The following is a 57671-nucleotide window of genomic DNA, read 5'->3' as shown; positions in this document are numbered from 1 at the left end:
AGGATCGGCAGGGCCCGGAAGGTGCGCGCGGCGCCGTGGTGCCTGGGCCGGGGTGTTCAGGGCAGCGGCGAGAAGGGCGTGCGGCCCTCGGCGTTCTGCAGCTCCAGCAGGTACTTGCGGAAGATCTGGCCGAGCACCTGGGTGGCATGTTCGAGTTCGTCGCGGGGCATCTGTTCGGAGACTTCGTCGGCCATGTCCAGGGCGTCTTCGGCGCCGTTGACCGCGGCCATCTTGAGCAGGATATAGGCCTGGACATTGTTGGCCTTGACCCCTTCGCCGTGGAAGAACATCGCGCCCAGGCGGTATTGAGCCTGGGCCTGGCCTTGCAGCGAGGCTTTCTCGAACCACTTCAGGGCTTTTTCGAGGTTGCGCGGCGTACCGCTGTAGTAGAACTCGCCGAGTTCGTACTGCGCTTCGGCGTCCCCGCCGTCCGCCGTCTGCTCGCACGCCTTCACGGCGCTCTCCAGGTCCTCGGGGGCCGCGTTGAGAGTGCAGCGCCCCGTCGCCGGAATCAGCAACGAGTTACCGCCCTCTGCCAGGGCCAGCAGGGGCTGAAGAAGCAGCAGGCAGCCCAGGGTCAGGGCGCGGCCGGTGCGGTTCATGGGGATCGACTTACCTCTGCAAAGCTGCGGCCAATGTCTCTGGTGGCACATTATGGGATAAGCAGCGCCTACCTTACAAAGTTTTACGCGAATTTCTACATGGGCAAGCGCAAGGGCCGTATCACGACGTGCCTGTGCCGCCCCAGCGTGGGACAAGCCGGCTCCCACTCCAGGGTGCGGGCCGGCTTGCCCCGCGATGACTCACTTGAGCTTGGCGAATGCTTTCTCGGCGGCGTCCAGGGTGATCTGCAACTCCTTGTCGCCATGGGCGATGGAGGTGAAGCCGGCCTCGAACGCGCTCGGCGCCAGGTACACGCCGCCTTCGAGCATCAGGTGGAAGAAGCGCTTGAAACGCTCGGCATCGCTGGCCATCACGTCGTCGAAGGTGACGATGTCGTCGGCGCCACTGAAGTACAGGCCGAACATGGCACCGGCCTGGGTGGTGACGAACGGGATCCCGGCGGCATCGGCGCGCTGCTGCAGGCCATCGAGCATACGGCTGGTGAAGGCGCTGAGCTCGTCATGGAAGCCAGGACGGCTGATCAGGCGCAGGGTGGTCAGGCCGGCGGCCATGGCCAGCGGGTTGCCCGACAAGGTGCCGGCCTGGTAGACCGGGCCGAGCGGGGCGATGCAGCCCATGATCTCGCTCTTGCCGCCGAAGCAGCCGACCGGCATGCCGCCACCGACGATCTTGCCGAAGGTCGACAGGTCGGGGGTGATGCCGTAGTGGCCCTGGGCGCCGCCGAGGGAGACGCGGAAACCGGTCATCACCTCGTCGAAGATCAGTACCACGCCGTGCTTGTCGCACTGCGCGCGCAGCCCTTCGAGGAAGCCTGGCGCTGGCGGCACGCAGTTCATGTTGCCGGCCACCGGCTCGACGATGATGCAGGCGACGGTCTGGCCGACGTCGGCCAGGGTCTTCTCGACCGCGGCGAGGTCGTTGAACGGCAGGGTCAGGGTGTGCTTGGCGAAGTCCGCCGGTACGCCGGCGGAGCTTGGCACGCCTTGGGTCAGCAGGCCGGAGCCGGCCTTGACCAGCAGGCTGTCGGAGTGGCCGTGGTAGCAACCCTCGAACTTGATGATCGCATCGCGGCCGGTGTAGCCACGGGCCAGACGGATGGCGCTCATGGTCGCCTCGGTGCCGGAGCTGACCATGCGCACCATTTCCATCGACGGCACGATCGAGCAGACCAGGTCGGCCATCTCGGTTTCCATGGCGGTCGGTGCGCCGTAGGACAGGCCGTGCTCGAGCTGGCGCCGCACGGCGTCGAGTACGTCCGGGTGGCCGTGGCCGAGGATCATCGGGCCCCAGGAGCCGACGTAGTCGACATAGCGCTTGTCATCTTCGTCGATGACATAGGCACCTTCGGCGTGCTTGAAGAACAACGGCGTGCCGCCGACGCTCTTGAAGGCGCGGACCGGCGAGTTGACGCCACCGGGAATGTGTTTCTGGGCTTGGGCGAACAGGGCTTCGGAACGGGACATGGGGTCTTCTCTCGAAATCAGGAAGCGAACAGGGCGTTGAAGGCGCGGGCGCGGCGGGTGACTTCCTGCGCGCTGTCGGCACCGAACAGGCCGTGGATCACCGCCAGCAGGTCGGCGCCATGGGCGACCAGCGGGGCGGCGTTGTCGAGGGTGATGCCACCGATCACGGCGATCGGCAGCTGGACCTGGGTGCGGGCCTGCTCCAGCAGCTCGACGCTGGCGGCCGGCGCACCCGGTTTGGTGACGGAATTGAAGAAACGACCGAAGGCGACATAGCTGGCGCCCTCGCTGGCGGCTTGCCGGGCCAGCTCGAGACTGGCATGGCAGGTCGAGCCGATGATCGCCTGCTGGCCGAGCAGGGTACGGGCCGGCGTCAGGGGGCCGTCGGTCTGGCCCAGGTGCACGCCGACGCCCAGGCGCGCAGCCAGTTCGGCATCGTCATTGATGATCAAGGTGGTGCCGTAGCGCTCGCAGAGTGCCTTGAGCGCCTCGCCTTCCTGCAGGCGACGGGCGCTGTCGGCGCTCTTGTCGCGGTACTGCAGGAGGCGTACGCCACCCTCCAGTGCCGCTTCGACATGGCTGAGAAAACGGCCAGCGAGCAACTGGCTGTCGGTGATGGCATACAGACCGCGGAGCATCATCGGGTGGCCTCGTGTCAGGAGCAGAAGTCCAGGGGCAGGCGCCGTGGCACATACTGGCCCTTGCCCAGTTGCTCGGCGTCACGCAGGGTGCGCCAGGTGTAGTCCAGCGCGCTCTTGACCGCGCTCTGCAACTGCTCGCCGAGGGCCAGGCGACCGGCCAGGGCGCTGGCCAGGGTGCAGCCGGAACCATGATAGCTGCCCGGCAGGCGCTGGCAGGTCCAGGTGAACTGCTGGCCATCGCGGCTGTACAGGCGGTTGTGGATTTCGTCCTCGTCGCCGTGACCGCCGGTGATCAGCAGGTGTCTACAGAACGGCAGCAGTTTCTCGGCGCACTCGTCCGCCGTGCCTTGCGGCAGTTCCGCGAGGATGCGCGCTTCCGGCAGGTTGGGTGTGGCGATCATGGCCAGGGGCAGCAGGCGCTCGCGCAGGGCGTAGCCGACTTCGTCCTTGCCCAGGCGGCCGCCGCCACCGGCGCGCAGCACCGGGTCGCAGACCAGCGGCAGGTGGGGATGGGCGGCCAGCAGCTCGGCGACGGTGTCGACCATCTCGATCGAACCGAGCATGCCCAGCTTGACGGCTGCCACGCTGGAGTCGGCAAGCACGGCGTTGGCCTGGGCCAGCACCCACTCGCGGTCGAGCACGCGGAAGTCGGAAACGTTGACGGTATCCTGCACGGTCAGGGCGGTCACGGCGGGTGCGGCGTGACAGCCCTGGGCGATCAGGGCTTCGATATCTGCCTGCAGTCCGGCGCCACCACTTGGGTCGTGGCCGGACAGACAGAGGACAACGGGGCGGGAGCTGTAGGTAGTCATGGTCGGCGAGCTTATCACCAAACCATTTTGCGCGGATCGCCCAGGCTGCAAGATTTGTTGATCAAGCGGTCAGTTTTTTTCTTTTTAAATCTCTGAAAGTCGCATTCTAGAGCCTTTTAAGGCAAATTCGCAGTAGCCTCTGGTCCTGCCGGAAAGCTATGCTAGAGTGCTCGGACAACTCGATAAACGGGTTCTGCCGGATCATGTCGTCTCAAAGGGAAGGGAGGCAAACGCGACACGACCGGACAGGCCATGCTGGGGCTGTATGCGCTATTTGCTGATTGTGCTTCTGGGCTGCTTGCCCATGCTCGCCGGAGCGGTCGAAATCGATGCCAGCACCGAGCGTCTTCCGTTGGGCAGGTTCATGCAGGTCTATGAAGACCACGACGGCAGCGCCACCATCGCCCAGGTCAGTTCGGCCGCCTTTGCCAACCGTTTCCGGGCCCACGAAGCCAATGTGCTCAATGCCGGTTATTCGACATCGGTGTTCTGGCTGCGGATCGATCTTCATTATGCCGCCTCTCCCTCTGCTGCTCCGCGTCAGTGGCTGCTGGAGCTCGCCTACCCGCCCCTGGACCACCTGGAACTCTACCTGCCGGACGCGCAGGGCAAGTTCCAGCTGGTTCGGCGTACCGGTGACGCGCTGCCCTATGCGAGCCGGGAGATTCGCCAGGACAACTACCTGTTCGGGTTGCCCTTGTCTGCGGGACAGGCAACCACGGCCTACCTGCGGCTGCACAGCCAGGGCTCGATTCAGGCGCCGCTGACCCTGTGGTCGACCGAGGCCTACCTGGAAGACCAGCCCACCCGTCTTTATGTGCTTGGCATGATCTACGGCGTGCTGTTGGTGATGCTGGTGTACAACCTGTTCATCTACCTCAGCGTGCGCGATGTCAGCTATCTCTACTACATCCTCTACATCGCTTCGTTCGGCCTCTACCAGGTGTCGGTCAACGGTGCCGGCATTGCCTATCTCTGGCCCGACAGCCCTTGGTGGGCCAACGCGGCGACGCCGCTGTTCATCGGCGCGGCCGGGTTGTTCGGCTGCCAGTTCGCTCGCCACTTCCTGCAGCTGGAGCGCCTGGGGCGTGGTCTCGATCGCCTGCTGATGCTGCTGATGGCTGGCGGCGCGCTGGTCATGGTGCTGGCGCTGACCATGCGCTATGGCGTGGCGCTGCGCATGGCCACGCTGCTGGCCTTGCTGTTCACCGTCAGCATCTTCAGCGCGGGGTTGTATGCCTGGTGGCGCGGGTTGCGGGTGGCGCGCTGGTTCATCATCGCCTGGAGCGCCTTCCTGCTGGGTGGGCTGGTCAACACCTTGATGGTGCTCGGCTACCTGCCGAACGTGTTCCTCACCATGTACGCCAGCCAGCTCGGCTCGGCGCTGGAGGTGGCGTTGCTGTCGCTGGCCCTGGCCGATCGCATCAACAGCCTGCGTGAGGAGCAGGCTCGGATCCTGCGCGAGACCGGATGCACCCTGGAGCAGATGAACCTGCAACTGGCGCGCAGCAACCGGCTGAAGGACGAGTTCCTGGCCACCGTCACCCATGAGTTGCGCACCCCGATGAACGGCGTGCTCGGCTCGCTGGAGCTGCTGCACACCCTGCCCATGAGCGCCGAGCAGGCCCAGTACCACCGGACTGCCACGGGCTCTGCCCAGGACATGATGACGATGGTCGACGACATCCTCATCCTCACCGAACTGCAGGCCGGGCGCCTGCACAGCAACGGCGGACCGTTCAGCCTGCGGCGCCTGCTGCAGGAACTGCGTGCCGGGTATGCCGGCCCGGCGCTGGCCAAGGGCCTGTACCTGAGCCTGGACATCCCCGCCGACCTGCCCGACAGCCTGGTGGGTGACGTGCAGAAAATTGCCCGCTGCCTGGCCTGCCTGGTGGACAACGGCCTGAAGTTCACCGACCAGGGCGGCGTCACCGTGCAGGCCCGCGGGCGCCGGACCGGGCCTGGCACGCTGGCCCTGAGGCTGACCGTCAGTGACAGCGGCATCGGCTTCGACGACCTCGACCAGGCCGTGTTGTACCAGCGGTTCTCCCAGCTCGATGGTTCGATGACGCGGCGCCATGGTGGCCTGGGCATCGGCCTGTCGATCTGCCGGCAGTTGGCTGAACTGATGGGGGCGAAGCTGTCCCATGAGTCGACTCCGGGCTTGGGCAGTCGCTTCGAGCTGAGCCTTGAGCTGGTCGTGGCGCAGATGCAGGTGCCACCGGTGCGTCTGGCCAGTCGCTTCTGAAGGGCTGGCGCTGACGGGGCGCGAAGCGCCCCCATGTAGTCCGATATGTCACTTTGACTGGCCGGGCCGGGGTGCTTCACTGGGTAGTCCAGGCATGAACGGATCCAGGAGGCCGCCGATGAACCTGCACCAGTTCGCTGAAACCCACGAAGTCACCAACCAGCCCCCACCCCTTGATGGCGCCAACCTGTATCGCCTCGACCAACCCCTGCAGGAATGGTCGAGGCGTTTCGGCGCCGGCTGGGCCGAGTCACGGATCGATGCCTATGGTGCGCTGGCCGGCGGTCCGCTGATGGCCGCAGGGTTCCTGGCCAATGCGCACAAGCCGCTGTTCAGCAGCCATGACCGCTATGGTCATCGTATCGACCTGGTCGAGTTCCATCCCGCCTACCACGAGCTGATGCGCACCGCCGTCGAGCATGGCCTGCCGTCGCTGCCCTGGGCCGAGCCGCGCCCGGGCGCGCATGTCGCCCGGGCCTCGCTGACCTACCTGCACAGCCAGGCCGAGGCGGGTACCGGCTGCCCGCTGACCATGACCTTCGCCGCCGTGCCGGCGTTGCGCCTGCAGCCGGAGCTGGCGGGTTATTGGCTGCCGAAGATCCTCGCCAGGGAGTACGACCCGCGCAACGTTGGCGATCGGCACAAGGCCGGTGTCACCATCGGCATGGCCATGACCGAGAAACAGGGCGGCACCGATGTGCGTGCCAATACCACCCGCGCCTACCCGGTCGGCGCCCCCGGCCCGGGCCAGCCTTACGAGCTGGTCGGCCACAAGTGGTTCTGCTCGGCGCCGATGTGCGATGCCTTCCTCACCCTGGCACAGACCGAGAAGGGCCTGAGTTGCTTCCTGCTGCCACGCCATCGTCCCGACGACCAGCGCAACCAGTTCTATATCCAGCGCCTGAAGAACAAGCTCGGCAACTGCTCCAATGCCTCCAGCGAAGTCGAGTTCCGTGGTGCCCTGGCCTGGATGGTGGGCGAGGAAGGGCGCGGGGTGCCGACGATCATCGAGATGGTCGCGATGACCCGCTTCGATTGCATGGTCGGCTCCAGTGCCCTGATGCGTCAGGCCCTGACCCAGGCGGCGCACCATTGCGCCCATCGCAAGGTCGGCGCACGCCTGCTGGCCGAGCAGCCACTGATGCAGAACGTGCTCGCCGACCTGGCCCTGGAGAGCGAGGCCGCGCTGGCCCTGAGCCTGCGCATGGGCCAGGCGCTGGACCGGCTGGACGACCCACAGCAGGCGCACTTCGCCCGCCTGGTGACGGCGGTGGGCAAGTATTGGATCTGCAAGCGTGCGCCGGGAATGATCAACGAGGCCGCCGAGTGCCTGGGCGGTGCTGGTTATGTCGAGGACAGCATCCTGCCGCGGTTGTATCGTGAGGCGCCGGTGAACTCGACCTGGGAAGGCTCGGGCAACGTGCAGTGCCTGGATGTGCTGCGCGCGCTGTCGAAGGAGCCGGGCGTGCTCGAGGCATTGTTCGGCGAACTGGGCGATGGCCATGGCGACCCGCGCCTGGCGGCGTTCATCGGCAACCTCAAGGGCGCGCTCGCCGACACGGACGATAGCCAGTATCGGGCGCGCCAGTTGACCGAGGACATTGCCGTGGCGTTGCAGGCCAAGTTGCTGCTCGAGGCCGGTAACGCCGTGGTCAGCGACGCCTTCATCGGTAGCCGCCTGGGTGGCGGCGGCCGGGTGTATGGCGCGTTGCCACGGGGGGTGGATGTCGAGGCGTTGGTGGCGCGGGCGACGCCTGTCTGGGCAGGGTAAGGGCCTCATCGCGGGGCACGCCCGTTCATGGGGACTGGCTTGCCCTGCGATGAGGGCAGACCGATGGCCGGGGATGTATTTACCCTGGAACGCAGGCAAGATGACTGCCATGCATGTCACCAAGACAGGAAGCACAGCGTGAGCCAAGCGTTTGAAGTCGTTGCCACCCCCGAACAGGCCGTCGACCGTCTGGCGGCCCTGCATGAACAGGCCACCGGAGCCCTCAGCCAGGCCCTCAAGCGTTACCTCAAGGATCGCACCGAACCGGACGAACAGGCCCGCTCGCTGTTCCGTTATCCGGCCCTGCGCCTGACCTACCACAGCCTGGGTGAAGTCGCCGCGACCACCCGCGCCTACGCCAAGGTCCAGGTGGCCGGTACCTACAGCGTCACAGTGACCCAACCTGCCGCGTTTCGCAGCTACCTGCTCGAGCAACTGCGCCCGCTGATGCATGACTACACGGTGACGGTCGAGGTCGGCGTCAGCGAACAGAACATTCCCTATCCCTACGTGGTCGACCAGGGCGACGAACTGGCCGGCAGTGGCATCACCGCCGCGCAACTGGCCCGCGTTTTCCCCAGCACCGACCTGTCGGCGGCCACCGACAACATCGCCGACGGCCTGTACGACTGGGAAAGCGCCGACACGCTGCCGCTGGCGCTGTTCGACGCCGCCCGCGTGGATTTCTCGCTGCGCCGCCTGGTGCACTACACCGGCAGCGACTGGCGCCACGTGCAGCCATGGATCCTGCTGACCAACTACCACCGCTATGTCGACCAGTTCATCGCCCACGGCCTGGAGCAACTGCGCGAGGACCCGCGTTTCGTGCGCATGGTCCTGCCGGGCAACGTGATCATCGACAAGTCCATGGACAACGGCGAAGCCCAGGCGCTGGTCGCCGGGGTGGTCTGGCACCGCTACCAGATGCCGGCCTACCACCTGATCGCCGCCGACGGCGATGGCGTGACCCTGGTCAACATCGGCGTCGGCCCGTCCAACGCCAAGAACATCACCGACCACCTGGCCGTGCTGCGTCCGCACTGCTGGCTGATGATCGGCCACTGCGGCGGCCTGCGCCAATCCCAGACCATCGGCGACTACGTGCTGGCCCACGCCTACATGCGCCGCGACGGTATCCTCGACCGCGTGGTGCCGCCGAACATCCCGATTCCGGCGCTGGCCGAAGTGCAATTGGCGTTGCAGGAAGCGGCTGCGCAAGTCACCGGCGAGCGTGGCGACCAGTTGAAGAAACGCCTGCGCACCGGCACCGTGCTCACCTACGATGACCGCAACTGGGAGCTGCGCTGGGCCCAGGAGCGCCCGCTGATCAACCTGTCCCGCGCCGTGGCGGTGGACATGGAAAGCGGCACCATCGCCGCCCAGGGCTATCGGCTGCGAGTGCCGTACGGCACCTTGCTGTGCGTGTCCGACAAGCCGCTGCACAGTGAGATCAAGCTGCCCGGCTCGGCCAACGCGTTCTACAACCGTGCGGTCAGCCAGCACCTGAAGATCGGCATCGCCGCCCTCGACCTGCTGCGCACCGAGCTCAACTCGCTGCACTCGCGTAAACTGCGCAGCTTCGATGAGCCGCCGTTCCGCTGAGGATCCATGTCCCTGCCTCCCCGCACCAAACCGCGCCGCCCTGCGGCGCGGCCTTCAGGCCCGCGTCGCCAGCCCAAGGCGCCGCCGGCCGAGCCCCGCCTGATCCTGTTCAACAAACCGTTCGATGTGCTCACGCAGTTCAGCGATGGGGAAGGGCGCGCCACGCTCAAGGACTACATCGACATTCCCGGGATCTACCCGGCTGGCCGGCTGGACCGGGACAGCGAAGGGTTGCTGCTGCTGACCAACGATGGCCGTCTGCAGGCGCGCATCGCCGATCCGAAGCACAAGCTGGCCAAGACCTATTGGGTCCAGGTGGAAGGCGAGCCGAGCGTGGAGCAGTTGCAGCGCTTGCGCGATGGCGTCGAGCTCAACGACGGACCGACGTTGCCAGCCCAGGCGCGTCTGCTCGAAGAACCGGACTTGTGGCCGCGCCATCCGCCGGTGCGTTTTCGCAAGAGCGTGCCGACCTCGTGGCTGGAACTGGTGATCCGTGAGGGGCGCAATCGCCAGGTGCGGCGGATGACGGCGGCCGTCGGCTTGCCGACCTTGCGCCTGGTGCGGGTGCGCATCGGTGACTGGACGATCGAAGGGCTGGAGCAGGGCTGCTGGCGGGAAGTGGCGGCGAAGCTCTGATGGCCTGCGCTTGCCTCACGCCTCACGCGTGCCGGGCAGGCGCGGCCTTGTGTCGCGAAAGGGCCGCAACGGCCCCAACGCTCAGACCCCTTCGATGAACCCGACCACCACGCTCTTGATGATGAACGCCAGCACGCCCAGGCCCAGCACGAAGAACAGGATCAGCGTGCCGAAGCGGCCGGCCTTGGACTTCTTCGCCAGGTCCCAGACGATGAAACCCATGAAGGCGATCAGCACGGTGACGAGGATGATCATCATCCATTCTTCGAAAACTGCGGGATCCATCGATTCACTCCAGGCAGGCTGAGAACCCGATCATACGCCGGGCACGCAGGGATTCAACGCAGGTGGGTCAAGGGCAGCTCGGTGCTGGCCAGGACCTGGTTGAGCACGAAGCTCGAACGCACGCTGGTCACGCCCTCGATACGGGTCAGGCTGCCTAGCAGCAGTTTCTGGTAATGATCCATGTCCGGCACCACCACCTTCAGCTGATAGTCGGCGTCCATCCCGGTGACCAGGCTGCATTCGAGCACCTGGGGCAGGCTGCGGATCGCCGCCTCGAAGGTTTCGAAGCGCTCGGGGGTATGGCGGTCCATGCCGATCAGCACGTAGGCGGTCAGGCTCAGGCCAAGCTTCTTGCGGTCCAGCAGCGCCACCTGGCGCGAGATGTAGCCGTCGTCCTCGAGTTGCTTGACCCGGCGCGAACAAGGCGAAGGCGACAGGCCGATGCGCTCGGCCAACTCCTGGTTGGAGATGCGGGCATCGCGCTGCAATTCGGCGAGGATGCTCAGGTCGTAGCGGTCGAGCTTGCTCATGAAAGGGGCCTTTTCTGTTCGGATTGCGGCGAATTATCAATCCAGGGTGAAAAATTGCGCAAGCGCTATTTATCGGAGCAATCTTCGCAATCCCCTGCCGCAGTGTCTGGCCTATCGTTATCAACAGAATCACTGCCCGGACATCAGTCCACGGCGACGCGCCCCAGGAGGGCGGTCGCGGCCAGCCATCCAACAGGATCCGCCAGGCCCCCGGGCTACGCACTGTCCAGAAGACGGCGCGAGGTGAGCCGGTGCCACAAGCGCCGAGCACGGACGACAATTCCCGAAGGGAGGCCGCGAGGCCTCCCTTTTTTATTGCGCGTGCGCTACCACAGGCGCGGGCTTCCGGACGGCCAGGAGGGCAGTTGCCAGCACCAGCACTGCCCCGGCAAGAGCGACGAAAAAGCCGCTGCCGGGCGTGCCCAGGTCCACCAGCTGGCCTGCCGCCGCAGCGCCGGCGGCCACGCCGATGTTGAGGCCGGCCAGCAGCCAGGTCAGGCCTTCGGTGAGTTGCTCCTCGGGCACGCTGCGCTCGACCAGTGCCATGGCCACGATCAGGGTCGGGGCGAAGAAGACCCCGGCCAGCAGCACTGCCCCAGCCAACCCGGCGATGCTGTCTACCAGCAGCAATGGCAGACAACTGAGGGTCGTGGCCAGCGCCCACAGCAGCAACTGGCGTTGCAGCGCCAGATGCCAGCGGCGGGCGCCGTACAACAGGCCGGCCGTGCACGATCCTATGGCGTAGGCCGACAGCACCAGGCTGGCGGCGCCGGGCTGCCCCTGGGCATTGGCGAACGCGACACTGGCGATGTCCACCGTGCCGACGATCAGCCCCATGGCCATCATCAGCCCGCTCAGCAGGCGTACCCGGGCGATGCGCCAGACAGCCTGGAGCGGCCGTTCGCGGATGACCCGGGAGGGTTCGCTGTGGCCTTGCAGCACCAGCAGCGTGGTACCCAGCGCCAGCAGGATGGCCGCGGCCAGCAAGCCGGCCTGCGGCCACAGGGCGACGCCGAGGCCTACCGCCAGCGGGGGACCGGCGATGAAACTCAGCTCGTCGAGCACGGTTTCCAGGGAGTAGGCCGTCTGCAGTTGGGGCAGGTTTCGATACAGATGCGTCCAGCGGGCCCGGATCATCGCCGACATGCTGGGCATGCAGCCGCTGAGCAAGGCCCCGATGAACAGCGGCCAGGCGGCAGCGTGCAGCCAGGTGCAAGCCACCAACAGCAGCAACCCCGTCACGCTGAGCAAGGTAGCGGGCGGCAGCACCCGGCGCTGGCCGAAGCGGTCCACCAGACGTGAGACCTGGGGCGAGAGCAGCGCATAGGTCAGTACGAAGGTGGCCGATACCGCGCCGGCCAGGGCGAAGCTGCCGCGTTGCTGGGCCAGCAGGGTGATGATGGCGATGCCGGTCATCGGCAGGGGCAGCCGCGCCAGCAGGCCTGCCAGCGTGAAGGCACGGGTACCGGGAAGGCTGAACAGCTTGGCATAGGGGGTGGTCATGGGGCACTCCGGGAGTGAAATGTTACATACAGTTCGTATGATTAAATATTCATACGCAGTGAATGTAAATATTCATGCATCCCGTATGTAACTGGCGATGCTGTGGTTGCACGCCTACGGGCCAGGCCGTAGGGTGTTCGCTGTCCACTATTTCATCTGCGTGACGCACTGCTCGCGGTAGACTGCGAGCGTCGAAAGCTGATGTTTCATCGAGAGGAACACCATGAGGTCGCGCATCTGGCAGTTGGCAGGTGTTGGTTTGCTGGGCATGGCCATGAGCCTGGGCGCGATGGCCCAGGGGCCGGGCGATGGTCCGCAGGAACTCAATGGCGGACGTGGCTCGCCGCTCAACTCGCGCGATGAAGTGCGCCAGACCCAGCCGCCCCGCCAAGGCTATTACCAGGACATCCCGCGCCGACAAGGCGACTATCGCCACTGGGAGGGCGCAGGTCATGGGCAACGGCCGGGGGGAGACTGGGCAGGGCGCCCCGACGGCCATGGCAATGGCTGGGGCCCCGGGCCGCAGTACCGGCCGGGGCACGCCGTGGACCGCTTCCCCGACCGTTACTGGAAGGTGCCTTATCGCGGGCAGGACTACTTCTATTCAGGCGGCTACTGGTATCGCCCGCATGGCGCCGGCTACGTGGTGGTGACGCCGCCCTACGGCGTGCGGGTCAGCTACCTGCCGTCCTATGCGCGCGAAGTATGGCTGGGCGGGGCGCTGTTCTTCCTGGTGGCCGATACCTATTACCAGTACCTGAGCGACAGCAGTGAGTACGTGGTGGTCAGTCCGCCGGCCGGCGTACAGACACCGCCCCCGGTATCGGTGCAGCAGCCTTACAACGCCTATGACGTGGTGGCCTACCCGGCACAGGGCCAGGGGCCAGCGCAACAGGAGCAGGACCGCTTCCAGTGCCATCGCTGGGCGGTCAGCCAATCAGGCTTCGATCCTGCCACCGCCGCCTATGCTCCACCGGCGAATGTCGCCGACACCTACCGACGTGCCCTTGGCGCCTGCCTGAACGGGCGTGGCTACAGCGTCAACTGATCGCTGAACGGGGCCGCCTGGCGGCCCCGGGACGCTTCAGACCGGGTCGGCATGGACCATCACATCGGCCCGGGGGTAGTGCTCGCGGATGGCCTGCGAAGCTTGCACGCATAGCGCATGGGCCTGGTGCAGTGGTAATTCGCCAGGCAGCTCCAGGTGCAACTGGACGAACCAGTGGTTGCCCGAGACGCGCGTGCGCAGGTCGTGCACGCCTTTCACGCCGGGGATGGCCAGCACCACCTCGAGCATGCGTTCGCCGACGTCGCTCGGCAGCTCCTTGTCCATCAGGATCGCGGTGCTCTCACGGGCGATCTGGATCGCGCTCCACAGGATGTACAGGGCGATGCCCAGGCCGAACAGCGCGTCCAGTTGCGGCCAGCCGAGGCGCGCCAGCACCAGGGCCAGGAGAATGCTGCCGTTGAGCAGCAGGTCGGAGCGGTAGTGCAGCGAGTCGGCGCGCACCGCATTGGAGCCGGTCAGGCGGATGACCTTGTGCTGGAATGCCAGCAGCGCCGTGGTCAGCACCAGCGACAGCAGCATCACCGCGATACCGGCTGCGGTATCGCCGAGCGGTTGTGGCGACTGCAGCCGTTCGAAGGCCTGGATGCCGATCAGCACCGCACTGACGCCGATGAACAGCGCCTGGGCCATGCCGGCCAGGGCCTCGGCCTTGCCATGGCCGAAACGGTGGTCGTCATCGGCCGGGCGCAACGCGTAGTGCACGGCCAGCAGGTTGAGCAGCGAGGCGACGGCATCCAGCGCCGAGTCGGTGAGGCCGGCCAGCAGGCTCACCGAGCCGCTCAGCCACCAGGCCACGGCCTTGCTCAGGACGAGAATGATGGCCACGCTCAGCGAGGCGCGGGTGACCAGGCGCAACAGGCGCTGGTGTTCGGCGGGGACACTCATGGGCGCGGCTCCGTGCGTGGTATTCAGGCGGCCGGTACCAGGCCGAAGGCCGCCAGTTGCTCGACGCTGCCGCGGTGCTGGATCAGGCGTGGATCGTTCAGCGGCAGGCGCAGGCCCAGTTCGCGTTCGAGAATGGCTTGCAGCTTGAGGTTGTCGACCTTGCCATCGGGGCTGACCGCCTCGCGCAGCTGTTCGGGGGCGACCTGGGCAGTGCGGCCACCGGGGTAATAGATGGCGCCAGTGGCGAAGTCGATACCGAAGGCGATCAGGCCGGGGAGCACGTAGAACAGGATGCCGATGGCATCCATCGCGGCGACCACCGGGTCGATCTTGCCTTCGATCTGGCCGCGGCGGTCTGGGTAGAACAGCGTGCCGCAGGCCGTCAGCTGGGTCAGCAGGGTGGCGATGAGGACGCCGCCGATGACGCGGGAGGGGATGCGCATGTGAATCTCCGAAGGTAGACGTGACGAGGGCAGGAATGGAGCCCCTGTCTAAGACCATGATAGGGCAGGCCCGGTTCGCCGTTATACTCGGACGACTGTTCGAGGACCACCATGATTTCATTACCGATCGATGCCGTATTGTCCGATTTGCGCCTGGCCCTGGGTGCCCGCGACGAAGCCGTGCTCGAGGCGCCGCCCGGCGCCGGCAAGACCACCCGTGTGCCGCTGGCCCTGCTCGACGAGCCGTGGCTGCAGGGCCAGACCATCCTCATGCTCGAACCGCGTCGGCTGGCCGCCCGCGCGGCGGCGGAACGCCTGGCCAGCGAGCTGGGGGAAAAGGTCGGTGAAACGGTTGGTTATCGCATTCGTCTGGACAGCAAGGTCGGGCCGGGCACCCGCATCGAGGTGGTCACCGAGGGCATCCTCGCCCGCCGTCTGCAGAGCGATCCTGCGCTCGAAGGTGTCGGCTTGGTCATCTTCGACGAATTCCATGAGCGCAGCCTCGATGCCGACCTGGCCCTGGCGCTGAGCCTCAATGGCCGGGCGTTGCTGCGCGACGACCCGCCACTGAAGATCCTGCTGATGTCGGCGACGCTGGAGGGCGAGCGTTTGTCGCGGTTGCTCGACGACGCGCCGATCGTCAGCAGCCAGGGGCGCATGCACCCTGTGGATATCCGCTGGGGCCGGCCGTTCCAGCCCGGCGAGTTCGTCGAGCCGCGGGTTATCGATTGCGTGTTGCAGGCCTTGGCGGACGAAGCCGGCAGCCTGCTGGTGTTCCTGCCTGGCCAGGCGGAGATCCGCCGCGTGCACCAGGCGCTGCAGGAGGCGCTGGGCGAGCGCCCGGGCATCCTGCTCTGCCCGTTGCACGGAGAGCTCGACCTCACGGCCCAGCGCGCCGCCATCGACCCGGCGCCCAAGGGGCAGCGCAAGGTGGTGCTGGCCACCAACATTGCCGAGACCAGCCTGACCATCGATGGCGTACGCGTGGTGATCGATGCCGGGCTGGCGCGGGTGCCGCGTTTCGACCCGGGCAGCGGCATGACCCGCCTCGACACCCAGCGTATCTCCCGGGCCAGCGCGACCCAGCGCGCCGGGCGCGCGGGGCGGCTGGAGCCGGGGGTGTGCTACCGGCTGTGGTCCGAGGCCCAGCATGATCAACTGGCGGCGCATGGCAGTGCCGAGATCCTCCAGGCCGACCTGGCTGGCCTGGCCTTGCAACTGGCGCGCTGGGGCGTACCGCCGGAGCAGTTGAGCTGGCTCGACCAGCCACCAGCCGCGGCCTTTGCCCAGGCCCGGGACCTGCTGGTCCGACTCGGTGCCTTCCGGCCCGGAAGTCGTGATGCCCTCAATGAGCACGGCCAGGCGATGGCCGAGCTGCCTGCCCATCCGCGTATCGCTCATCTGCTACTGCGCGGCCAGGCGTTGGGCCTGGCCGACATGGCCTGCGAAGTGGCGGCGCTGCTTGGCGAGCGTGACATCCTGCGCGGTGGCGGCGCCGACCTGCATAGCCGCCTGGCCTTGCTCAGTGGCGAGAGCAAGGTGGGCCGCGCTGGCCAGGGCGGGGTACAGCGTGCCCGGCAACTGGCCCGGCAGTACCGTGGCTTGCTGCGCGGCAATGCACGCGCCCCGGTGGCCGACCCTGAGCATCCGCGCTGGCTCGGAGCCTTGCTGGCGCTGGCCTACCCCGACCGGGTCGCCCAGCAGCGTCGCGAAGGGGGAGCCGAATACCGGCTGGCCAACGGCCGCGCAGCGCTGTTCGCCGAAGCCGACGCCTTGATGAAGTTTCCCTGGCTGGTGATCGCCGACCTGGGCAGCCGCCAAGGACAGCGCGAGGAGCGGATCTACCTGGCCACCGACTTCGACCCGGCGCTGTTCGAGACAGTCCTGGCCGAGCAGGTGGAAACCCTCGACCTGCTCGACTGGGACGAGCGCGAGCAGGTGCTGCGCGCCGAACGCCAGCGCAAGGTCGGCGAGCTGGTGCTCGGTCGCGAGCCGTTACCGGGGCTGGACGACGAGGCCCGCGCCCGGGCGCTGATCGGCCTGGTCCGGCGCAAGGGCCTGAACCTGCTGAGCTGGACCCCGGAACTGCGCCAGTGGCAGGCCCGGGTCGCCCTGCTGCGCCAGCTCGACCTGGCGCAAGGGGGCCAGAGCGAATGGCCCGACCTGGGTGACGACGCGTTGCTGGCCTCGCTGGAAGACTGGCTGCAACCGTACCTGGGCAAGGTGTCGCGGCTGAGCCATTTCGCCGCCCTGGACCTGCCGTCGATCCTGCGCAACCTGTTGCCCTGGCCCTTGCCGCAGCGCCTGGACGAGCTGGCGCCTTCGCACCTGTCCGTGCCCTCCGGCTCGAGCATCCGCCTGGACTACAGCGAGCAGCCGCCGATCCTTGCGGTGCGCCTGCAGGAGCTGTTCGGCCTGGCCGACACGCCACGCATCGGCAACGGTCGCCAGCAGGTCAAGCTGCACCTGCTGTCGCCGGCACGCCGTCCGGTGCAGGTGACCCAGGACCTGGCCAACTTCTGGCGCACCACCTATGCCGAGGTGAAGAAGGACCTCAAAGGGCGCTATCCCAAGCACTACTGGCCGGATGATCCACTGGTGGCCGAGGCCACCGCCCGGGCCAAGCCACGGGGCACCTGATCAGGGCGGTGGCGGCAGTCGCAGGCGCGCCGTCAGCGGCAGGTGGTCGGAGATCTGCAAGGTATCGTCCTGCAGTACCTGCGCCTGCTGACGCAACAGGCGCGGGCTGTGCAGCAGGTAGTCGAGGGCCCGGTCCGGGCCGCTGGCGCCCGGGTCGTTGGGGAAGTGGGTCAGCCAGTCGGCACGGTCGGCACCGCCGGCCTCGGCATTGCTGGGGATCATCGGGTATTTGTCCCAGAGCAGGTGCAGGTCGCTGTCGGCCGGATAGTTGCCGCGCAGGGCCGGTGGCAGGCGACGGTACTGGCCCAGGGGCAACAGGTTGAAGTCGCCGCCGATCACCCACGGCGTGCCCTGGCTCTCCAGGCGATCGAGCACTTTGACCACATGGCGCACCTGGCGTCGTTGCAGGTTGCTGCCGGGGTGGTAGGGCGAGAGTCGGGTGTTGAGAACGGCCAACCGGCTACCGTCGCTGAGCGGCAGGTAACTGACCAGCAGGGCCGGCTGCGCTTCACGCAGGCGGGCCAGGGGACCGTCGGCGGCGTTGGGCAACTGCAGGCGCTCGGCCTTGTCGATGGGATAGCGACTGAGGGTCGCCAGGGTGCGGCCGGCGCTGCCGAGGATATGCCAGTCGGGCACGAAGTCGGCCTTCCAGTCGTAGGTTTGCACCGTGCACGGATACAGATCGGCCAGACGCTCCCGGAGCAGGGCCAGCTGATCCTGGTAGTCGGTCGCCTTGGCGTTGTTGTCGAGTTCTTGCAGCAGGACGATATCCGGCTGCTCGGCGCGGATCACCCGGGCCACTTCGTCGAGGTTGAAGGCCAGGTCTTCGGCGCTGGGCCGGGTGTCGTCGCCCTGGCCCTGGTCGTACCAGAACACGTAGCGCTTGCCGGCCAGGTACTGCACGTTCCAGGTCATGACCGTCAGCGACTGGCCGGGTGCCAGCGGCGCGGGGGCGCCAGCACAGGCAATCGGCAGCGTCTCGCGCGGCGCGGGTTGCCAGCCCAGGTGATTGGCCAGCAGCCACAAGGCGGCCAGCAACAGGAGCAGGAACAGCAGGACGTGGCGCAGTAGTCGGATCATCGGCTCAGCTTGTCGGTGCGTGTCGCGCCAGCATACCGAGCCGTTCGTCGGGCGGCCAGTCAGGCGCTGGTTTCACCGTCGAGCAACATGAACAGGCGATACAGCACCACTGTGCTGAACAGCTGCAGGAAGCCGCTGAGGCTGTCCAGCGCCAGCTGCACGCCAGGTTGCGGGTCGGGGAACACGCTCAGCAGCAGGCCGTCGATCAGCCACAACGGCGCCAGCACCGAGAGCATGCAGACCATGATGCGCAGGAAGTGGCCGGTGGTCATGCGCGCGCTGGTGCGCATCGCCTCGATCACCGGCAGCCCGCGCAGTACCAGCAGGTACTCGGCGAACACCAGGTTCACCATGATCCACACGCCCGGGAAGATGAACAGCGCCAGGCCCGCCATGATCAGCAGCGAGCTGATCACGATCAGCAGGGCCAGCGATGGCCACAGTTGCAGGGCACGGGCGAACAGGTCGCGCTTGGCGACCGCCTGGCCCTGGCTGCGGGTATCCAGGTAGAGGATCAGCGCCGCGCTGTACAGCGGATAGAACAGCAGGCTGACCAGCATGCCGTAGGCTGGCGAGGCCTGCTCGCCCAGTTGCCGGTCCAGCAGTTGGGTGCACAGGGCCTCGAGCACCACCAGCGGCAGGCACAGCTGGAGGATGTTCGCCAGGTGGCGGCGGAAGAAGTACAGGGAGTCGCGCAGAACGCTCAGCGGATTCATCGGTCAACATCGCATGGCAGAAAAAGCAGGGCGTAACTGTAGCCTAGAGCAGTCCTTTGCTGAAAAAAGTTTCATGGCGCCAGCGATTGAATCGGGGCCTGCGCCACCCCATCTTTGCAGGTGTCCGATGTCCTGCTTACCGCACGAGGTAGCCCCGATGAACACTGAAGAACAAACCCTGATCGACGGCCTGTTCGGCCGCATCCAGCAAGCCGAACAGGCCGGCCAGCCGCGGGATGCCCAGGCCGTGGCCTGCATTGAGGAGCACCTGCGCCGGCAACCGGCGGCGCCTTACTACATGGCCCAGGCGATCCTGGTGCAGGAAGCGGCGATCAAGCGCCTCGACGAGCAGAACAAGCAGCTCGAGGAAGAGCTGCGCCAGGCCCGCGCGCAACTCGAGGCGGTGCGCTCCAGCAGCACTGGTGGCGGCGGTTTCCTTTCCAGCATTTTCGGTGGCGGTGCGCGCAGCCCGGCGCCGGAACCCCAGCGTTCGGTCGCGCCACCGAGCAGCGCGGGCGGCTGGCGTGAGCCGGCGCCCCAGGCCTATGCACCGCCACCACCACAGCCGCAGGCAGGTTTCGGCGCGGCGCCGGCGCCGGCCCGCAGCGGGGCCAGCAGTTTCCTCGGCGGCGCGATGCAGACCGCCGCAGGTGTGGCCGGTGGCGTGCTGCTGGCGCAGGGCATCAGCAGCCTGTTCAGTCATCACTCGCAGCCTGACGAGATTGTCGAGGTGATCAAGGAGGAGCCGGCGCCAGCCAGCGACTCAGGTGGCTGGAACGACCAGGACAACCAGCGCCAGGTGGCCGACAACAGCAACTGGGGCAACGACCAGGGCAGTTTCACCGACACCGACTACAGCAACGACGACGGTGGCTTCTTCTCGGACGACGACTACGTCTGAGGGGTCTGGCATACTGCGGGACCTGATCGCGGGGCAAGCCCGCTCCCACGGCTGTGTGGGGGCGAGCTTGCCCCGCGATTGTTTGCCACTGCCAGAGAGAGTCTCCAGGTGAAGAAGATCGCCCTGTTCGCCGATGTGCAGAACCTCTACTACACGGTTCGCCAGGGCCACGGCTGCCATTTCGACTATTCCGCGCTATGGGCCGAAGTCAGTCGCGAGGGGCAGATCGTCGAGGCGGTGGCCTATGCCATCGACCGCGGCGACAGCAAGCAGCAACAGTTCCAGCAGATCCTGCGCAACCTGGGTTTCCAGGTGCGCCTCAAACCCTTCATCCAGCGTGCCGATGGCTCGGCCAAGGGCGACTGGGATGTGGGCATCACCCTGGATGTGATCGAGGCGGCAGCGCGGGTCGATCAGGTGGTGCTGGCCTCCGGCGATGGTGACTTCGACCTGTTGCTGGAGCGGGCGATGCAGCGCCATGGCGTGGAAACCGTGGTGTACGGCGTGCCCGGGCTGACGGCGCTGTCGGTGATCCGCGCGGCCAGTCGCTATGTGCCGATCGAGGGCAAGCTGCTGCTGCGCTGACACGTCGCCTTCGCACATGTAGGAGCCAGCCTTGCAGAGGCCCCTACGCTGATCGTGTCGACTTGCTGTCCAGATGCCCCAGCGGCACGCGCCGCTCCACCGCCGCCTGCATGATCACGCACGGGTCCCCCGTGACCCGGTGGCATTCGGCTGGCTCGGGGATTTTCGTCAGCGCATCGTAGGCCTGCTGGTTGCCATGCCTGGCCAGGCGCCCGGCCGTTTTCCAGCAGGGCAGCGAGGAGCATGCGATCGTATTTGCCCATGTCGTTTCCTGCAGGCTTTGCAATCGACGGTAAAGCCCGCGCATAACCATGCATTGCAAAGTGTTGTGGTGTTTTAAACGTGTTTTGTAACTTAAGTTTGCCAGGAAGCCTTTCTAAACTAAGCCACCCGCAAACGGATTTCGAGCCACTCGCCATGTCAGCCACCCGCCGCTTCCCGTTGTTGCTCATCGGAGCCTTCCTCGCCCTGTACCTGGTCTGGGGCTCGACCTACCTGTTCATCCGTATTGGCGTCGAATCCTGGCCGCCGATGCTGATGGCCGGCGTGCGCTTCGTCATCGCCGGCAGTCTGCTTTACGGTTTTCTGCGCTGGCGGGGGGCGCCGGCACCGACCTGGCCGCAATGGCGCGCGGCGGGGGCGATCGGCTTCCTGCTGCTCAGCTGTGGCAATGGCGGGGTGACCCTGGCCGAGCACGCCGGCGTCGCATCGGGCGTGGCGGCACTGGCGGTGGCCACCGTGCCGTTGTTCACCCTGGTGTTCGGCTTGCTGTTCGGGCACCGCAACTCACGCCTGGAATGGGCGGGGATCTTCCTCGGACTGGCTGGCATCGGCCTGCTCAACCTCGGCTCCAACCTGCAGGCCAGCCCGATGGGCGCGGCGCTGATCCTGTTCGCCGCGGCGGCCTGGGCGTTCGGTTCGGTGTGGAGCAAGAGCCTGCCGCTGCCCCAGGGCGCCATGGCCAGTGCCGCCGAGATGCTGGTGGGCGGCGCGGCGCTGCTGATCGGCAGTGCCGTCAGCGGTGAGCGCCTGACCCAGATGCCGACGGCGGCGGGGTGGGGCGCGCTGGCCTACCTGGTGCTGTTCGGTTCGATCCTGGCCTTCAGCTCGTACATGTACCTGCTCAAGCACGTGCGCCCGGCGGCGGCCACCAGCTATGCCTACGTCAATCCGGCAGTGGCGGTGCTGCTGGGGATCGTCTTCGCCGGCGAGCAGATCGGCGCCGAGGAGTGCGTGGCCATGGCCGTGATCATCGGCGCCGTGGTGCTGATCGGCTTGCCGCAATGGCGCAAGGCGCCGCAACAGCCGGCAGGGCTGAAGGAAGAGCTGTGCAAGTAATGGCGGGCCGGCCTGCGGGGCGTGTGGTGGTCGTGGTGCTGGGGTAAACTGGCGGCCTTCGCTGAACCCCCTGACGGTATTGCCATGAATTTCGCCAAACTCGGCCTGATCGAACCGCTGCTGCGCACCCTGCAGAAGCTCGACTACACCACGCCCACCCCGGTCCAGGCCAAGGCCATTCCCGCCGTGCTCGCCGGCCGCGACCTGATGGCCGCCGCCCAGACCGGCACCGGCAAGACCGCCGGCTTCGCCCTCCCGGTGCTGCAACGCCTGGCCCTGGAAGGCGAGAAGGTCGCCGCCAACTCGGTGCGTGCGCTGGTGCTGGTGCCGACCCGCGAGCTGGCCGAGCAGGTCCACGCCAATGTGCGCGAGTACGCCGAGGACCTGCCGCTGTCGACCTACGCGGTGTATGGCGGGGTCAGCATCAACCCGCAGATGATGCGCCTGCGCCGTGGCGTCGACCTGCTGGTGGCCACCCCGGGCCGCCTGCTCGACCTGTTCCGGCAGAACGCCATCAAGTTCGGCCAGGTGCAGACCCTGGTGCTCGACGAAGCCGACCGCATGCTCGACCTGGGTTTTGCCGAAGAACTGCAGTCGGTGTACGCCGCCTTGCCGCGCAAACGCCAGACGCTGCTGTTCTCGGCCACCTTCTCCGACCAGATCCGCATGCTCGCGGGGCTGGCGCTGAACGATCCGTTGAGCATCGAGGTCAGCCCGCGCAACGCCGCTGCCAGCACGGTCAAGCAGTGGCTGGTGCCGGTGGACAAGAAGCGCAAGGCCGACCTGTTCTGCCACCTGTTGCGCAAGCAGCGCTGGAAGCAGGTGCTGGTGTTCGCCAAGACCCGCAACGGCGTGGACCAACTGGTCGAGCGTCTGCTGGCCGAGGGCGTCAACGCCGACGGTATCCATGGTGACCGGCCGCAGGCGACCCGCCAGCGTGCGCTGGACAGTTTCAAGGCCCGTGAGGTGCAGGTGCTGGTGGCCACCGATGTGGCGGCCCGCGGCCTGGACATCGACGACCTGCCGCTGGTGGTCAACCTCGACCTGCCGATCGTCGCCGAGGACTACGTGCACCGCATTGGTCGCACGGGTCGTGCCGGCAACAAGGGCGAGGCGATCTCGCTGGTGTGCGCGGACGAGGTGCAGTTGCTGGCGTCGATCGAGACCCTGATCCGCCAGACCTTGCCGCGCCATGAAGAGCCGGACTTCATCCCCGATCACCGGGTGCCGATGACCGATGCCAGCGGGCAGGTGGTGAAGAAGCCGAAGAAACCCAAGAAGCCCAAGGAGAACAGCGCCAAGCGTGGCCTGGGGCGTTGGATGGACAGTGCCGAGCCGGGCACTGCGGAGCCTGCGGTGAAGGCTGTGCGCAAGGTACCGAGCTTCGCTGGCAAGGCGCGCAAGCGCAAGCCGTGAGGCGGTTCGCCGGCAAGGCCGGCTCCTACAGGAGATGGTGTTCCGTGTAGGCGCCGGCCTTGCCGGCGAATGTGGCATCAGGCCGAGCGCATCAGCCAATCCGCCGCCGCATTCCCCGCCCGCAGACCACTGGCAAAACATGCCGTCAGCAGGTATCCCCCGGTTGGCGCTTCCCAGTCCAGCATCTCGCCGGCGCAGAACACCCCGGGCAACCCGGGCAGCATCAACCCTTCGTCCAGCCCTTCGAAACGCACGCCGCCGGCACTGCTGATCGCCTCGTCCAGTGGGCGCGGGCGTACCAGCACGATCGGCAGTGCCTTGATCGCCGCCGCCAGGCGCAGCGGGTCGGCAAAGCTCGCCTGGTCGGTCAGTTCGCGCAGCAGCGCGGCCTTCACCCCGTCGATGCCCAGTTGCCCCTGCAAGTGCTTGGCCATTGACCGCGAGCCACGCGGCTTGGCCAATGCCTGGGCGATTTTATCCACAGGTCGGTCCGGCAACAGGTCGAGCAGCAGCGTGGCCTGACCGTCGCGGTTGATCGCTTCGCGCACTGCGCCAGACCAGGCATACACCAGGCTGCCTTCCACGCCTTGGGCGGTGAGGATGAACTCGCCCTTGCGCGGCGTCACGCCGGGCATCGCCAGGGCGATGTTCTTCAGCGGCGCGCCGGCGAACTTGTCCTTGAGCAGGTCGCTCCAGCCCGGCCCCTCGAAGCCGCAGTTGCTCGCTTGCAACGGCGAGATATCCACACCCCGCTCGGCCAGCAGCGGTATCCAACTGCCGTCCGACCCGAGCCGCGCCCAACTGCCGCCACCCAGGGCCAGCACCACGGCATCGGCGTGCAACTGCAACTCACCCTGTGGATAAGCGATCCGCAAGGCGCCATCGGCGTGCCAGCCGAGCCAGCGATGGCGGGTGTGGATAACCACCCCGGCGTCGCGCAGGCGCTTGAGCCAGGCGCGTAGCAGCGGCGCAGCCTTCATGTCGCGGGGGAACACCCGGCCCGAGGTGCCGACGAAGGTCTCGATGCCCAGGTCGTGTATCCACTGGCGCAGGGCGTCGGCATCGAAGCCGCGCAGCAGCGCGTCGATCTCGCCCTGGCGTTCGGCGTAGCGACCGACGAACGCCGGGTAGGGCTCGGAATGGGTGATGTTCATGCCGCCAACCCCGGCCAGCAGGAACTTGCGGCCCACCGAGGGCATGGCGTCGAACACCTGCACCGTCATGCCGCGTCGACTCAGGGCCTCGGCGGCCATCAGGCCGGCGGGGCCGCCGCCGATCACGGCGACAAGGGGGCGGGAGCTGGGGCGAGGATCATTCATGGTGGCGGCAGGCTGTGGAAAAGAGCGCGCATTCTACCTCAGCGAGCACCGCACAGGCACTGCTCGAAAAATGATCAATGCTCTGCAGGTCAGGAAATTAAAGGGCTGGAGCCGCTTTCCCGCAGGTTATCCACAGGCGGCTCCACAGTCATTGTGAACAACCCATGACCCGCGCCGCGCTGTGATGGAGGATGCCATGGCGCCGGGCCAGGGCCTGGCGGTCCTTGCTGTAGCCGCCGCCGATCACCCCCATCACCGGGATGTCGCGGCCCAGGCACTGGCGCAACACATGTTCGTCACGCGCGGCCAGGCCGGCGTCGGTGAGCCGCAGGTAGCCCAGGGCATCGTCCTGGTGCACGTCGACGCCGGCGTCGTACAGCACCAGGTCCGGCTGGTACAGCGGCAGCAGGTAGTTGAGGGCGTCTTCCACCACCTTGAGGTAGGCGCTGTCGTCCATGCCGCGGGGCAGGGGGATGTCCCAGTCGCTCTGGGCCTTGCGCGCCGGGAAGTTCTGCTCGCAATGCAGCGACACGGTGACCGCCTCGGGGGTGTCGTGGAGAATGCGCGCGGTGCCGTCGCCCTGGTGCACGTCGCAATCGAAGATCAACACCCGCTGCACCCGGCCGGCTTCCAGCAGGTAATGGCTGATCACCGCCAGGTCGTTGAAGATGCAGAAGCCGGCAGGGTGGTCGTAATGGGCGTGATGGGTGCCACCGGCCAGGTGGCAGGCGATGCCGTGCTGCAGGGCCTGCTCGGCGCACAGCAGCGAGCCGCCTACGGCGCGCACCGTGCGCCTGGCCAGGGCCTCGCTCCAGGGCAGGCCCAGGCGGCGCTGGTCCTCGCGGGAGAGCTCGCCGTTCATGTAGCGCTCGATGTAGCCACGGTCGTGGGCCAGGGCGAGGATGTCGTTGGGGCAGATCTGCGGGCGCAGCAAGGCGGCGTCGGTGGTCAGGCCGCTGTCGACCAGGTGATCGCGCAGGAGACGGAACTTGTCCATCGGGAAGCGATGGTCCGCGGGGAATTCTGGGCTGTAGTCGTCGTGGTAGATCAGCGGCAGGGGCATGGTATCGGCGCGGTGAGGGCGAGCGTCGATCTTGCCAGCATTGTCGATGTCCAGGCCAATCCAATCGAAACGTGCAGGCGCCAGCAACGCTGGCGCCTGCAGAGCCTACAGGGTCAGCGGCTGGTGGACGCCAGCACCCGCTGCCAGTCCGGCTCGTTCATGCGTCCGAGGATCCGCGCCTTGCCGTTGCCATCCACCGAGACGAACAACGCGCTGGCATAGCCGCTCTCGCGCTCGCCGCCAGGCACATGCTGGTCGCGGGCGAAGTGGTCGATGCAGCCGTTGTGGGTGACCAGCACCAGGTTGTGGCCCGGGCGCTTGCGTGCCAGGGCCTCGGCGGAGAACTGGCGGTCGCAGCTTTCCAGCCAAGGCTCGCTGGCCACCGGCTGGCCGAGGATGAAGTGCGCGGTCTGGCGGGTGCGCAGCTTCGGGCTGGTCAGCAGGTCGGCGTCGGCCAGGCCCAGCTGGCGCAGGCCCTGGCCGACACGGGTGGCGGCCTCGCTGCCGGAGACGGTGATGCCGGTCGAGTCGTCCAGGCAGGGGCCTGGGGCGCTGTCGCAGCGTTCGGCATGGCGGATCATGACGATCACCGCGCCTTCCTTCCAGTCTTGCAGCAGGCCGCTTTCGCTCAGTTGCTGCTCGTTACCAAGGTTCACGATGTGATTCCTCGTCGCTAGCCAGGTGCCCACTCCGGCCAGGGCCATGATCAGGCCTAGGGCGGCGCCGAGCACCTTGCGCGAGGGACGGCGCTTGAGGCGGGACCGGGTGGCCGTGGTGTCCAGAGTGTTGCTGGAATGCATCTGTCGCTCCATTGGCAGCGCGGCGTCGACGTGTGGCCGCTGTATTTGCCGGCATTCTGCGAAGGGGGCTGTCGGAGCAGGGTGAAGGCAATGTGAAAAAATCATCCCGGTTCATCCACCCGTTTGGGTGAACGTCTTTCGGGCACCTAAGCTGTACACTGCGAAACCGCGATTCCGGAGCCGCCCATGACCCCCACCCTTGAACTGGAAAGCGCCCGCCTGGTGCTGCGCCAATGGCAGGACGACGACCTGCGCGAGTTCGCCGCGTTGTGCGCCGACCCCCAGGTGATGCGCTACTTTCCGGCACCGCTGACGCGGCTGGAGGCCGCCGCGCTGATCGGCCGGATCCGCGGCCACTTCAACGAATACGGTTTTGGCCTGTGGGCCCTGGAGCGCAAGGACAGCGGTGCTTTCATCGGCATGACCGGCCTGCTCAACGTCAACTTCGATGCGCCGTTCGGCCCGGCGGTGGAGATCGGCTGGCGCCTGGCGCGGCGGCACTGGGGGCTGGGCTTCGCCAGCGAGGCCGCGTGGACCTGCCTGCGTTGTGCTTTCGCCCAATTGCAACTGGATGAAGTGGTATCGTTCACTACCGAGGGCAACCTGCCGTCGCAGAAGGTCATGCAAGCCATTGGCATGCGCCAGGACCTGGACGGCAGCTTCGAACACCCCCGCCTCCCCGTCGACCATCCCTTGCGGCCCCATGTGCTGTATCGGATCGACCGGGCGCGCTGGCAGGAAACATTGCGCGGCTGAATGAGCAGGCATCGACGGAGCGAATGACAAACCTTGTATTATTTTCCGAGATAACCGCGCCGTGATGCCTTGCCAGGAGACCCCCCCCATGAGCCACGTACTCGACGATCTGGTCGACCTGCTGAGCCTCGAGTCGATCGAGGAGAACCTGTTCCGTGGACGCAGCCAGGACTTGGGCTTCCGCCAGCTGTACGGTGGCCAGGTACTGGGCCAGTCGCTGTCGGCGGCCAGCCAGACGGTCGAGGACGCCCGCCATGTGCATTCGCTGCATGGCTATTTCCTGCGTCCGGGCGATGCCAGCATGCCGGTGGTGTATTCGGTGGACCGCGTGCGCGACGGTGGCAGCTTCAGCACCCGTCGGGTCACTGCGATCCAGAAGGGGCAGCCGATCTTCACCTGCAGCGCGTCGTTCCAGTACGACGAGGAAGGCTTCGAGCACCAGGCACAGATGCCCGAGGTGGTCGGCCCGGAGAACCTGGCCAGCGAAGTCGAGCTGGCGCGGGTCATGGCCGACAAGCTGCCCGAGCGCATTCGCGACAAGATGCTGTGCGCCAAGCCGATCGAGATCCGTCCGGTCACCGAGCGCGACCCGTTCAACCCCAAGCCGGGCGATCCGGTGAAGTACGCCTGGTTCCGCGCCGACGGCAACCTTCCGGACATTCCCGCGCTGCACAAGTACCTGCTGGCCTACGCCTCGGACTTCGGCCTGCTGACCACCTCGCTGCTGCCCCATGGCAAGTCGGTGTGGCAGAAGGACATGCAGATCGCCAGCCTCGACCATTCGCTGTGGTTCCATCGCGACCTGCGCGCCGATGACTGGCTGCTGTACGCCATGGACAGCCCCTGGGCCGGCAACGCCCGCGGCTTCTCCCGTGGCAGCATCTTCAACCGCGCCGGCCAGCTGGTGGCGTCCTCGACCCAGGAAGGGCTGATCCGCCAGCGCAAGGACTGGGCATGAGCCTGGCAGCGATCCGTCACTGGGTGTTCGACATGGACGGCACCCTGACCGTCGCCGTGCATGATTTCGCGGCGATTCGCGAGGCGCTGGAAATTCCCGTCGAGCACGACATCCTTACCCACCTGGCGGCGTTGCCGGCGGCTGAGGCAGCGGCCAAGCATGCCTGGCTGCTGGAGCACGAGCGCGACCTGGCGATCGCCTCGAAGGCCGCCGAGGGCGCGGTGGCGCTGGTGCGCGAGCTCGCCGCGCGCGGTTGCCGCCTGGCGATCCTCACCCGTAATGCCCGGGAACTGGCCCATGTCACGCTGCAGGCCATCGGCCTGGCCGACTGCTTCCCGGTCGAGCAGATCCTTGGGCGCGACGAGGCTCGGCCCAAGCCTGACCCGGATGGTCTGTTGCAGATCGCCCGGGCCTGGCAGGTAGCGCCGCAGGAGATGGTGATGGTCGGCGACTACCGCTTCGACCTCGATTGCGGACGCGCCGCCGGCACGCGCACCGTGCTGGTGAACCTGCCGGACAACCCGTGGCCGCAACTGGCCGATTGGCATGCCGCGGACTGCCGGGCGCTGCAGGCCATGCTCGGTTGATGCTTCACGCGCGGGGCAAGCCCGATCCCAACAAGGGGCGGGCCTGCTGCGCGATTGACTAAGCTGCATTCCACCCTTTCCCTCGAGCTGGAGACCCATCCCCATGAGCACCAAGGCCATCTTCGTCCAACCTGGCGGCGGCTACGACAAGGTCGAGCTCGGTACCTGCGAGGTTGCCGCGCCTGGCGCCGGCGAGATCACCGTGCGCCTGCACGCCAGTTCCCTCAACTACCACGACTTCGCCGTGGTCAGTGGCATGTGGGGGCCGAGCGAGCGACGCATTCCCATGGCCGATGGTGCTGGCGAAGTAATCGCGGTCGGTGCCGGGGTCAGCGAGTTCCAGGTCGGTGACGCGGTGGTCAGCACCTTCTTCCCCGACTGGCTCGACGGCCAGCCTCTGGTCGAGGGTTTCGCCAGTGTGCCAGGCGATGGCCTCGATGGTTATGCGCGCGGGCAGGTGACTGCCCGCGCCACCTCGTTCACCCTCGCGCCCAAGGGCTACAGCCACGCCGAGGCGGCGACCCTGACCACGGCCGGCCTCACCGCCTGGCGTGCGCTGATGGGCGATGACCACCTCAAGCCGGGCGACAGCGTGCTGGTGCAAGGCACCGGTGGGGTGTCGATCTTCGCCCTGCAGTTCGCCAAGCTGGCGGGCGCCACGGTGATCGCCACCTCGTCCAGCGACGCCAAGCTGGAACGTCTCAAGGCGCTGGGCGCGGATCACCTGATCAACTACAAGACCACGCCGGCCTGGGGCGAGAAGGTGCGTGCGCTCACCGATGGCCGTGGCGTGGACCACGTGATCGAGGTCGGTGGCCCGGCTACCCTGGAGCAGTCGATGGTGGCCGCGCGCATTGGCGGGCATGTGTCGCTGATCGGCATCCTCACCGGGGTCGCCGGGCAGTTGCCGCTGGTCCAGGCGCTGGTGCGGCAGATCCGCCTGCAGGGCGTGCTGGTGGGCAGTCGCGCGCAGCAGCAGGCGATGGTCCGGGCGATCGATGCCAATGGGCTGCGTCCGGTGGTGGACAAGCATTTCGAGCTGGAGCAGATCGTCGAGGCGTTCCGCTACCAGGAGAGCAACCGGCACTTCGGCAAGATCTGCCTGAACTGGTGAGGGCGGCGCAGAGGTCGTGAGGAACCAGGCCAGGGCGCCAGGCAAGCCCTGGCGCTGTGGGAGCCGGCGCAGCCGTCAGGTATGCGAGAGCAGCGGGAACATCAGTGCTGGGGTCTCCAGGCCTGTCGGCGCGGCGCCCCAGACGAACAGCGCATCACCGTTGTCCAGCTCCCGTGTGGCGAACCCTGCGCCGTGTACGGGGGTGAAGCCCAGTACCAGTTCCCGGGTCCCGGGCCTCGCCAGTTCGCTGGCGATGTCGATCAACGCCACGTCCCGTGTGCAGAACACCTCGCTCAACAGCATCCGCTCGCCCTCATGCTCCACCACCACGTAGGCATCATGCGCGGGGGAGTGGAACAAGGCGTCCCTGAATGGGCCGTCGCAGTAGAACATCGTCAATGCCACGTTCGGCACCAGGCTCAGCCGCGCTTGTGGGCGACTGCGCTCGACCGCCGCCATGAAGCGTTGGCGCTGCGTGTCGTCGGCCAGATCCACCGGTTGGAAGGTGCTGGGGCGCGGTGCTGCCGACCAGGGCCGGTAGTGCTCGTGTTCGAGCACCCGGCGAAAACCGAACCTGGGGTAGAGGTCCAGGACCGTGTCGTTGGCGAACAGGAACAGCAGGTCGCACTGGCCGGCCCAGCGCGTCACCAGCCAGTCCATCAGGTGACGGCTGTAGCCCCGGCCGCGGGCCTCGGGCGCGGTCATCACCGTACCGATCTGCACGGCGCTCAGGCGTTGGCCGTCGAGGCTGAAGTCGAGCCGGTTGGCCGAGGCGTTGGCGAGCATCCTGCCACCGCGTACCAGCGAGCAGGGTTGATTGTCGTCCAGCCAGAACCCGGCGCGGTACCAGTCCTCGAAGTCGAAGCCATAGGTCTGCCGGGTGAGGGCGTTAAGCTCGCCACGCAGGTGCGGGTCGTCACGGTAGTCTTCGACCCGTTCGAGGGCAGGGTCGCCGAGGATCAGTGGCATGGTGTGGATTCCCCTTGGGTGAAGCGGCAACCTTAGCCAGCGCGGGCATGAACAGTTGTAATCAATTGTGCTGCGTCGACGGCCTCTGTACCGCGCCCTGCAGCACCACGGCCGCTCGCAGGCGGCGCCCGCCAAACAGGCTCATGCGCTGGAACCCGGCGTGGCTGACCGGCAGGTGCTGACAGTCCAGCGGCCAGCGATGGCGGCCATGGTCGGGGTCCGGATCGTGCAGGTAGACGAACTGCTCGTCGCAGCCAGTGACCAGCACCCAGTGCGGCGCCTTGCTGCCGGTCAGCCGGTAGTTGCTGATCAGCACCAGCGCCAGGCCACCTTCGGCGAGCAGGCGTGGCAGGTCGAGTGGCTGGCGGGTCAGCTCGACGCTGCTGCCTTGCAGTTGCTCGCAGAAGTCCTCGTGGACCAGGCGCATGACCTCCTTCTTGTCCGCCTGACGCACGCCATCGAGGAACAGCGGGCCTTCGCTGTTGAGGTGCAGGCGTACGCCAAAACCGCGCCGCCAGGCTGCCAGTGCCAGGCCATGAGGGCTGCAGCCGCCGTGCCCGGACGTCATGAACACGGTGGTCGCCTCGCGCCACAGGCGCAGCTCCTCGCGGCGCGACGGTGTGCGTGTCGGCGCCAGGGCGGCCATGGCCATTAGCAGGCAGGCCGGCCCGCAGGTGAAGTCGGTGGTCTGGGCGTAGTAAGGCACCGGGCGGGTGTCGCCGAGCGGGTAGGGGAGGATGCGCTTTTCATAGCGCAGGGCACTGGCGTGGTCTTCGTAGTAATCGTCGACCTGGGCGAAGCGACGGTAACCGTGGCCTTCGTACAGGGCGATGGCGCGTGGATTGTCGTGGCGCACCTCCAGGCGCAGGTAGGCGCAGTCGTGCTCACGGGCGCAGTCTTCGGCGCGGGCCAGCAATTGCGCGCCGAGGCCTTCTCCGCGGGCCTGCGTGGCGACGGCGATGGAGTAAAGCCGTGCCAGCGACGTGCCGCGATGAAACAGCAACAGGGCATAGCCCAGCGTTTGTCCGTCGCGCTCGGCCAACAGCAGGCTGGCATTGGCGTAGGCGAGCATCCAGCGCAGGCTGCGCGGGGTCAGGTGGTCCGAGGCGAAGCTCTGGTGTTCCAGTGCCAGCAGGGCAGGCAGGTCGAGTCGTGTTGCCGGGCGAAATTCAAGGCTCATGGCGCCACCGTAAAAGTTGCGTAATGAAACGGGACATTTGCAAAACATCATGCTTAATAGAAACCACGTGTACCCAACACAGGGCCTCAGTCCATGTCTTCGTTTCAACAACCGTTACCAGGGCTGGCACAGGAAAGTTCAAGTTCTGCTGCCGGCAAACACAGTTATCCGCTGGCCGGTGAGCATAAGTCAAGCCAGTTGGTAATTATCGTCGAACGCCGTGATGACTGGGCCTCATACCTGCCGAGCGAAGATGTGATCACGGCCAGGGAGTACCTCGAACAATCACGGGAAGTTAAGGGCGGGCAGCGTGTTCAGGTAATTAACCTGTGCCGCAATCATAAGTATCTTGGCCATGGTTATTATTGTTCGCTCTTGGCCGAGGCGCGTGGGCACCAGGTAATCCCGTCAATAAAAAGTATCAGCGAACTGACCAGCAAGTCGTTGTACGGCCTGGCCCTGGACGATGTCACGGCACGCCTGGAACAGGCCCTGGCCAGGCATCCCTATGGCGATACCGAAGGCTTCACCTTGTCCTTGTATTTCGGCCGTACCGACTTCGAGCCATTGCAGGACATCGCCCGCCAGTTGTTCGAGGCGTTTCCCTGCCCGATCCTGCTGGTGGAGTTTCGCAAGGCCAGCACCTGGCACATTGCCGGGGTCAAGGCCGGTGCCCTGCACAAGCTGCGCGAGGACCAGCAGGACGCGTTCGCCAATGCCCTCGACGGCTTCAGCCGCCGCCTCTGGCGCCAGCCGCGCTCGCGCCGCGTGGCGCGCTACGACCTGGCGATCCTGCATGACCCCGACGAAGCCTTGCCACCTTCCAATCCCGGCGCCCTGGCGCAGTTCATCCGCGCCGGCCAGCGCCTGGGCATCGATGTCGAGCTGATCGGCAGGAAGGACTATGCCCGCCTGGCCGAGTACGATGCCTTGCTGATCCGCGAAACCACCCGTGTCGACAACCACACCTACCGTTTCGCCAAGAAGGCCGAGCGCGAAGGGCTGGTGGTGCTGGACGATCCGGCGTCGATCCTGCGCTGTACCAACAAGGTCTACCTGACCGACCTGCTGCGCAGTCATCGGCTGGCCATGCCGGCCAGCGAGATCCTCTACCGCGACAACCCGCAGGCCCTCGAAGGCATCGGCGAGCGCCTGGGTTTTCCACTGGTGCTGAAAATCCCCGACGGCTGCTTCTCGCGCGGGGTGATCAAGGTTCGGGACCAGGCCCAGCTCCTCGCCGCGAGCAGCGAGTTGTTCGAGCATTCCGTGCTGCTGCTGGCCCAGGAATACCTCTACACCGAATACGACTGGCGCATCGGTGTGCTCAACCGCAAGCCGGTGTTCGCCTGCCAGTACTTCATGAGCAAGGGCCACTGGCAGATCTTCAACCACCAGGCCCAGTGCGGCGAGGTCAACGGCGAGTGCCGGACCCTGGACGTGGACCAGGTACCGCGCGCAGTGGTGGAACTGGCGGTCAAGGCCGCCAACCTGATCGGCGACGGTCTGTATGGCGTCGACCTCAAGCAACTGGGCGAGCGGGTGGTGGTGATCGAGGTCAACGACAACCCCAACCTCGACGCCGGCATCGAGGATGCCTGCCTGCACGAGGGGCTCTATACCCAGGTACTGGAAGAGTTCATCCGCCGCCTGGAGCAGAAGCGCCGGGGGCTGGCGTGGTGATGCCGAGGATGATCATCGTTTCAACCGGAGATTCCCAATGAGCAACCTGCAGATCGGCCTGATGATCGTCAGCGTGATCGTGGTCTTCGCGGTGGTGAACTTCTACTGGGACCACCTGCGTGACCGCGAATGACGCAATCAGGCAGGTTGGGCGGCTGGATTGGCGCGGATTGGCATGGGGTGTCGCGATCGAACAGCTACCTGGCGTTCCCGAGCATTTTGTTGACGCCGCGCCCGGCTTAAAGTGAAGCCCGCATCCCCTGGTGCGTTGCCCGAGACGCGTGAGAAGGCTGATAACAGAGCGTGCGCAACGTACTCCGCCCTTTGTCGAGGAGACCGTTTTCGCCTACGCCTGCCCGTCCCTTCCTTGTGTCAGCAAAAAGAGAACAAGATCAATGAACACCGTGGGAACTGATGGCAACCTTGCTCAAGGATTCAAGCCGCGTCACGTGACGATGTTGTCGATCGCCGGCATCATCGGCGCCGGTCTTTTCGTAGGTTCCGGGCACGCCATCGCGGCGGCCGGACCGGCCACCATCCTCTCCTATTTCGTAGCCGGCACCCTGGTGGTGCTGGTGATGCGCATGCTCGGTGAAATGGCCGTGGCCCATCCCGACACCGGCTCGTTTTCGACCTATGCCGACCAGGCCATCGGCCGTTGGGCCGGCTACACCATCGGCTGGTTGTACTGGTGGTTCTGGGTCCTGGTGATTCCCATCGAGGCGCTCGCCGCCGGGCATGTGCTCAACGCCTGGTTCCCGCAGGTCGACAGCTGGATCTTCGCCCTGGCCTCGGTGCTGCTGCTGGCCTGCACCAACCTGTTCAGCGTGGCCAAGTACGGTGAGTTCGAGTTCTGGTTCGCCATCCTCAAGGTCACCGCGATCCTCGGCTTCATCGGCTTGGGCGTTGCTGCATTGATGGGCTGGCTGCCCGAGCACAAGGCCAGCGGCCTGAGCACGCTGATGAGCGAGCATGGTGGCTTCGCGCCCAAGGGCTGGTCGGCGGTGATCGGCGCGTTCATCACCGTGATGTTCAGCTTCATCGGCACCGAGGCGGTGACCATCGCCGCCTCCGAGTCCAGCGATCCGTCGCGCAACATCGCCAAGGCCACCCGTTCGGTGATCTGGCGCATCAGCACTTTCTACATCCTGTCGATCTTCGTGATCATCTCGGTGGTGCCGTGGAACGATCCGCAACTGGCGGTGGTGGGCTCCTACCAGCGGGCGCTGGAAATCATGCAGGTGCCCAACGCCGCATTGATGGTCGACTTCGTGGTGCTGATCGCGGTGACCAGTTGCATGAACTCGTCGATCTACATCGCGTCGCGGATGATGTATTCGCTGGCCAAGCGCGGTGATGCCCCGGCCCTGCTCAAGCACACCTCGAAAGTCGGCGTGCCGCGCGCGGCGGTGTTCGGCAGCACCCTAATCGGCGCCGCCATCGCCATCCTCAACTACTTCGCACCCAAGGGCGTGTTCGAGTTCCTGCTCGCCAGTTCCGGCGCCATCGCCTTGCTGGTGTACCTGGTGATCGCCATTTCGCAGTTGCGCATGCGGGCCCGGCTGGAGCGCGAGAACGCCAACCTGAAGTTCCGCATGTGGCTGTTCCCCTACCTGACCTGGGTGGTGATCCTGTTCATTGGCGGGGCCCTGGCGGTGATGATGTTCACCGAGGAGCACCGCGCCGAGGTGACCGCCACTCTGAGCCTGGCGATCGTGATCTCGTTCCTGGGCATCGTCACCAGTCGTGGGCATGGGCGCAGCGTGCCGGCGCGTTCGCTGGGCTGATGTGACACAGGGGCGCCGGTGGCGCCCCTTTTCGTTTTGCAACACTTGAGCAGGCCGGTCGGCCAAGCGTACGCCCTGAACCGCAGCCTTTCACCGGCATTGATCGCCGAGTACCAGACCCACCTTCCGGACAAGGCCCTGCTGCAGGCCAAGCTCCAGGAGTTCTACGCCCTGGATAGCTGACACTAGCGCCGGCCCGGGAACAGCGCTCGGGCCACCTCCGGGCTGGCGAGCAGATGCTCGGCATTGTGCCCGACGCCGGGCACCACGAATTGCGCGTGCGCGATATCGACATTCCAGGCTTGTGACAGGAAACCCTCGTAGCGCAGGTAGCCGAGCTGGCGCTCGAGCCGATCACGCCCCTGCGCCTCGGCACCACAGCTGTGGTCCATGATCCGGCTATCGGCGTGGGTGTCGCGTTCGCCGACCAGGTAGGTCACCTCGCGCGCCGCATAGCGCCGAAACAACTGCCGGGCATCCAGGCCTTGGCTGGCCAGGTAGACGGGCGGCTGCTCCAGGCCATAGCGGTAGTGGTTGTAGCCTGGGCAGCGACTGTCCGGCAGCGGCGCAAAGCCGGCCTGCGTCGGCCGGTTGGCATCCAGGTACAGGTACGAGGACGGGCTGGAGATCACGTAGCGCACCGGCAGCTCAGCAACGCCCCGGGTCAGCACGGCATAACGCTGCACGAGCTGGGCACCGGCCGAGTGACCGATCAGCACGACCTCCTTGAGGTGCGGGAAGCGGTTGCGGTCGGCGAGGTAGGCCAGCAGGTCATCGAGCACGGCGAAGGCGGCGATACCCGAGCGGCCAGCGCTCGACTCGCTGCCCTGCATCCAGCGATTCCTGGGCCACAACGGCATGTCGGCGGTGGCTTGTGGATCGTCGTGGGTCAGGAAGTTGGGGGCGATCAGCAAGGTGTCCTGCGCGGTGAGCCCGGCATTGGCCAGCAACTGCTCGCCACTGCGGTAATAGTCTTCGGCATTGCGGCGCACACCATGCACGATCACCACGGCGCGCTCGGCAGTGTGTTGCTGGCGCAGGCCGGTATTGGCGTAGGCGAGGAATGAATAAGTCCGGGCCTGGCCCAGGTGCAGCGCCTGGGGAGCCGCCAGGGTGGCAGTGCTGAACAAGGCAAGCCAGAGCAAGGGTGTACTGCTAGCGCGCATCCTGGCGAACCCCCTCGATATAGCGCAGCACGGCGGGTGCTTTCTCGAAGCGCCGGTGCAGCAGGCTCAACCAGGAGCTGGCCCGACAGTCGTCGAGGGCCCGATAACGGACCTGAGGCAGGTTGATCCGCTGCACCACCGACTCCGGCACCACCGCCACGCCCTGGCCCAGCGACACCAGGGTGATCACCGCCACCAGGCTGCCAGGCTGCGGGCCCAGGCGCGGCGTGAAGCCGCCCTGGGCCGCGACTTCGAGCGTGCCGGAAATCTGCTCGGGCAGGATGAAGGTGTGTTCAGCCAGGCGCGCCGCCGGGATCTGCCGGAGCTCATTCAGGCGCGAGGCGGTCGGCAGCGCCAGGACGAAGCCTTCTTCCTGCAAGGGGATGGCTTCGAGTCCGTCCGGCAGCTCCATCGGTGAGCGCACATAGGCCAGGTCCAGCAGACCATCGCGGACCAAGGCCGGCAACTCGACCATGGGGGCCTCGCGGATGTTCAGGCGCACGCCGGGGTGTGCCTGGGCGAACCGGCTCACCTGCTGCTGCAAGGTGCCGGAGTAGGCGGCGGAAGCGACGTAGCCCAACTCGATACGCCCGCTCTCTCCCCGTGCGGCGCGCTGCGCGCCCAGTTGCGCCGCATCGAACTGGCGCACCGCCTGTTCGGCCTCGACACGCAGCGCCTCGCCCGCCGCCGTCAGGCGCACTGCGCGCTGGCTGCGCTGGAACAGCAGCACCCCCAGTTCTTTTTCCATGTCCTGGATCTGCCGGCTGAGCGTCGCCGGGGCGATGCCCAACTGTTCGGCGGCACGGGTGAAGTGACCGTGGCGGGCGACGCCGAGGAAGTAGCGAAAGTGACGGATCTCCATGGGGCCTCGTTAGCCAGGGGCTAATGACGCGAGACGTGGCAGCTAACAAGCCCGACGTCCGGCGGCGTTATGGTGACGACAACACTACAAGGCTGGCGTCGCTGCGCAAAGTGCGATGACCCGCCGCAGCCGGAGCCTTGCCATGCCCAGCCAACCGTCGGCGCGCTTCACCCTGTTCACGGCCTCGGCCGTCTGCGCCCTGATCATCCTCGACACCAATATCGTCGCCGTCAGCCTACCGAGCATCGCCCGTGACCTGTCCGGTTCGTTCGCCGATATCGAATGGGTGGTCAGCGCCTACCTGCTGGCCTTCGCCGCCTGCCTGCTGCCCGCCGGCAGCCTGGCCGACCGCTTCGGCCGGCGGCGCCTGCTGCTGCTCGGGCTGGCGTTGTTCGGCCTCGCCTCGCTGGCCTGTGGCGCCGCGCCGAGCCTGCTGCTGCTCGACCTCGCCCGCGCGGCCAAGGGTGTGGGCGCGGCCTTGCTGCTGACCGCCGCGCTGGCCGCCATTGGCCATCGCTTCCATGAGCCACAGGAACGTTTGCGGGCCTGGGCATTCTGGGGCGCCTGCATGGGCGCGACCATCACCTTCGCCCCACTGCTTGGCGGCCTGATCGCCAGCACGCTCGGCTGGCGCTGGATCTTCTACATCAACCTGCCACTGGTGGCCGTGCTGGCGCTGATGGTACTGCGCAGCATCGAGGAGTCCCGCGACAGCGCCGCCGCCCGGCTCGATCCGCTGGGCAGCCTGACCTTCGCCGGCAGCCTGGGCTACCTGATCTGGGCGTTGATCGATGCCAACCGCGTCGGCTGGGACAGCGCGCCGACCTTGGGCCGGCTGGTGATTGCCGGTTTTCTGTTCGGCCTGTTCGTGATGGTCGAGCGCAGCCAGGAGCGACCGATGATCGACCTCGCCCTGATGCGCAGCGGACGCTTCATCGGAGCCTTGCTGGGGATGTTCGCCTACGCCGCCTGTGCGCAGGCGATGATGACCCTGTTGCCGCTGTACCTGCAGAACGGCCTGCAGTTTTCGGCGCTGGCGGCAGGCGCAGGGATGCTGCCATTCGCCCTGGCGATGCTGCTCAGCCCACGCCTGGGGCTGCGCCTGGCGACACGGCTGGCGCCGGCGTCGCTGTTCGCCCTGGGCCTGCTGCTGGTCGGCCTGGGCAACCTGGCGTGTGCCTGGGCGCTGGGGCAGGGTGGTTACGGCCACTTCGCCCTGGCCAGCCTGGTGCTTGGCGCCGGCGCCGGACTGCTCAACGGCGACACGCAGAAGAACATCATGGCCTGCGTGCCACGCACGCGTACCGGCATGGCCTCAGGCTTGAGCACCACCACGCGCTTCTCGGCCATTGTTCTGGCCATCGGCGTGTTTGGTGGCATCCTCGCCACGCGCACTGGCGAACTGCTGCGCGAAGGCATGGCCGGGTTGGCGCCACAGGCGCTGGACCGGGTCGGCGACATGGCCACGCGGGTGGCGGCGGGGGATTTGCAGGCGGCGCTGGCGCTGGTCGAGCCGGGGTTGCGCGAGGTTGTTTCGCCACTGGCGCGACAGGCTTTCATTGGCGGTTTCGAGGCGCTGCTGCAGACGGCCGGATGGGCGGCGCTGGGATTTGCCGTGCTGGTTGGCGTGCTGTTGACACGGCCGTTGCCGGAGCAGGATGGGGGGCTGTTGGCCAGTGGGCGTTCATGAGGGGGGATTTCTTAAACGGCAGCGGTTGTGGTTCGTGTTGTCATTGGAGGTACTGCCAATAGTCTGAGCGTGCAGGGCTTTTGGCCGGGTGGTCTGCCGCGTATCAATGGAAACCCTGCATGTTACTTGTTTGCCTTTGGCCTGCTGCTGAGTATTGCGCTGCCCACCAGTTAGGAGCTCCCAAGCCCTCCATTCACACAAGCGATCAGCATTGTTACAGTCTCGCCTCGATTCTGTGCAAGCAATGAGTATTAACATGCCCGCGATGTGGATGATTCGAGGTGATGGTGGCCGTCTCTATGACGATTTCAGGGATCGCAGTCTTGCTGCTATCGGGTGGGCTCAGCTAGCGCTTGAGGCAAAGCCCGGCGTTTCCAGGAAGGCGTTGATCCAAGCCTATAAAGATCTTCAGCCAGGAATAAAGGACGCGAGTGCCGTAGCGGGGGCGTCGCAGGTCTTCCGTTTCGTTAATGAAATCAGCATTGGCGATACGGTCGTTACCTATTCCCCTGCAAACCGGATCTACCTGGTAGGTCGCTTCACCGGCGCGTGCCAGCTCCGTCCCGATCTGGCAGATGATGGTATGTCTTTGACCCGATCTGTCGAGTGGTATACGCAGGAGGTTGATCGCGACAAGCTAACAGGCGCCAGCAGAAACAGCCTGGGGTCTACACTAACCGTGTTTAAAGTTTCTGAGGACGCCCAGAAAGAGTTGCTTGCCCTCGCTACTGGAAAAAGCCTATCCACACCACCGAAAGACTTGATTGAAGACCCCGACGTTCTGGAAGACCCTTTGAAGGGTGTTCAGGAAATTGCGTTTGAACGGATCAAAGACCAAATCAACAGTTTGGACTGGGCTGAGATGCAGGAACTAGTGGCCGGAATCTTACGAGCAATGGGCTACAAGACACTGGTGTCCCCGGCCGGCGCTGATCGTGGTAAAGACATCATTGCTTCACCCGATGGTTTCGGCTTTGAGCCGCCGCGCATCGTTGTGGAGGTCAAGCACCGGAATGCCCGGATGGGAAGTAATGAGATCCGTAGCTTTCTCGGTGGCAGGCACAAGGATGATCGAGGGCTGTATGTGAGTACTGGCGGATTCACGAAAGAGGCGTTGTATGAAGGTGAGCGAGCCAATGTGCATCTGACGATGTGGACGCTGGATGAGCTGGCTCGGACGTTGATGGCGCATTATCCAGCCACCGACCCGGAGACGAAGCGGTTGGTGCCGTTGACATACTTCTACATGCCTGCGTGAGTCGTGCTCTCACCAGAGACCTGGCACGAGAAGACGTCCTAGGGCGTCTTTTTGTGCCGGGGTAATTTGAACTGATGCTATATGTTGTTGATTTTAGTGGATAAATTTAGGTGTGTTTTTGTTTTGGAATACCAGTCGGAATACCCTGGGAGAACTACAAAGCTCTGCTAGCATAGAACTACCTGAATATAAGCGCTTCAGCAATATGTGGCTGCTGAAGCGCTTGTTTAGAGTCGCGATTAAACGTTACGCCAAAAGAGGCTTCATGGCGGCTATGGCTCGCCCATTAAGCGGATACTTCTGGCTTCGTAGACTATTCAGGCGTTTTATAGTATCAATGGTTGCGCGCAGGTCGATCGACGAGATCTCCAAATCCTCTTTAAGCTTAGAGATTTTAAGGTCGTTGAGTATGCATACATGAAGGAAGGCAAGTACCTCAGCTGGATCGACTTGAAAGTAGCGTAGGTAGTCCGATACTGAAGGCCGTTGATCGCCATCAAATACAGTGTCGACGGTGTTATTTCTGTAGCTCCCATCCCAGTACGCTCTACGCACTGCGAGATGCTGTAGCAACTGCTGCCATTTATCCCGGTTGAGCGTGTCGTCAATATGCAACGCTTCTCTAGCCGCAGATGTAACCGCTGCATGTATATCCGCGATTTCCTTAGTGGTTGTTTTAGAGTCAGAGCTGATTCGAGCAGTAGCCTGATCGAAGCAGGCCAGTCCTATACGAGCGATTAGCAGCAGTAGCTCGCTGGCATCAGCGCGATCTGAATACTTTTTGGATCCAGCATCAGGTGAGCCGTACTCAAGAACTTCGCGAAGGTAGTATGCGTTCCCCCAAAGTTGCTGCCAGACCGAAAAAAAGCTATCCGCCTGAACAATAGGAAAGGCCAGAAGATTGGCGAATAATCCAGGTGGTTCGTCTCCATTGATGTGCTGCTGTGCCCGTTTCAATAGACCTCTACCGCTTGGTTCTAACCATTCCTCAGGCGTGAGTCTCCACTGTTGAACAAACTCCTCGTATGCCGGTGCTGCAGCAAAACCGCCATTTGCGAAAGCTGAGCGAACACAGTAATAGCACCATGCTTCCCAAGGTGCAGCATCTGAAGGGGACTCTAAAATCAAAGCTGTTCCCTTACTCGCTTCGCCAAGGGCGTCTAGTAAGGCATTGTCCACAAAGTTATCGGAGCGAATATCATCTGGCGCCTTGTCCTTCCTGAGCAATAACTGCCGCATTAGCCAAGTGCTCCATCGAGTCATCGCTGCCTGCGCATCCGCCCTGCTGTACAACACCTTAACCACAGCATGGACTAGTGCAGTGACTTCTGCAGTTAACGAAGCGACCTCTTCTTCATCTGCTTCATAGCGAGGGGTCTGCTTTCCCGGTTGAAGCAATTCATTTCGTGCATGAACGAGAAGCAAAGGCAGGACCACGGAGCCATTCCATTTGCCATCGGGATCGAAAGCTGCAGGAGCCGCTCTGACGCTATCCTCCCACTGCCTAAAGCGGGGGCTGAATGCCCCTATCCCTGCGCTAAGCAGGGCGCTATCCACGAGAAATGGGTTGGTTGAACAACCAAGCAGTTGATGAAAAATTTCTGGAGCAATCTCACTTAGAAGTCCAAATATTCTTCTTTCGTCCTCATACATCATAAAGTCGGAGTTTGGCAGGCCCCGCCACAGCTCGTCCAAGGGATACTCATTGAGTTTCCAATGTGTCCACACATTATCACGCTCTGTGTTCCGACGCTCGGACAGTGACTTCAGTTTTCCAGTCTCAACCCCATGGAAGAGCGCTTTTGCCAGAACGATGTAAGCATGTTTTGCGTCGGGATCGATTTCTGTATAAGCCCACATTGCGTTATCAAGCCAATATTCAATCTCTGCCGAGTGATAGGCCAGCGTTCTAATCGCAAGCCAGGTCTCTATTGTGGGGTGATTTTTCAAGGCGAGAGCACAAGCCACCGTTAAATACATTGGGTGTTCATACGGCAGGTCCGAATGTTGTCGGACCATTTCTAGCAATAACTCATTGTCATGGCTCTCGTTAGGTATCCCAATCTTCTTCACCAGTGATGTTATCAGTTGAGGCGCATGGCTTTCGTGACTCAAAGCGAGCGCGAGGAAATCCCCTCGGTGCCTATTTTCGCCATGGTGAGAGGTAACACGCTGCTCTTCGTCGCGCTCTTGTATCCATTGCATTGTCATCTGCCCTCGCACCTCTTCCACACAAGTTCAAAAAACTCTATTGCACCAGAGTCTACGGCGCTCCATCCGCGACTGGCCGCGTTGACTTCTGAGTGAAATCCGCCGACAGTTGCTCCAAAGTGCCAAAGTTCGTCGTCTACTATGGCAAAGCGGTCGTGTAGATATTTGAAATTTACTTTCAGGCGTCTATTCACTTGGATGCTGCACCGTTTATGGCGTCGGGGGTTTAGAACGTTGAGTTCATCTTCACGTATCTGGAAAAACTGGATAAGGCTTTCATCTACCTCTTTTTGCTCTGCCGTCAAAATTCTGATGTCGGTTGCTGCAAGGCGATCGTGCATCCAATCTAAAATTGTTACGATTCGACTATCAGGAGGTAGTCCCCGTTCCGGGATCAGAAAGTACGGATCAACAATCCAGATACGCTCCTCAGCTGTCATAAAAGCGGAACGGAAGGCATTCATAGGCTTGGGGTCGGCCGAGCTATGACGCAAGCTTATAGTTCCCATATCAAGCGGAAATTTATTCCTATTTCCGCTTTCGCATCCCCAAAAAATTTCTTTTTTGAAAGACGCCGATTCCGTGGTGCCATCGAAGGAGGGGCCAGCGCTGAAGTTTTTCATCATTGGCGAGCCTTGGAACTCTTTCTGAGCATGCCGGCATAGGAGGCCAAGCTGTGCCCGGTATCGGCCAAAATCTCCAAGCGGATGATGACTTCGTCCGGGTTAGGTAGCCTGACGATCATGGAGGATTTTTCGCCCAAACTATTGAGAGAACTACCCACGAACCAAACTTCGCTATCTATTATAAGGAACCGGTCGTGCAGTGCTGACTCAGGGATGACAGTTACTTTTGGCTCTAATTTCTGATGTTTCTTAAGTTGGGCTAGGCTGTTCATAAAAGAAGCCAGCGCATCTTGCTTGCTATTTTTGTCCTTGGTGTTGAAGGCTTGGTTGGTTGTCAAGATGGAAACATTGACTTCCTCGCCATGCACCGCGTAAAGAAATTGATTTACCTGTAATTCGCTCAGGTAGGGATCGGCAATGATGATTCGCGAAGTCGCCCCTTTAAGCAATGTCTGCACAAATGCTAAAGCCTCCAGTCTTGACCCAGCATCGAACCATCGCTGGCCGAAGTGTTTTGCCTGTTCAAGTCTCTCGCGTTTTCGGACCTCAACATTAATGCGGGTAGTTGCGTCATCGTCGATGGCATCTCCCCAGACGGACTTCGATGCTAAAGTCGAGCTTCCGGCGGCCGCGTATTCGAAAGTTGGGGAATTGGGTGAGTCGCCGGAGCGCACTCTTACTTTACGGTGCGTATTCGAATGTGCTCGCATCGTAAAGCTCATCTGCCGCAAGAATCCTGAAAGAGGATGGTGCATTAGTATGCCGTGTTTGTCATGGGTGACGACGAAGCCGTACTCACCGATGCAACTGCCTTTATCTATGTCTAGTATGCCATCGGATGGCACATTGATGGTTTCGAAGCCAGTGAGTAGCCTTGCCTCCTTGTCAAACGTCGTGATTTTTAATCCGTCCAAGCTCTGCCCTGCACGAGGAAGAAATCGATATATAATGCGTTCTCCATGCCCCTCCATAGCTGGAACCATGAAATTTTCAATTTGGTCTATAATTGGATCTGGCGCTACATAAACTGCGCTTCCGAGATACTCTTGATAGTCAAAAAGATTGATGTGCATGCGCCGCGTAATGAATGCCTGCGCCTCTGGGTCCTTGAGGAATATTTCTAAGCCAGTTCGATCGCCGAATCTACGGTGCAGTCGGCCGGGGACGCTTCCGATAAAGGGCGCTGACTCGATGCTCCGCCCGCCAGGCCCCGAGAATAGATCTTCATGAATAGGTAAGCCTAGCGATGGCCAGGGTTGGACGTCCTTCAACGAAGGTACGGTCAAAATATCTCCATCGTGCGCATGTCGGTCTGACTCGAGGGTTGGGACTGGTGTTTTACTTTCGCCTGATCCAAGAGATCTGTACCAGCTTACGGCATCCTCCTTGGATAGGATGGTCCTGCGAAAATGAATCTGCTCATCCGTACCATTCAGCGGAAATGAGTCGAACCCCTCCATCCTCGTGGGCAATGGTCTGTCTTGCGCTAGTTCCGTGACTGTAGCGAACAGCAATCGACCTTGCTCTAGTTTTTTTTGCATTGTGGCCAGACGTACAACGGCCCAGCTCTGACAATCGCTCACCTCTTTCAATCCTCTGCTCCTTAGTCACAATCTATGTGTCCAACGTCATCTCAATTAGTCACTGGGCAAAGGTGCCGTTCAGCGAATGCTGGTTAGCAGCAAGGAACAGCCCACGGCGGAGTAAGCCGAGATCACCAGCTTCACAACTCGCAGCCCACGCCGCATCACCTAGTCGGTTACTTTGAGCAGTTCTCAGCATGATTTTCATACCTTTCACAGCCACGGTGGTAGCGCGATTGAAGCTAACCTGATGATTTACTATCCGACATCTATGTTGCAGGGCACAATGCCAGCAAGCCGCGCATCTGAACGCGAGAGGACCTAGGGGGATTGGAAGGCGTGTCTACAAAGCAGAAGGTGCTGCTCTGCTGGGTCGGGGGAAACGATCTGAAGGCGTTGTCGGGCAGTGAAACTGGGCCTGTACTGGCGACGCTAAGAGCACAAACGTTCGATCGTGCAGAACTGCTTTCGTCTTATCCGGCTGAGATGGTCGAGCCTTATATCGCCTGGCTCCGTGAGCAGGTCAGTACGCCGGTCACCGTCAGTTATGAGTCACTGACGAGCCCTGTACATTTCGGGGATATCTACCAGGCTGCCAATGCTCACCTGATTCGCCTGCACCTGCATGCCAACCACCTTTCCATTCTACTCAGCCCCGGCACTCCGGCCATGCAGGCTGTGTGGATTCTCCTGGGCAAGACCCGCTACCCGGTGACTTTCTATCAGTCCTCGCTGGAGCAGGGGGTGCAGCAGGTTGATGTGCCATTTGAGATTGCGGCCGAGTATGTGCCAGCCGCCAACTCCATCAGTACCGACAAGCTGTTGCGCCTCGCCGACAGTCGGGCGCCGGTTGATGCCGCTTTCGCCAGCATCATCACACAAAGCGAGCGCATGCTGCTGCTCAAGTCGCAGGCACAGGTGCTGGCGCAGAAGCAGGTGCCGGTATTGCTCTATGGGGAGACAGGCACCGGTAAAGAGTTGTTTGCCAGAGCCATCCATAACGCTGGCCCGCGTTCGTCAGCGCCTTTCATTGCGCTCAACTGCGGGGCTATTCCATCAGAGCTGATCGACTCTACCTTGTTTGGCCATCGTAAAGGGGCTTTCACCGGGGCGGTGGAAAATCGCGTTGGAGTGTTCCAGCAAGCGGATGGCGGCACCTTGTTCCTTGATGAGTTCGGCGAACTGACGGCGGATGCTCAGGTGCGTTTGCTGAGGGTGTTGCAGGATGGAGTGATTACGCCAGTGGGCAGTAGTCAGGAGGTGCGGGTCAATGTACGCCTGATTACTGCTACCCACCGCAATCTCATGCAGTCGGTGGCGGAACGGCGTTTCCGTGAGGATCTGTTCTATCGAGTCGCCGTTGGCGTTTTGCACTTGCCGCCATTACGCGAGCGAGAGGGTGATCTGTTACTCCTGGCTGACGCTTTGTTGGAGGAGATCTCCAGGCAGGATGACACTCTAGGCGATAAGAAAATTTCCGCAGAGGCAAAGAATCTTATTCTTCGCCATCCTTGGCGCGGTAATGTTCGTGAGTTGCAATCGGCCCTGTTACGTGCAGCGCTGTGGTGCCGGGGCGATTTGATTGAGGCTGGAGATATAGTGCAGGCGCTTTTCCAGATGCCTCAAGATGGGCATGCTGAACAGCTAGAGATATTTTCTCAATCTATTGATTTGCAAGGGATAATTGCAGATACCGCAAGGCGGTATCTGCGTCAAGCTCTGAAAGTGACCGGGCACAATAAGACCCGTGCAGCCAGCCTGCTGGGGCTGAAAAGCCAGCAAACGCTGACAAACTGGATGAGCAAGTACGACGTCGAATAGAAACTTGGCACGATCCTCGCTTAGAGGATGGTTATGGACAGAATCGCCTATATGAAATCAGTCAACTTCGAGTTCCTTCGTCCCGGCAACGAGTTGCTGGCAAACCTAGCTGGCCTGGCCGAGGCCGTGATTCATATTGATCCGGGCAGCGCCCTGACGCGCTTGCGCAGTTTTGCCGAGGAGCTGACCAAAGGTATTTACAAGGAAGAATTGCTGCCGCGTATGCCGCAGTCGACCTTTTACGAACTGGTTAAAAGCTCGGTGTTCACCGATTGCGTCAGCAAGCCTCTGGTTCACCAAATCAACTTCCTGCGTATCCAGGGCAATGACACCGCTCATGGTGCGGAAGGTGACCTGCGCAATGCGCAGTTGGCACTGAAAACCGCTCATCAACTGGCCATGTACATGGCCATCAGGTACTACGGCACCGCACAGGCTGATATCTCTCCCTTTGCCGAGGTGCGGGACCCGACTGCGACTCTTGCCAGCCTGCAGAAGACCGTCTCCAGCTACGAGAGGGAGCTCACTCAGCAGCAGGAAGAGCTACAGCGAGTCATGGATAAGCTGGAGCAGGAGCGCACCCGCAATCTTGATAAGCTGGAGCCGCCTGCTAAGCCGGATCAGCAGAGCCGTCAGCAGCAGAGTCAGAAAGTTGCCGACAGCCTGCAGTGGAACGAAGCCAAGACCCGGGCTCTGCTGATAGATGCCATGCTGGTTCAGGCGGGCTGGGATATCAGTAATCCCTTGCAGGTAGGCCAGGAAGTAGACGTCGACTTTCCCGATAACGTCTCTGGCAAGGGCCGTGCTGACTACGTGCTATGGGGTGACAACGGCCAACCGCTGGCTGTGATCGAGGCCAAGAAATCCGGCAATGTCAGCCTGCAGGCCGGACGCGAACAGGCCCGGATGTATGCCGATGGCTTCGAGCGCATGGGCATGCAGCGCCCGGTGATTTTCTACAGCAACGGCTATGAGACCTTCATCTGGGACGACGCGCAATACAACACCTACCGTCCGGTGTACGGCCTCTACAGCAAAGACAGCCTCGAATACCTGATCTATCAGCGCCAATACCGCAAGGCGGAGCTGGAGCGTCATAACCCGGATCTGGATATCGCTGACCGCCCTTATCAGATCGAAGCGATCAAGACGGTTGCCGCTAACTTCCAGCAGCAGCGTCGCCGTGCGCTGATCATTCAGGCCACCGGCACTGGTAAGACTCGCGTGTCCATCGCCTTGGCCGGGCTGCTACTGCGCACCGGTTGGGCCAAGCGCGTGCTGTTCCTGTGTGACCGCAAGGAACTGCGCGTCCAGGCTGATGATGCTTTCAAGCAGAACCTACCCAGCGAGCCGCGCTGCGTGATCGGTGAAACCAACAAGGTCGATCAGACCGCACGTGTCTACATCGCCACCTACCCGGGCATGATGAGCCGCTTCGCCCAGCTTGATGTGGGCTTCTTCGACCTGATCATTGCCGACGAAAGCCACCGTAGCATCTACAACAAGTACCGCGACCTATTCGACTACTTTGATGCCCTGCAGGTGGGCCTCACCGCCACTCCGGTGAAGTTCATCAGCCGCAATACCTTCGACATGTTCGACTGCGAGACGACCGACCCGACCTTCGAGTTCGGTCTTGATGCAGCCATTAACAATGATCCGCCGTACCTGGTGCCGTTCCGCGTTAAGGACCTTACCACCGATTTCCTACGCGACGGCATTCACTACAACGACCTGAACGAAGAACAGCAACGTCAGCTTGAAGAGGACCTCGGCGAGGAGGAGGCCAAGCGCACCACCATCGCCGGCAAGGACATCGGTCGCAAGATCTTCAGCGAAGACACCGACCGCCTCATTCTGGAAAACCTGATCGACAACGGCATCAAGGATGAGACCGGGTCGCTGGTCGGCAAGACCATCGTCTTTGCCCAGCGTCAGGACCATGCTGAGCACTTGGAAAAACTCTTCTGCAAGCTCTACCCTCAGTATGGCAGCAAGGTCTGCAAGGTCATCCACAACCATATCCCGCACGTGGGTACGCTGATCAAAGAATTCAAAAAACCAGAGAACGACTTCCGCATCGCCATCTCGGTAGACATGCTCGACACCGGCATCGATGTGCCCGAAGTGGTTAACCTGGTATTCGCTAAGCCGGTGAAGTCCTGGGTGAAGTTCTGGCAGATGATCGGTCGCGGCACACGTCTGCGCCCCAATCTGTTCGGTCAGGGCAAGCACAAAAGCGAGTTCCTCATCTTCGATCACTACGGCAACTTCGACTTCTTCGAGCAGGAGTACGAAGAACCAGATGACAAGAGCGGCAAGTCGCTCCTGCAAACCACCTTCGAAGCGCGTCTGGAGCTGGCGCAGGCGGCTCTCAAACAGAACCATGCCGCCGCCTTTGATACCGCCATTGAACTGCTGCGTGCCGACATCAATGACCTGCCGGAGAGCAGTGTTGCCGTCAAGCGCGAGCTGCGGGCTGTGCACCAATTGCAGCAGGGCGACCAGCTGCAAAAGTTCGACGCCAAGACCCAGCATTTGCTGCAAAATACCGTTGCCCCGCTGATGTCGGCTCGTGTGCTGCGCGACAAACATGCCACTGCGCTCGACAAACTTATCGCCGCCATCGAGCGCTGCCTGGTGGAAAACGCCAGCTGTTTCGAGGATGGCAAGATCACCTTGTTGGAAGAGATCGACAAGCTCGCCATCAATATTCAGGCCGTGCGCCAGAAGGATGCCTTGATCGCAGAGGTGCGTAGCGCGGACTTCTGGCTCAACGCCAATGTGGGCAAGCTGGAACGAGCTCGGCAGGAGCTGCGCGGCATCATGAAATATCGCAAGTCCGGTGAGGGAGTGCTCTACAGCACGCCGGGAACTCGCACCGCCGATGGCGGCGTGCAGGTGGCTGAACGTCAGATCAAGATCCCAGGGGCCAACGAGGCCATGATCTACCGGCACCGCCTCAAGGACATCCTCGACGGCATGCTGGCTGCCAACCCGACCCTGCAGAAAATCCACAAGGGCGAGCCTATTGCCGAGCAGGAGCTGAACTCGCTCACCTCGACCATCCTCACCACTCACCCAGGCATCAGCCTGCAAGTGCTGAACGAGTTCTATGGCCGTACTGCCAGCGAGCTGCAGTTGACTGTGCGCGAGCTGATAGGCCTGGATGTACAGGCCATTGAGCAGCATTTTGCCCAGTTCCTGCATACCCATCCCAGCCTCACGGCCCAGCAGGTGCGCTTCATGAACCTGCTGAAAAGCTACATTGCCCAGCATGGCAGCATCGTCATCGAAAAGCTCTACGACGCACCGTTTTCCAGCATTTCCCACGAAGGCATCGACGGTGTGTTTGCCCCCGCTGATGTGGGCGTGCTAGTGGCCGTGCTCAAGCCCTTCTTGCGCGGGGACAACTCGCCTACCAGTCACTAGGAGTGCACATGCAAGCCAGTCAATGGACCACTGATATCATCGTCATCGCAGTTGTACTCGCACTGGCTTGCGCGTTGCTAGGTTATTTCGCGGCAGCACTGCGTCAGGGCCGGCAACTCAGTCAGCTAGAGGCCGAGCTTGAGCAGGCCCAACTGGCTCAAACGACAGCCGTGTCCGGCAGCGCCGCGCTAAGTGAGCAGCTCAAGGCCGCGGAAGCACGAGTGCATGAGCTCCAGGTAGCCGAGAGCACCCTGAAAACCAAGCTACAGGGCGCGTTCGACAGCGTGACGCGGCTGACTCAGGAACAGCAGGAAGCTAAGGGTCGTCATGCAACCCTGGAGGCCAAGCTGGAGCAGTCTGCCAAACAACATCATGAAGCGGTAATTCAGCATGAAACGGCGTTGACTGAAGTTCGGAGCCTTAACGCAAAAGTTGACGACTACCAGAGTCGTCTGGAGCAGGCGAATACCTTGCTGCAGCAAGAGCGTGAATCGGTCAGTGGTCTCAAGTCAGCACTGGCCGAAGAGGGTAAAAAAGCCAAAGGCTTTGAGGCTGCCAACACGGATGCTCGGACACAGCTGGCAGAGCTGAAGGAGCAGATGAAGACCGCAGGCGAAAAGATAGAAACGCTGCAGGGCGACCAAGCAGAGATCAAGCGCCAGGAAACTAAACTTAGGGCTGAACTGGATGAACGCGAGGCCAGCCATGCCCGTGAGCAGGTCAACTTTGAACGGCAGAAAGCCAGCTTAAGCGAGCAATTCAAGCTGCTGTCCAACGAGATTCTCGAAGCGAAAACCCAGGCCCTACAGGAAAGCAGCAAGGTCAGCCTTAGTGCTGTGATGACGCCGTTCCAGCAGTCCATCGACACCTTCAAGCGTGAAGTGCAAGAGATCCACCACCGCGAAACCACCCAGCAGGGCGAGCTGCGCAAAGAGTTGGAGCAACTGAAAACGCTGAACCAGCAGATCACTACCGAAGCCCATGAGCTGTCCACTGCGCTGCGCGGCCAGAAGAAGCTGCAGGGCAACTGGGGCGAGCTGGTGCTGGAGAACGTACTCGACCGCTCAGGCCTGCAGTTGGGCAAGGACTATCTGCGCGAAGTCAGCATCACCACGGAGGAGGGGCGCCAGCGCCCCGACGCCGTGGTGTACCTGCCTCAGGCCAGGCACCTGATCATCGACGCCAAGGTTTCGCTTAACGCCTATACCCGCTATGTGAACGCAGAAGACGATTTGGAGCGTAAGCAGGCCCTGAAAGAGCACGTCCAGGCAGTGGCCAGCCGCATCAAGGAACTGGCTGACCGCGACTATTACAAACTGCCGGGCCTTAATTCTCCGGACATTGTATTCATGTTTATCCCTATTGAGTCGGCCTTCGTCGAAGCGCTCAAGGCAGACGAAAGCCTGTTCCAGCAGGCCATCGAGAATAACGTGCTGGTGGCCACACCTACCACGCTGCTCACCAGCCTTAATATTGTGCGCCAGCTTTGGCGCTATGAGGATCAGAACAAACACACCGCCGCGCTGGCCAGTCGGGCAGAGGGCGTGTTCAAAAAGCTCAACACCTTCTTGGCCAGCTTTGAGAAAATAAAAAAGGGCTTGGAAACCGCGACCGAAGCATATGTTAAGGCCGAAGGCCAGCTGGTCAGCGGCAAGGGCAACCTGGTCAAACAGGTGGGCGAATTCAAGAATCTGGCGCCTGCCATCAAAGCCCAGTTACCTGCCTATTTCGCTGACAAAGCTGCGCTGGAAATCGACTTTATCCCTGCCGAGCAGAACATTGAGGCGCTCACTGACAGCACCGAAGATCAAGACCTGCTCGCTGAATCCGACACTGAAACCGACTACGAGAACGCCTGATGCTCACCGGCAAGATACGCAACGATATCGACAAGCTCTGGGAAAAATTCTGGACTGGCGGTATCACCAACCCGCTGACCGTGATCGAACAGATCAGCTACCTGATGTTCGCTCGGATGCTCGACATGCAAGAAGACGTGGCTGAGCGCAAGGCTAACCGCACCGGCAAGGCCTTCGACCGTCTGTTTCCCAATACACCGGAAGGCCAACTGCTGCGCTGGAAAAATTTTCGCAACATGAGCGGGAAGGAACTGCACAGTCACCTCAAGAAAAAGGTCTATCCGTTTTTCGCCCAACTCGGCAGCGCCGAAGGTGAGGGCGGTGAGCGCGAAGGCCTCGGCCACATCAGCGAATATATGCAGGACGCCGATCTGGAAATCAAGAACGAGTCCGTGCTCACCTCCGCCGTGGAGATGGTCAACGACCTGCCGCTGACCCTGAGCGATGTGAAGGGCGATATCTACGAATACCTGCTGAGTAAGCTCACCACTGCCGGCATCAATGGCCAGTTCCGTACACCGCGCCATATCATCGACGCGATGATCGAGCTGATCGCCCCGCAGCCCACCGAAGTGATCTGTGACCCGGCATGTGGCACCGCCGGCTTTCTCGCACGCACCATGGAATACCTCAACCGCGTGCATTCCAGCCCGGAAGGCACCTTCACCGATGATGACGACAACCCGCATTACTCAGGCGACCTGCTCGAACCCTACCGCCAGCACATCAACAGCCAGATGTTCTGGGGCTTCGACTTCGACACCACCATGCTGCGCGTTTCCAGCATGAACATGATGCTGCACGGCGTGAACGGCGCGAACATCCGCTACCAGGACTCCCTGAGCAAATCCATCAAGGAACACTACCCGCGTCAGGAACAGAACTTCTTCGATGTGGTGCTGGCCAACCCACCGTTCAAGGGCAGTCTGGACGAAACCAACACTAATCCCGATGTACTCGGTCTGGTAAAAACCAAAAAGACCGAGTTACTGTTCGTTGCCCATATCCTGCGCTCGCTCAAGCTGGGTGGCCGCGCCGCGGTGATCGTGCCGGACGGCGTGCTGTTCGGCGCATCCAAGGCCCACCAGCAACTGCGCCATGAGCTGCTCGACAACAACCAGTTGGAGGGCATCGTCAGCCTGCCCAGTGGCGTGTTCAAGCCCTATGCCGGAGTCAGCACTGCCATCCTGATTTTCACCAAGGGCGGCACCACCGAGCGCGTATGGTTCTACGACCTGCAAGCCGATGGCTACTCGCTGGATGACAAGCGCACCGAGCTGAAAGGGGAGGGTAGCAACGACCTGCCCGACGCCATCGCCCAGTGGCACAAATACCGGCAGATGATCGACAGCAATATCAGCGCTAGCACTATTAATACTCTGTTCGGCGACAAGCGCAAAAAGGCCTTTGTCGTAACGCCCGAGGATATCGTCGCCAACAAGTACGACCTCTCTATCAATCGCTACAAGCAAGTGGAATACCGACATGAGCAGTACGAAGACCCAAAAGCGATTCTGCAGCGGCTGAAAGGACTGGAGCAGGAGATTCTGGCGGGCCTGGATGAGCTGGAGGGGATGCTGTGAGCCTAATTTTCCCGGCGCACTGGGATGTATTGCCGTTCAGTGTGGCTGTCAAAGATGTTACTTCTGAATATTCGAAGTTGCAGAAGTCTGAATATTTGGAGCAAGGCAAATTTCCTATAGTTGACCAAGGGCAGCAGAAGTTTGGTGGTTATACTGATGATGACTCAGTAGTCTCTTTGAGTGGATACCCTGCAATTGTATTTGGTGATCACACTCGGATTTTTAAATTTATAGATGAGCCTTTTTGTTTAGGGGCTGATGGTGTAAAGGTTCTTGAGCCAAAAGTTGAGTTGGATAGGAAGTTCTTATTCTATTATTTTTCTTCATTGACTATTGAGTCTGCTGGTTACAGCAGGCATTTTAAGTTTCTCAAGGAAAATGTTGTTCCAGTTCCATCCTTGGTCGAACAAAAGCGCATTGCCGCCATCCTCGATAAGGCCGAGGCCATTCGCCGCAAACGGCAGCAAGCCATCGAGCTCGTCGACGACTTCCTCCGTGCCGTGTTTGAGGACATGTTTGGCGATCCGGTGAATAATCCCAAAGGGTTTCCTATTGGAACAATCCGTGATTTGGTTGCAACAGCAGATTATGGAACATCAGCCAAAGCCTCAGAGGCTTATGGGGAGTATCCTATTTTGCGAATGGGTAATGTTACCTACCAAGGTAGGATTGATCTAAAAGATTTAAAATACATTGATCTTGAGGGGAAGGATCAATCTAAATACTTGGCGAGAAAAGGCGATCTATTATTCAATAGAACAAACAGCAAGGAACTTGTTGGGAAGGCGGCTGTTTATGATATGGATGATCCGGTCGCTATTGCCGGGTATTTAATAAGGGTGCGGCCGAATGAGAGGGGTAATAGCTATTATATAGCTGGATATTTGAATTCAGCTCATGGAAAGGCGACGCTTAAGTCTGTTTGCAAGAGCATTGTTGGAATGGCGAATATTAATGCGCAGGAAATGCAGAATATTCCAATTATGCTTCCTCCGGCTGAAATGCAAAGGCGTTACCAAGAGCTAGTTGTTGCGACAAGGTGCAGGCTTATAAGGATCAATTCTTCGCTTAAGGTGGTGGAAGAACTTTTCAGTTCGCTCAGTCATAAATGTTTGTCTGGGCAGATATAGGGGCGAGCATCATGGGTTCAACGATTTTTAGTTGGCTTGTGGATAGCGCTAGAGTATAGAATATATGAATATTACAGAAATTTCTCTCACTAATTTCCGCTCCTTCCAGTCCACTCAAACTATCGAACTAGCACCTGTCACAATGCTGTTTGGGCCGAATAGCGTGGGCAAAAGCTCAGTGCTGATGGCGCTGTTCTATATCCAGCAAATACTAGGAAAAGGGCAATGTGACCCCCAGCGTATCGACGCGCTGGGTGAAAAGCACGTTGGCGGCTTCAAAAGTCTGATCAACGGTCGAGATACTACCAAGAGAATGGTTTTAAAGCTGGCGATGGATAAGTCAGGTTTAATTGGTTCGAGTTATAGTCAGGTTGTTGATCTGATAGGTGATGATTTTGACCTGCCTGCTGATAGTCCCACTGTTGACGCAAATCGAGTTTCTATTGAGTTTGACATTGCTTGGTCGAGTAATAAAGAAACGGCATACGTTGCTTGCTATAAAGTCTGGCTGGATGACCGTCTAATTGCCGAACTCGCCAGTGATGCCGGGCTTAAACAGCCTACTATAACTTGGCTAGATTATCAGCATCCTGCTTTGCTGACTCCGCTTGAGCGTTTGCATGAGGGGAGCAGTGTTGATGGCTTTGTCAGTCGATTACACGAGCTGCTCAATAGTGATCGTAATCCACAAGAAGTTTCCAGAAGAGGCGTGGGGCAAGCCACCGATATTTCTTTCGATCATGCCGCCATTGGCTTCAAGGGATTTGTTGGTGCCTTACCAGTGCTAGGAAAGCGACTGGAGTCGGTGGTAGATACAGACGATCCTCTCATCACCACACGGCTACATGAAATTCTGTCCGATGTGGTTGTGGCTCCCCTAGACAACCTATTGGTATTACTGAATGAGAGCCTGTGCATCGGCCCGTTGCGTATTATTCCAGACGCCCTGCATCGGTCCAATCCCTACCCGATGCAGACGGACTGGTATTCTGGATCCGCCGCGTGGGACGTCACAGGGCGACTCAGCTCGGCCAATATGTTAGAGCTCAATCACTGGCTTAACTCGGGAGAAGCTCTGAATCTCGGCTACTTTCTGCGCTCGAAGACCGCTATAAGCCAAGCCGCCTACACGGGAGGCGGAGATACCTCCAGTGAATTAAGTGCATTGCTTGAGACGTTCGGGGATTCACTCAGTGTTAGCCTCTCTGGTACGGATGCGGAGGGCAATCCCCTGCCCGAAGAGCACTCAGTATCCCTAGACGCACTGAAGAAACTGCTCAAGGCCGAAAGGAATTCTCCAGTAGATAAAGCCCGGCAACTGGTAGCTAAGGAGCTCCACCATAAGTGGGTGCTGTGGGACGACCGCAACAACACTGAGGTGGCTTTTTCTGAAGTGGGTGTCGGGATTTCTCAACTCTTCCCGCTGGTAGTTGCAGCAGTACAGGACATGCAAGGTATTATCGCTTGTGAGCAACCTGAGCTGCATGTCCATCCGAGGATTCAAGTCGGTATTGGCGATTTGCTGACACAAGCAAACAAGAAATCCACCTTTCTGATCGAAACTCACAGCGAACACCTGATCCTGCGGATCTTGCGCCGTATTCGTGAAACCTCCGAAAGTACATTGCCGAAGGGCCTGCGACCTGTTTCTCCAGCGGATGTCTCCATCATTTACATGGAGCCAGGTACTGCAGGAGTGATCGCCCGACGTATTGAGATAGACAGTACGGGAGAGTTCACCAGCCGTTGGCCAAATGGCTTTTTTGCAGAGCGCAGAGAGGAGCTTTTGTGATGATCCATGAATATGCGCTTGAGCCGACCGTCTTATCAGCCTGGGCATCAAATGATCGTGACTATGCTGAATTTCTTCGCGAGTATGGGTTGGGTACGCCAAGGATCGTTAGTAGCTTTCCGAAGAAAAAGATGTCTAAGCTTCGTAGCTATCTGTTACAGCATAGCCCTCAAGACACTCAGTCACTATCTGGGCGTCGTTATACTGAGATGGTAATAAGGCTAACTGAATCCATCGTTGCTAGAGATGTGGCAGATCATCAAGTTGTCACTTGGTCAGAAACTGCTCTGGCCGAGAATTATAGATTTCCATTCGGCGTGATTCTCTCTTTCTCTGCTATTGAGGTAGAGAACAATATCACTCCTGATAGCATGTATTTGGAGGGGAGTTCTTGGAATCACTACGGTCAAATGACTGTGCCTCGCACTAATTCTGGTTTGTTATCCGCTGTTGGAAGTTTGGTTCGTCTGTCTTCAAGGCATATAGTTATTATCGACCCATTTGGCTGGTCGTCCGAGGCTATAGGCTTTGTCCGATTCATGATAAATTATATTTCTCGTGACCGTCTTACGGATGCTTTGCCCAAGATAACTATATTTTTTAAGGAAAAGCGCGGAAGTGGGAATGCAGGTGGGGGAAGTCCATCAGCAGGTCACGTCAAAAACCAGGTGGTACAAGGTTTGGGCGTAGGGTTAGAAAATATTGAAATTCAAGTTTTCGAGTTAAGAGAGGCTGCTGAAGGCGATGTTTTTCATAATCGTTGTATTCTGACGGAGCATGGAGGAGTTATGACCGGTCACGGTATTACTGTTTCAGGTAACGAAGCTCATACAGATGAGGCAGTGTTGATGGGGGCAGGGGTTTATCAAAAAAAGTGGCAGCAATTTATTGAGGATATATGCTTTGATGTGGTTTCGCGTGCATAGGGGTGTGGAAGAATTTCGGGTGTAAGTCAGTCTCTTTAAAGTTGATGATCAGCTTAATTAACTGACAATGGAAATCTTTATGGTAACACCACCTGAAGATCAGTTTTCTCTACGTGCCTCCTATGGCGCCGAGGCGAGGTGGTTCCAGGAGGCGGGTATTTCGAGCGTCATATGCGGCCCTAGTGACATCATGCAGGTGAATCGCCCCTGGTTCCGTAGACACCTCCAAGCCTCATAATGAGGCCCAAATAGGAGGTGCCATGAGTCGTCAGCGTTACCCTGAAGAATTCAAGATCGAAGCGGTCAAGCAAGTGACCGAGAAAGGCAAGCC

48 protein-coding genes are annotated in these 57671 nt (G+C 62.2%); 27 read left to right on the top strand and 21 right to left on the bottom strand.

Going from position 1 to position 57671, the window contains the following annotated elements; translation table 11 throughout:
* Nucleotides 1–56: 56 nt before the first annotated feature.
* From F3J43_RS18735 to F3J43_RS18720, 4 genes are all read right to left on the bottom strand, one after another.
* A complete protein-coding gene (locus F3J43_RS18735; protein WP_166890057.1) occupies nt 57–602 on the bottom strand; it encodes a tetratricopeptide repeat protein in 546 nt (181 codons plus the stop codon).
* A gap of 201 nt (nt 603–803) precedes the next feature.
* Entirely contained in the window at nt 804–2087 is a 1284-nt protein-coding gene (hemL, locus tag F3J43_RS18730; protein WP_166890054.1) for a glutamate-1-semialdehyde 2,1-aminomutase, read from the bottom strand.
* 17 nt (nt 2088–2104) lie between these two features.
* Nucleotides 2105–2728, bottom strand: a complete 624-nt coding sequence (gene thiE / locus F3J43_RS18725; RefSeq protein WP_166890051.1) for a thiamine phosphate synthase — start codon at nt 2726–2728, stop codon at nt 2105–2107.
* Between the two features lie 14 nt (nt 2729–2742).
* Complete coding sequence (locus F3J43_RS18720) at nt 2743–3540, bottom strand: hydroxymethylpyrimidine/phosphomethylpyrimidine kinase (protein ID WP_166890048.1); 798 nt, start codon at nt 3538–3540, stop codon at nt 2743–2745.
* Between the two features lie 304 nt (nt 3541–3844).
* On the opposite strand from F3J43_RS18720, the gene F3J43_RS18715 reads away from it, so the two are divergent.
* From F3J43_RS18715 to F3J43_RS18700, 4 genes are all read left to right on the top strand, one after another.
* A complete protein-coding gene (locus tag F3J43_RS18715; protein ID WP_286184798.1) occupies nt 3845–5788 on the top strand; it encodes a sensor histidine kinase in 1944 nt (647 codons plus the stop codon).
* Between the two features lie 118 nt (nt 5789–5906).
* Complete coding sequence (locus tag F3J43_RS18710) at nt 5907–7559, top strand: acyl-CoA dehydrogenase family protein (protein ID WP_166890041.1); 1653 nt, start codon at nt 5907–5909, stop codon at nt 7557–7559.
* A 138-nt stretch (nt 7560–7697) separates the two neighbouring features.
* Nucleotides 7698–9161, top strand: a complete 1464-nt coding sequence (amn, locus tag F3J43_RS18705) for an AMP nucleosidase (RefSeq protein ID WP_166890038.1) — start codon at nt 7698–7700, stop codon at nt 9159–9161.
* A 6-nt stretch (nt 9162–9167) separates the two neighbouring features.
* The gene (locus tag F3J43_RS18700) at nt 9168–9797 is read left to right on the top strand and encodes a pseudouridine synthase (protein ID WP_166890035.1); all 630 of its coding nucleotides are present in this window, start codon (nt 9168–9170) and stop codon (nt 9795–9797) included.
* Between the two features lie 81 nt (nt 9798–9878).
* Here the strand turns inward: F3J43_RS18700 and F3J43_RS18695 are convergent, their stop codons facing one another.
* The 3 genes from F3J43_RS18695 to F3J43_RS18685 form a co-directional block, all read right to left on the bottom strand.
* On the bottom strand, nt 9879–10082 hold the full coding sequence (locus tag F3J43_RS18695) for a DUF2788 domain-containing protein (RefSeq protein WP_166890032.1): 204 nt from the start codon (nt 10080–10082) through the stop codon (nt 9879–9881).
* Between the two features lie 53 nt (nt 10083–10135).
* Nucleotides 10136–10612, bottom strand: coding sequence for an Lrp/AsnC family transcriptional regulator (locus F3J43_RS18690; RefSeq protein ID WP_011535815.1), 477 nt, complete (start codon nt 10610–10612; stop codon nt 10136–10138).
* 312 nt (nt 10613–10924) lie between these two features.
* Entirely contained in the window at nt 10925–12115 is a 1191-nt protein-coding gene (locus tag F3J43_RS18685) for an MFS transporter (protein ID WP_166890029.1), read from the bottom strand.
* Between the two features lie 223 nt (nt 12116–12338).
* Between F3J43_RS18685 and F3J43_RS18680 the strand changes: the two genes are divergently transcribed.
* The gene (locus F3J43_RS18680) at nt 12339–13163 is read left to right on the top strand and encodes a DUF6515 family protein (RefSeq protein WP_166890024.1); all 825 of its coding nucleotides are present in this window, start codon (nt 12339–12341) and stop codon (nt 13161–13163) included.
* Nucleotides 13164–13199: 36 nt separating this feature from the next.
* Here F3J43_RS18680 and F3J43_RS18675 read toward each other — a convergent pair whose 3' ends face one another.
* The gene (locus F3J43_RS18675; protein WP_166890021.1) at nt 13200–14069 is read right to left on the bottom strand and encodes a cation diffusion facilitator family transporter; all 870 of its coding nucleotides are present in this window, start codon (nt 14067–14069) and stop codon (nt 13200–13202) included.
* A gap of 23 nt (nt 14070–14092) precedes the next feature.
* Nucleotides 14093–14512 (bottom strand): periplasmic Zn2+ metallochaperone PmcY, encoded by a 420-nt coding sequence (gene pmcY, locus F3J43_RS18670; protein WP_166890018.1) that lies wholly within the window; start codon nt 14510–14512, stop codon nt 14093–14095.
* A gap of 111 nt (nt 14513–14623) precedes the next feature.
* On the opposite strand from pmcY, the gene hrpB reads away from it, so the two are divergent.
* Entirely contained in the window at nt 14624–17152 is a 2529-nt protein-coding gene (hrpB, locus tag F3J43_RS18665) for an ATP-dependent helicase HrpB (protein WP_166890015.1), read from the top strand.
* Here hrpB and F3J43_RS18660 read toward each other — a convergent pair whose 3' ends face one another.
* Together F3J43_RS18660 and F3J43_RS18655 are read right to left on the bottom strand one after the other, a co-directional pair.
* Entirely contained in the window at nt 17153–18232 is a 1080-nt protein-coding gene (locus tag F3J43_RS18660; protein ID WP_166890012.1) for an endonuclease/exonuclease/phosphatase family protein, read from the bottom strand. It abuts the gene before it with no gap.
* Nucleotides 18233–18291: 59 nt separating this feature from the next.
* Nucleotides 18292–18948 (bottom strand): YciC family protein, encoded by a 657-nt coding sequence (locus F3J43_RS18655; protein ID WP_166890009.1) that lies wholly within the window; start codon nt 18946–18948, stop codon nt 18292–18294.
* Nucleotides 18949–19105: 157 nt separating this feature from the next.
* Here F3J43_RS18655 and F3J43_RS18650 point away from each other — a divergent pair, with 157 nt between their 5' ends.
* The 4 genes from F3J43_RS18650 to rhlE1 all read left to right on the top strand — a co-directional run bounded on the left by F3J43_RS18650 (nt 19106) and on the right by rhlE1 (nt 23188).
* Nucleotides 19106–19849 (top strand): DUF2076 domain-containing protein, encoded by a 744-nt coding sequence (locus F3J43_RS18650; RefSeq protein ID WP_166890005.1) that lies wholly within the window; start codon nt 19106–19108, stop codon nt 19847–19849.
* Nucleotides 19850–19957: 108 nt separating this feature from the next.
* A complete protein-coding gene (locus tag F3J43_RS18645; RefSeq protein WP_166890002.1) occupies nt 19958–20434 on the top strand; it encodes an NYN domain-containing protein in 477 nt (158 codons plus the stop codon).
* A gap of 417 nt (nt 20435–20851) precedes the next feature.
* Nucleotides 20852–21772 carry a drug/metabolite exporter YedA gene (yedA, locus tag F3J43_RS18635; RefSeq protein ID WP_166889999.1) on the top strand — a complete coding sequence of 307 codons (921 nt, stop codon included), beginning with the start codon at nt 20852–20854 and terminating at the stop codon, nt 21770–21772.
* Nucleotides 21773–21856: 84 nt separating this feature from the next.
* Nucleotides 21857–23188, top strand: coding sequence for an RNA helicase RhlE1 (gene rhlE1, locus F3J43_RS18630; RefSeq protein ID WP_166889995.1), 1332 nt, complete (start codon nt 21857–21859; stop codon nt 23186–23188).
* Between the two features lie 77 nt (nt 23189–23265).
* Here rhlE1 and F3J43_RS18625 read toward each other — a convergent pair whose 3' ends face one another.
* From F3J43_RS18625 to pmrG, 3 genes are all read right to left on the bottom strand, one after another.
* On the bottom strand, nt 23266–24507 hold the full coding sequence (locus F3J43_RS18625) for a TIGR03862 family flavoprotein (RefSeq protein ID WP_166889992.1): 1242 nt from the start codon (nt 24505–24507) through the stop codon (nt 23266–23268).
* A 148-nt stretch (nt 24508–24655) separates the two neighbouring features.
* Complete coding sequence (locus tag F3J43_RS18620) at nt 24656–25657, bottom strand: histone deacetylase family protein (protein WP_205297967.1); 1002 nt, start codon at nt 25655–25657, stop codon at nt 24656–24658.
* A 26-nt stretch (nt 25658–25683) separates the two neighbouring features.
* On the bottom strand, nt 25684–26370 hold the full coding sequence (pmrG, locus tag F3J43_RS18615) for a lipopolysaccharide core heptose(II)-phosphate phosphatase PmrG (RefSeq protein ID WP_166889989.1): 687 nt from the start codon (nt 26368–26370) through the stop codon (nt 25684–25686).
* A gap of 186 nt (nt 26371–26556) precedes the next feature.
* Between pmrG and F3J43_RS18610 the strand changes: the two genes are divergently transcribed.
* From F3J43_RS18610 to F3J43_RS18595, 4 genes are all read left to right on the top strand, one after another.
* Nucleotides 26557–27126 (top strand): GNAT family N-acetyltransferase, encoded by a 570-nt coding sequence (locus F3J43_RS18610; RefSeq protein WP_166889986.1) that lies wholly within the window; start codon nt 26557–26559, stop codon nt 27124–27126.
* Nucleotides 27127–27214: 88 nt separating this feature from the next.
* A complete protein-coding gene (tesB, locus tag F3J43_RS18605; protein WP_166889983.1) occupies nt 27215–28084 on the top strand; it encodes an acyl-CoA thioesterase II in 870 nt (289 codons plus the stop codon).
* Nucleotides 28081–28671 (top strand): HAD family hydrolase, encoded by a 591-nt coding sequence (locus tag F3J43_RS18600; RefSeq protein WP_166889980.1) that lies wholly within the window; start codon nt 28081–28083, stop codon nt 28669–28671. The genes tesB and F3J43_RS18600 overlap by 4 nt, the downstream gene beginning before the upstream one ends.
* Nucleotides 28672–28774: 103 nt before the next feature.
* Complete coding sequence (locus F3J43_RS18595; RefSeq protein ID WP_166889977.1) at nt 28775–29785, top strand: zinc-dependent alcohol dehydrogenase family protein; 1011 nt, start codon at nt 28775–28777, stop codon at nt 29783–29785.
* A gap of 75 nt (nt 29786–29860) precedes the next feature.
* On the opposite strand, the gene F3J43_RS18590 is transcribed toward F3J43_RS18595, so the two are convergent.
* Nucleotides 29861–30754 (bottom strand): GNAT family N-acetyltransferase, encoded by an 894-nt coding sequence (locus F3J43_RS18590; protein ID WP_166889975.1) that lies wholly within the window; start codon nt 30752–30754, stop codon nt 29861–29863.
* 61 nt (nt 30755–30815) lie between these two features.
* Complete coding sequence (locus F3J43_RS18585; RefSeq protein WP_166889970.1) at nt 30816–31934, bottom strand: peptidase C39 family protein; 1119 nt, start codon at nt 31932–31934, stop codon at nt 30816–30818.
* Between the two features lie 93 nt (nt 31935–32027).
* On the opposite strand from F3J43_RS18585, the gene F3J43_RS18580 reads away from it, so the two are divergent.
* The 3 genes from F3J43_RS18580 (at nt 32028) to F3J43_RS18570 (ending at nt 35584) form a co-directional block, all read left to right on the top strand.
* Complete coding sequence (locus tag F3J43_RS18580) at nt 32028–33614, top strand: RimK family ATP-grasp domain-containing protein (RefSeq protein ID WP_166889966.1); 1587 nt, start codon at nt 32028–32030, stop codon at nt 33612–33614.
* Between the two features lie 395 nt (nt 33615–34009).
* Nucleotides 34010–35401 carry an amino acid permease gene (locus tag F3J43_RS18575; protein ID WP_166889963.1) on the top strand — a complete coding sequence of 464 codons (1392 nt, stop codon included), beginning with the start codon at nt 34010–34012 and terminating at the stop codon, nt 35399–35401.
* Nucleotides 35402–35446: 45 nt separating this feature from the next.
* Nucleotides 35447–35584: a hypothetical protein gene (locus F3J43_RS18570; RefSeq protein ID WP_205297965.1), complete on the top strand. Its 138-nt coding sequence runs from the start codon at nt 35447–35449 to the stop codon at nt 35582–35584.
* 2 nt (nt 35585–35586) lie between these two features.
* Here F3J43_RS18570 and F3J43_RS18565 read toward each other — a convergent pair whose 3' ends face one another.
* The gene (locus F3J43_RS18565; protein ID WP_166889961.1) at nt 35587–36567 is read right to left on the bottom strand and encodes an alpha/beta fold hydrolase; all 981 of its coding nucleotides are present in this window, start codon (nt 36565–36567) and stop codon (nt 35587–35589) included.
* Nucleotides 36557–37429 carry a LysR family transcriptional regulator gene (locus F3J43_RS18560; protein WP_166889959.1) on the bottom strand — a complete coding sequence of 291 codons (873 nt, stop codon included), beginning with the start codon at nt 37427–37429 and terminating at the stop codon, nt 36557–36559. The genes F3J43_RS18565 and F3J43_RS18560 overlap by 11 nt, the downstream gene beginning before the upstream one ends.
* A 142-nt stretch (nt 37430–37571) precedes the next feature.
* Between F3J43_RS18560 and F3J43_RS18555 the strand changes: the two genes are divergently transcribed.
* Nucleotides 37572–39119 (top strand): MFS transporter, encoded by a 1548-nt coding sequence (locus F3J43_RS18555; RefSeq protein WP_166889957.1) that lies wholly within the window; start codon nt 37572–37574, stop codon nt 39117–39119.
* 265 nt (nt 39120–39384) lie between these two features.
* A complete protein-coding gene (locus tag F3J43_RS18550; RefSeq protein WP_286184812.1) occupies nt 39385–40377 on the top strand; it encodes a restriction endonuclease in 993 nt (330 codons plus the stop codon).
* A gap of 246 nt (nt 40378–40623) precedes the next feature.
* Here the strand turns inward: F3J43_RS18550 and F3J43_RS18545 are convergent, their stop codons facing one another.
* Genes F3J43_RS18545 through F3J43_RS18535 form a run of 3 tightly spaced genes read right to left on the bottom strand, consistent with a single transcriptional unit; the run spans nt 40624 to nt 44797 of the window.
* Nucleotides 40624–42588 carry a hypothetical protein gene (locus F3J43_RS18545; RefSeq protein WP_166889952.1) on the bottom strand — a complete coding sequence of 655 codons (1965 nt, stop codon included), beginning with the start codon at nt 42586–42588 and terminating at the stop codon, nt 40624–40626.
* Complete coding sequence (locus tag F3J43_RS18540) at nt 42585–43211, bottom strand: phospholipase D-like domain-containing protein (RefSeq protein ID WP_166889949.1); 627 nt, start codon at nt 43209–43211, stop codon at nt 42585–42587. Before F3J43_RS18540 ends, F3J43_RS18545 begins: the two co-directional genes overlap by 4 nt.
* Nucleotides 43211–44797, bottom strand: a complete 1587-nt coding sequence (locus F3J43_RS18535) for a VPA1262 family N-terminal domain-containing protein (RefSeq protein WP_353618254.1) — start codon at nt 44795–44797, stop codon at nt 43211–43213. Before F3J43_RS18535 ends, F3J43_RS18540 begins: the two co-directional genes overlap by 1 nt.
* 339 nt (nt 44798–45136) lie before the next feature.
* Here F3J43_RS18535 and F3J43_RS18530 point away from each other — a divergent pair, with 339 nt between their 5' ends.
* From F3J43_RS18530 to F3J43_RS18495, 8 genes are all read left to right on the top strand, one after another.
* Nucleotides 45137–46618 (top strand): sigma-54 interaction domain-containing protein, encoded by a 1482-nt coding sequence (locus F3J43_RS18530; protein ID WP_166889942.1) that lies wholly within the window; start codon nt 45137–45139, stop codon nt 46616–46618.
* A 33-nt stretch (nt 46619–46651) separates the two neighbouring features.
* The gene (locus F3J43_RS18525) at nt 46652–50050 is read left to right on the top strand and encodes a type I restriction endonuclease subunit R (RefSeq protein WP_286184791.1); all 3399 of its coding nucleotides are present in this window, start codon (nt 46652–46654) and stop codon (nt 50048–50050) included.
* Nucleotides 50051–50058: 8 nt separating this feature from the next.
* Nucleotides 50059–51909, top strand: coding sequence for a DNA recombination protein RmuC (locus F3J43_RS18520; RefSeq protein WP_166889939.1), 1851 nt, complete (start codon nt 50059–50061; stop codon nt 51907–51909).
* Nucleotides 51909–53492, top strand: coding sequence for a type I restriction-modification system subunit M (locus F3J43_RS18515; protein ID WP_166889936.1), 1584 nt, complete (start codon nt 51909–51911; stop codon nt 53490–53492). The genes F3J43_RS18520 and F3J43_RS18515 overlap by 1 nt, the downstream gene beginning before the upstream one ends.
* Nucleotides 53489–54622, top strand: a complete 1134-nt coding sequence (locus F3J43_RS18510; RefSeq protein WP_166889933.1) for a restriction endonuclease subunit S — start codon at nt 53489–53491, stop codon at nt 54620–54622. The genes F3J43_RS18515 and F3J43_RS18510 overlap by 4 nt, the downstream gene beginning before the upstream one ends.
* Nucleotides 54623–54686: 64 nt before the next feature.
* Nucleotides 54687–56414, top strand: a complete 1728-nt coding sequence (locus tag F3J43_RS18505; RefSeq protein WP_166889930.1) for an AAA family ATPase — start codon at nt 54687–54689, stop codon at nt 56412–56414.
* On the top strand, nt 56414–57340 hold the full coding sequence (locus F3J43_RS18500; RefSeq protein ID WP_166889927.1) for a hypothetical protein: 927 nt from the start codon (nt 56414–56416) through the stop codon (nt 57338–57340). The genes F3J43_RS18505 and F3J43_RS18500 overlap by 1 nt, the downstream gene beginning before the upstream one ends.
* Nucleotides 57341–57600: 260 nt before the next feature.
* Nucleotides 57601–57671 (top strand): transposase (locus tag F3J43_RS18495; RefSeq protein WP_166886457.1); only part of this gene is annotated, 71 nt, incomplete at its 3' end.

Source organism: Pantoea sp. Cy-639 (genome assembly GCF_011752525.1).
In the GTDB taxonomy this organism is placed as follows: Bacteria; Pseudomonadota; Gammaproteobacteria; order Pseudomonadales; family Pseudomonadaceae; genus Aquipseudomonas.
Note: the sequence above shows the minus strand (reverse complement) of the source record. Positions and strands in the feature narration are given on the sequence as shown.

Coding starts and splice junctions, on each gene's coding strand:
- F3J43_RS18610 (WP_166889986.1), top strand. CDS start 26,557: ATGACCCCCACCCTTGAACTGGAAAGCGCCCGCCTGGTGCTGCGCCAA.
- F3J43_RS18540 (WP_166889949.1), bottom strand. CDS start 43,211: ATGAAAAACTTCAGCGCTGGCCCCTCCTTCGATGGCACCACGGAATCG.
- tesB (WP_166889983.1), top strand. CDS start 27,215: ATGAGCCACGTACTCGACGATCTGGTCGACCTGCTGAGCCTCGAGTCG.
- F3J43_RS18675 (WP_166890021.1), bottom strand. CDS start 14,069: ATGAGTGTCCCCGCCGAACACCAGCGCCTGTTGCGCCTGGTCACCCGC.
- F3J43_RS18525 (WP_286184791.1), top strand. CDS start 46,652: ATGGACAGAATCGCCTATATGAAATCAGTCAACTTCGAGTTCCTTCGT.
- hemL (WP_166890054.1), bottom strand. CDS start 2,087: ATGTCCCGTTCCGAAGCCCTGTTCGCCCAAGCCCAGAAACACATTCCC.
- F3J43_RS18585 (WP_166889970.1), bottom strand. CDS start 31,934: ATGAGCCTTGAATTTCGCCCGGCAACACGACTCGACCTGCCTGCCCTG.
- F3J43_RS18695 (WP_166890032.1), bottom strand. CDS start 10,082: ATGGATCCCGCAGTTTTCGAAGAATGGATGATGATCATCCTCGTCACC.
- F3J43_RS18500 (WP_166889927.1), top strand. CDS start 56,414: ATGATCCATGAATATGCGCTTGAGCCGACCGTCTTATCAGCCTGGGCA.
- F3J43_RS18715 (WP_286184798.1), top strand. CDS start 3,845: ATGCTCGCCGGAGCGGTCGAAATCGATGCCAGCACCGAGCGTCTTCCG.
- F3J43_RS18590 (WP_166889975.1), bottom strand. CDS start 30,754: ATGCCACTGATCCTCGGCGACCCTGCCCTCGAACGGGTCGAAGACTAC.
- F3J43_RS18545 (WP_166889952.1), bottom strand. CDS start 42,588: ATGACAATGCAATGGATACAAGAGCGCGACGAAGAGCAGCGTGTTACC.
- F3J43_RS18720 (WP_166890048.1), bottom strand. CDS start 3,540: ATGACTACCTACAGCTCCCGCCCCGTTGTCCTCTGTCTGTCCGGCCAC.
- F3J43_RS18515 (WP_166889936.1), top strand. CDS start 51,909: ATGCTCACCGGCAAGATACGCAACGATATCGACAAGCTCTGGGAAAAA.
- F3J43_RS18555 (WP_166889957.1), top strand. CDS start 37,572: ATGCCCAGCCAACCGTCGGCGCGCTTCACCCTGTTCACGGCCTCGGCC.
- F3J43_RS18595 (WP_166889977.1), top strand. CDS start 28,775: ATGAGCACCAAGGCCATCTTCGTCCAACCTGGCGGCGGCTACGACAAG.
- hrpB (WP_166890015.1), top strand. CDS start 14,624: ATGATTTCATTACCGATCGATGCCGTATTGTCCGATTTGCGCCTGGCC.
- pmrG (WP_166889989.1), bottom strand. CDS start 26,370: ATGCATTCCAGCAACACTCTGGACACCACGGCCACCCGGTCCCGCCTC.
- F3J43_RS18660 (WP_166890012.1), bottom strand. CDS start 18,232: ATGATCCGACTACTGCGCCACGTCCTGCTGTTCCTGCTCCTGTTGCTG.
- F3J43_RS18575 (WP_166889963.1), top strand. CDS start 34,010: ATGAACACCGTGGGAACTGATGGCAACCTTGCTCAAGGATTCAAGCCG.
- F3J43_RS18700 (WP_166890035.1), top strand. CDS start 9,168: ATGTCCCTGCCTCCCCGCACCAAACCGCGCCGCCCTGCGGCGCGGCCT.
- F3J43_RS18520 (WP_166889939.1), top strand. CDS start 50,059: ATGCAAGCCAGTCAATGGACCACTGATATCATCGTCATCGCAGTTGTA.
- F3J43_RS18565 (WP_166889961.1), bottom strand. CDS start 36,567: ATGCGCGCTAGCAGTACACCCTTGCTCTGGCTTGCCTTGTTCAGCACT.
- rhlE1 (WP_166889995.1), top strand. CDS start 21,857: ATGAATTTCGCCAAACTCGGCCTGATCGAACCGCTGCTGCGCACCCTG.
- F3J43_RS18625 (WP_166889992.1), bottom strand. CDS start 24,507: ATGAATGATCCTCGCCCCAGCTCCCGCCCCCTTGTCGCCGTGATCGGC.
- F3J43_RS18560 (WP_166889959.1), bottom strand. CDS start 37,429: ATGGAGATCCGTCACTTTCGCTACTTCCTCGGCGTCGCCCGCCACGGT.
- F3J43_RS18735 (WP_166890057.1), bottom strand. CDS start 602: ATGAACCGCACCGGCCGCGCCCTGACCCTGGGCTGCCTGCTGCTTCTT.
- F3J43_RS18650 (WP_166890005.1), top strand. CDS start 19,106: ATGAACACTGAAGAACAAACCCTGATCGACGGCCTGTTCGGCCGCATC.
- pmcY (WP_166890018.1), bottom strand. CDS start 14,512: ATGCGCATCCCCTCCCGCGTCATCGGCGGCGTCCTCATCGCCACCCTG.
- F3J43_RS18690 (WP_011535815.1), bottom strand. CDS start 10,612: ATGAGCAAGCTCGACCGCTACGACCTGAGCATCCTCGCCGAATTGCAG.
- F3J43_RS18655 (WP_166890009.1), bottom strand. CDS start 18,948: ATGAATCCGCTGAGCGTTCTGCGCGACTCCCTGTACTTCTTCCGCCGC.
- yedA (WP_166889999.1), top strand. CDS start 20,852: ATGTCAGCCACCCGCCGCTTCCCGTTGTTGCTCATCGGAGCCTTCCTC.
- F3J43_RS18600 (WP_166889980.1), top strand. CDS start 28,081: ATGAGCCTGGCAGCGATCCGTCACTGGGTGTTCGACATGGACGGCACC.
- F3J43_RS18505 (WP_166889930.1), top strand. CDS start 54,687: ATGAATATTACAGAAATTTCTCTCACTAATTTCCGCTCCTTCCAGTCC.
- F3J43_RS18685 (WP_166890029.1), bottom strand. CDS start 12,115: ATGACCACCCCCTATGCCAAGCTGTTCAGCCTTCCCGGTACCCGTGCC.
- thiE (WP_166890051.1), bottom strand. CDS start 2,728: ATGATGCTCCGCGGTCTGTATGCCATCACCGACAGCCAGTTGCTCGCT.
- F3J43_RS18710 (WP_166890041.1), top strand. CDS start 5,907: ATGAACCTGCACCAGTTCGCTGAAACCCACGAAGTCACCAACCAGCCC.
- F3J43_RS18550 (WP_286184812.1), top strand. CDS start 39,385: ATGTGGATGATTCGAGGTGATGGTGGCCGTCTCTATGACGATTTCAGG.
- F3J43_RS18680 (WP_166890024.1), top strand. CDS start 12,339: ATGAGGTCGCGCATCTGGCAGTTGGCAGGTGTTGGTTTGCTGGGCATG.
- F3J43_RS18580 (WP_166889966.1), top strand. CDS start 32,028: ATGTCTTCGTTTCAACAACCGTTACCAGGGCTGGCACAGGAAAGTTCA.